This window comes from Pseudomonas sp. (assembly GCF_035497915.1).
Taxonomy (GTDB): domain Bacteria; phylum Pseudomonadota; class Gammaproteobacteria; order Pseudomonadales; family Pseudomonadaceae; genus Serpens.
The window spans coordinates 56,320-113,415 of sequence record NZ_DATJCS010000039.1 but is presented as its reverse complement, the minus strand read 5'-3'; the positions used below and the strand labels follow the sequence as shown (position 1 = coordinate 113,415).

Annotated in this window: 46 protein-coding genes (2 of these 46 cut by a window edge); 21 read left to right on the top strand and 25 right to left on the bottom strand. The window is 68.2% G+C overall.

Annotation, left to right across the window (positions count from 1 at the left end; translation table 11 throughout):
- A protein-coding gene (locus VL129_RS12455) for a YceI family protein (protein WP_325413142.1) crosses the window boundary here: on the bottom strand, nucleotides 1-378 show its 5' portion. Its footprint begins 198 nt before the window's first position; 378 of the gene's 576 nt are visible here — the first part of the coding sequence; its start codon is at nucleotides 376-378; the stop codon falls past the left edge of the window.
- Between the two features lie 24 nt (nucleotides 379-402).
- Entirely contained in the window at nucleotides 403-957 is a 555-nt protein-coding gene (locus tag VL129_RS12450) for a cytochrome b (RefSeq protein ID WP_325413140.1), read from the bottom strand.
- A 153-nt stretch (nucleotides 958-1,110) separates the two neighbouring features.
- Here VL129_RS12450 and VL129_RS12445 point away from each other — a divergent pair, with 153 nt between their 5' ends.
- Nucleotides 1,111-2,517 carry an adenosylmethionine--8-amino-7-oxononanoate transaminase gene (locus VL129_RS12445; RefSeq protein ID WP_325413138.1) on the top strand — a complete coding sequence of 469 codons (1,407 nt, stop codon included), beginning with the start codon at nucleotides 1,111-1,113 and terminating at the stop codon, nucleotides 2,515-2,517.
- 138 nt (nucleotides 2,518-2,655) lie between these two features.
- Nucleotides 2,656-3,375 (top strand): 16S rRNA (uracil(1498)-N(3))-methyltransferase, encoded by a 720-nt coding sequence (locus VL129_RS12440; RefSeq protein ID WP_325413136.1) that lies wholly within the window; start codon nucleotides 2,656-2,658, stop codon nucleotides 3,373-3,375.
- 189 nt (nucleotides 3,376-3,564) lie between these two features.
- On the opposite strand, the gene VL129_RS12435 is transcribed toward VL129_RS12440, so the two are convergent.
- The 8 genes from VL129_RS12435 to pilG form a co-directional block, all read right to left on the bottom strand.
- On the bottom strand, nucleotides 3,565-4,035 hold the full coding sequence (locus VL129_RS12435; protein ID WP_325413134.1) for a chemotaxis protein CheW: 471 nt from the start codon (nucleotides 4,033-4,035) through the stop codon (nucleotides 3,565-3,567).
- Nucleotides 4,036-4,047: 12 nt separating this feature from the next.
- Nucleotides 4,048-5,049 carry a chemotaxis protein CheB gene (locus VL129_RS12430; protein ID WP_325413132.1) on the bottom strand — a complete coding sequence of 334 codons (1,002 nt, stop codon included), beginning with the start codon at nucleotides 5,047-5,049 and terminating at the stop codon, nucleotides 4,048-4,050.
- Complete coding sequence (locus VL129_RS12425; RefSeq protein WP_325413310.1) at nucleotides 5,046-11,924, bottom strand: hybrid sensor histidine kinase/response regulator; 6,879 nt, start codon at nucleotides 11,922-11,924, stop codon at nucleotides 5,046-5,048. Before VL129_RS12425 ends, VL129_RS12430 begins: the two co-directional genes overlap by 4 nt.
- Before the next feature lie 11 nt (nucleotides 11,925-11,935).
- Nucleotides 11,936-12,796: a CheR family methyltransferase gene (locus tag VL129_RS12420; RefSeq protein ID WP_325413307.1), complete on the bottom strand. Its 861-nt coding sequence runs from the start codon at nucleotides 12,794-12,796 to the stop codon at nucleotides 11,936-11,938.
- Between the two features lie 56 nt (nucleotides 12,797-12,852).
- Nucleotides 12,853-14,901, bottom strand: a complete 2,049-nt coding sequence (locus VL129_RS12415) for a methyl-accepting chemotaxis protein (protein WP_325413130.1) — start codon at nucleotides 14,899-14,901, stop codon at nucleotides 12,853-12,855.
- Nucleotides 14,902-14,978: 77 nt separating this feature from the next.
- The gene (locus tag VL129_RS12410; RefSeq protein WP_325413128.1) at nucleotides 14,979-15,515 is read right to left on the bottom strand and encodes a chemotaxis protein CheW; all 537 of its coding nucleotides are present in this window, start codon (nucleotides 15,513-15,515) and stop codon (nucleotides 14,979-14,981) included.
- 46 nt (nucleotides 15,516-15,561) lie between these two features.
- A complete protein-coding gene (pilH, locus tag VL129_RS12405; RefSeq protein WP_325413127.1) occupies nucleotides 15,562-15,927 on the bottom strand; it encodes a twitching motility response regulator PilH in 366 nt (121 codons plus the stop codon).
- A gap of 40 nt (nucleotides 15,928-15,967) precedes the next feature.
- Nucleotides 15,968-16,375, bottom strand: coding sequence for a twitching motility response regulator PilG (gene pilG, locus VL129_RS12400; protein WP_325413126.1), 408 nt, complete (start codon nucleotides 16,373-16,375; stop codon nucleotides 15,968-15,970).
- Between the two features lie 241 nt (nucleotides 16,376-16,616).
- Here pilG and gshB point away from each other — a divergent pair, with 241 nt between their 5' ends.
- From gshB to VL129_RS12365, 7 genes are all read left to right on the top strand, one after another.
- Nucleotides 16,617-17,570: a glutathione synthase gene (gene gshB, locus VL129_RS12395; protein ID WP_325413125.1), complete on the top strand. Its 954-nt coding sequence runs from the start codon at nucleotides 16,617-16,619 to the stop codon at nucleotides 17,568-17,570.
- Between the two features lie 97 nt (nucleotides 17,571-17,667).
- Nucleotides 17,668-18,555, top strand: a complete 888-nt coding sequence (locus VL129_RS12390; RefSeq protein ID WP_325413124.1) for an energy transducer TonB — start codon at nucleotides 17,668-17,670, stop codon at nucleotides 18,553-18,555.
- A 159-nt stretch (nucleotides 18,556-18,714) separates the two neighbouring features.
- Nucleotides 18,715-19,281 (top strand): YqgE/AlgH family protein, encoded by a 567-nt coding sequence (locus VL129_RS12385; protein ID WP_325413123.1) that lies wholly within the window; start codon nucleotides 18,715-18,717, stop codon nucleotides 19,279-19,281.
- Nucleotides 19,278-19,703: a Holliday junction resolvase RuvX gene (ruvX, locus tag VL129_RS12380; protein ID WP_325413122.1), complete on the top strand. Its 426-nt coding sequence runs from the start codon at nucleotides 19,278-19,280 to the stop codon at nucleotides 19,701-19,703. Before VL129_RS12385 ends, ruvX begins: the two co-directional genes overlap by 4 nt.
- Nucleotides 19,704-19,742: 39 nt before the next feature.
- Nucleotides 19,743-20,252 carry a bifunctional pyr operon transcriptional regulator/uracil phosphoribosyltransferase PyrR gene (pyrR, locus tag VL129_RS12375; protein ID WP_325413121.1) on the top strand — a complete coding sequence of 170 codons (510 nt, stop codon included), beginning with the start codon at nucleotides 19,743-19,745 and terminating at the stop codon, nucleotides 20,250-20,252.
- A gap of 13 nt (nucleotides 20,253-20,265) precedes the next feature.
- A complete protein-coding gene (locus tag VL129_RS12370; protein ID WP_027589113.1) occupies nucleotides 20,266-21,285 on the top strand; it encodes an aspartate carbamoyltransferase catalytic subunit in 1,020 nt (339 codons plus the stop codon).
- Nucleotides 21,285-22,559 (top strand): dihydroorotase, encoded by a 1,275-nt coding sequence (locus tag VL129_RS12365; RefSeq protein WP_325413120.1) that lies wholly within the window; start codon nucleotides 21,285-21,287, stop codon nucleotides 22,557-22,559. The genes VL129_RS12370 and VL129_RS12365 overlap by 1 nt, the downstream gene beginning before the upstream one ends.
- A gap of 143 nt (nucleotides 22,560-22,702) precedes the next feature.
- On the opposite strand, the gene VL129_RS12360 is transcribed toward VL129_RS12365, so the two are convergent.
- From VL129_RS12360 to VL129_RS12335, 6 genes are all read right to left on the bottom strand, one after another.
- A complete protein-coding gene (locus VL129_RS12360) occupies nucleotides 22,703-23,101 on the bottom strand; it encodes a TM2 domain-containing protein (RefSeq protein WP_325413119.1) in 399 nt (132 codons plus the stop codon).
- Nucleotides 23,102-23,164: 63 nt separating this feature from the next.
- Nucleotides 23,165-25,126, bottom strand: coding sequence for a dynamin family protein (locus tag VL129_RS12355; protein WP_325413118.1), 1,962 nt, complete (start codon nucleotides 25,124-25,126; stop codon nucleotides 23,165-23,167).
- Between the two features lie 94 nt (nucleotides 25,127-25,220).
- Nucleotides 25,221-25,514 carry a DUF167 domain-containing protein gene (locus VL129_RS12350; RefSeq protein WP_325413117.1) on the bottom strand — a complete coding sequence of 98 codons (294 nt, stop codon included), beginning with the start codon at nucleotides 25,512-25,514 and terminating at the stop codon, nucleotides 25,221-25,223.
- Entirely contained in the window at nucleotides 25,511-26,101 is a 591-nt protein-coding gene (locus VL129_RS12345; protein WP_325413116.1) for a YggT family protein, read from the bottom strand. Before VL129_RS12345 ends, VL129_RS12350 begins: the two co-directional genes overlap by 4 nt.
- A gap of 10 nt (nucleotides 26,102-26,111) precedes the next feature.
- On the bottom strand, nucleotides 26,112-26,930 hold the full coding sequence (proC, locus tag VL129_RS12340; protein WP_325413115.1) for a pyrroline-5-carboxylate reductase: 819 nt from the start codon (nucleotides 26,928-26,930) through the stop codon (nucleotides 26,112-26,114).
- An 11-nt stretch (nucleotides 26,931-26,941) separates the two neighbouring features.
- A complete protein-coding gene (locus VL129_RS12335; protein WP_325413114.1) occupies nucleotides 26,942-27,637 on the bottom strand; it encodes a YggS family pyridoxal phosphate-dependent enzyme in 696 nt (231 codons plus the stop codon).
- Between the two features lie 69 nt (nucleotides 27,638-27,706).
- Between VL129_RS12335 and VL129_RS12330 the strand changes: the two genes are divergently transcribed.
- Nucleotides 27,707-28,741: a type IV pilus twitching motility protein PilT gene (locus VL129_RS12330; RefSeq protein WP_325413113.1), complete on the top strand. Its 1,035-nt coding sequence runs from the start codon at nucleotides 27,707-27,709 to the stop codon at nucleotides 28,739-28,741.
- Between the two features lie 158 nt (nucleotides 28,742-28,899).
- The gene (locus VL129_RS12325) at nucleotides 28,900-30,033 is read left to right on the top strand and encodes a PilT/PilU family type 4a pilus ATPase (protein WP_325413112.1); all 1,134 of its coding nucleotides are present in this window, start codon (nucleotides 28,900-28,902) and stop codon (nucleotides 30,031-30,033) included.
- Nucleotides 30,034-30,195: 162 nt separating this feature from the next.
- Here VL129_RS12325 and sutA read toward each other — a convergent pair whose 3' ends face one another.
- The 4 genes from sutA to glnK all read right to left on the bottom strand — a co-directional run bounded on the left by sutA (nucleotide 30,196) and on the right by glnK (nucleotide 33,770).
- Nucleotides 30,196-30,510, bottom strand: coding sequence for a transcriptional regulator SutA (gene sutA / locus VL129_RS12320; protein ID WP_325413111.1), 315 nt, complete (start codon nucleotides 30,508-30,510; stop codon nucleotides 30,196-30,198).
- 207 nt (nucleotides 30,511-30,717) lie between these two features.
- Nucleotides 30,718-31,971 carry an ammonium transporter gene (locus VL129_RS12315; RefSeq protein ID WP_325413110.1) on the bottom strand — a complete coding sequence of 418 codons (1,254 nt, stop codon included), beginning with the start codon at nucleotides 31,969-31,971 and terminating at the stop codon, nucleotides 30,718-30,720.
- Nucleotides 31,972-32,069: 98 nt separating this feature from the next.
- Nucleotides 32,070-33,392 (bottom strand): ammonium transporter, encoded by a 1,323-nt coding sequence (locus VL129_RS12310; protein ID WP_325413109.1) that lies wholly within the window; start codon nucleotides 33,390-33,392, stop codon nucleotides 32,070-32,072.
- A 39-nt stretch (nucleotides 33,393-33,431) separates the two neighbouring features.
- Entirely contained in the window at nucleotides 33,432-33,770 is a 339-nt protein-coding gene (glnK, locus tag VL129_RS12305; protein ID WP_325413108.1) for a P-II family nitrogen regulator, read from the bottom strand.
- A 539-nt stretch (nucleotides 33,771-34,309) separates the two neighbouring features.
- Here glnK and VL129_RS12300 point away from each other — a divergent pair.
- On the top strand, nucleotides 34,310-34,567 hold the full coding sequence (locus tag VL129_RS12300) for an accessory factor UbiK family protein (RefSeq protein WP_325413107.1): 258 nt from the start codon (nucleotides 34,310-34,312) through the stop codon (nucleotides 34,565-34,567).
- 68 nt (nucleotides 34,568-34,635) lie between these two features.
- Entirely contained in the window at nucleotides 34,636-36,129 is a 1,494-nt protein-coding gene (locus tag VL129_RS12295; protein WP_325413106.1) for a YifB family Mg chelatase-like AAA ATPase, read from the top strand.
- Nucleotides 36,130-36,403: 274 nt separating this feature from the next.
- Here the strand turns inward: VL129_RS12295 and VL129_RS12290 are convergent, their stop codons facing one another.
- Both VL129_RS12290 and VL129_RS12285 read right to left on the bottom strand, forming a co-directional pair.
- Nucleotides 36,404-37,378, bottom strand: coding sequence for a cytochrome-c peroxidase (locus tag VL129_RS12290; protein ID WP_325413304.1), 975 nt, complete (start codon nucleotides 37,376-37,378; stop codon nucleotides 36,404-36,406).
- A 370-nt stretch (nucleotides 37,379-37,748) separates the two neighbouring features.
- Entirely contained in the window at nucleotides 37,749-38,915 is a 1,167-nt protein-coding gene (locus VL129_RS12285) for an OprD family outer membrane porin (RefSeq protein ID WP_325413105.1), read from the bottom strand.
- Between the two features lie 477 nt (nucleotides 38,916-39,392).
- Between VL129_RS12285 and dibA the strand changes: the two genes are divergently transcribed.
- Together dibA and VL129_RS12275 are read left to right on the top strand one after the other, a co-directional pair.
- The gene (gene dibA / locus VL129_RS12280; protein WP_325413104.1) at nucleotides 39,393-41,330 is read left to right on the top strand and encodes a phosphodiesterase DibA; all 1,938 of its coding nucleotides are present in this window, start codon (nucleotides 39,393-39,395) and stop codon (nucleotides 41,328-41,330) included.
- Between the two features lie 125 nt (nucleotides 41,331-41,455).
- Nucleotides 41,456-42,334 (top strand): DUF805 domain-containing protein, encoded by an 879-nt coding sequence (locus VL129_RS12275; protein ID WP_325413103.1) that lies wholly within the window; start codon nucleotides 41,456-41,458, stop codon nucleotides 42,332-42,334.
- Between the two features lie 80 nt (nucleotides 42,335-42,414).
- On the opposite strand, the gene recD is transcribed toward VL129_RS12275, so the two are convergent.
- Genes recD through recC form a run of 3 tightly spaced genes read right to left on the bottom strand, consistent with a single transcriptional unit; the run spans nucleotide 42,415 to nucleotide 51,520 of the window.
- The gene (gene recD / locus VL129_RS12270) at nucleotides 42,415-44,460 is read right to left on the bottom strand and encodes an exodeoxyribonuclease V subunit alpha (RefSeq protein WP_325413102.1); all 2,046 of its coding nucleotides are present in this window, start codon (nucleotides 44,458-44,460) and stop codon (nucleotides 42,415-42,417) included.
- Nucleotides 44,457-48,080 carry an exodeoxyribonuclease V subunit beta gene (gene recB / locus VL129_RS12265; protein ID WP_325413101.1) on the bottom strand — a complete coding sequence of 1,208 codons (3,624 nt, stop codon included), beginning with the start codon at nucleotides 48,078-48,080 and terminating at the stop codon, nucleotides 44,457-44,459. The genes recD and recB overlap by 4 nt, the downstream gene beginning before the upstream one ends.
- The gene (gene recC / locus VL129_RS12260; RefSeq protein ID WP_325413100.1) at nucleotides 48,077-51,520 is read right to left on the bottom strand and encodes an exodeoxyribonuclease V subunit gamma; all 3,444 of its coding nucleotides are present in this window, start codon (nucleotides 51,518-51,520) and stop codon (nucleotides 48,077-48,079) included. Before recC ends, recB begins: the two co-directional genes overlap by 4 nt.
- A 182-nt stretch (nucleotides 51,521-51,702) precedes the next feature.
- Between recC and VL129_RS12255 the strand changes: the two genes are divergently transcribed.
- The 6 genes in view from VL129_RS12255 to VL129_RS12230 are tightly spaced (at most 26 nt apart) and all read left to right on the top strand, a layout consistent with a single transcriptional unit that may run on beyond the window.
- A complete protein-coding gene (locus tag VL129_RS12255; protein WP_325413099.1) occupies nucleotides 51,703-52,320 on the top strand; it encodes a CDP-alcohol phosphatidyltransferase family protein in 618 nt (205 codons plus the stop codon).
- Nucleotides 52,321-52,346: 26 nt separating this feature from the next.
- The gene (locus tag VL129_RS12250; protein WP_325413098.1) at nucleotides 52,347-54,101 is read left to right on the top strand and encodes a bifunctional alpha/beta hydrolase/class I SAM-dependent methyltransferase; all 1,755 of its coding nucleotides are present in this window, start codon (nucleotides 52,347-52,349) and stop codon (nucleotides 54,099-54,101) included.
- A complete protein-coding gene (locus tag VL129_RS12245; RefSeq protein ID WP_325413097.1) occupies nucleotides 54,098-55,432 on the top strand; it encodes a phosphatase PAP2/dual specificity phosphatase family protein in 1,335 nt (444 codons plus the stop codon). Before VL129_RS12250 ends, VL129_RS12245 begins: the two co-directional genes overlap by 4 nt.
- A complete protein-coding gene (locus VL129_RS12240; RefSeq protein ID WP_325413096.1) occupies nucleotides 55,425-55,853 on the top strand; it encodes a hypothetical protein in 429 nt (142 codons plus the stop codon). The genes VL129_RS12245 and VL129_RS12240 overlap by 8 nt, the downstream gene beginning before the upstream one ends.
- Nucleotides 55,854-55,865: 12 nt before the next feature.
- Nucleotides 55,866-56,480 (top strand): lysophospholipid acyltransferase family protein, encoded by a 615-nt coding sequence (locus VL129_RS12235; protein WP_325413095.1) that lies wholly within the window; start codon nucleotides 55,866-55,868, stop codon nucleotides 56,478-56,480.
- 1 nt (nucleotide 56,481) lies between these two features.
- A protein-coding gene (locus tag VL129_RS12230) for a phosphatidate cytidylyltransferase (protein ID WP_325413094.1) crosses the window boundary here: on the top strand, nucleotides 56,482-57,096 show its 5' portion. It continues 315 nt past the right edge of the window; only the first 615 of its 930 coding nucleotides appear in the window; it begins with the start codon at nucleotides 56,482-56,484; its stop codon lies off the right edge, out of view.

Genomic DNA, 57,096 nt, shown 5'->3' with positions numbered 1-57,096 from the left:
CAGGTTGCCGGTGATGTCGGCGGTGCCCTGGCCGGTGGACTTCACGCCGGTAGAGGTGAAGGTGGCGGTCGGATGCTTGTCGACGTTCAGGAAGTCGCCGCTGCGCAGGTGCTTGTCACGCTCGGCATGGTTGGTGTCGACGCTGGCGGTCTTCAGGGTCACGTTGACCTTGCTGGCTTCCGGCTTGGCGGCGTCGAAGCTGAAGGTGCCGTCGAAGTCCTTGAAGGTGCCGTAGATCCAGCTGTAGCCCAGGTGGCTGATCTTGAAGTTGACGAAGGCGTGCTGGCCCTGCTTGTCGATCACGTAGTCGGCGGCCATGGCCTGGCCGGCGAACAGGGCGGCGCCCAGGGTCAGTGCGGTAAGGGTCTTCTTCAACATGGGGGGAACTCTCCTTGGTGAATTTCAGTGTTTGGCGCGGCCGAACATGCGCCGCAAGGTGTCATCGCGATCAATCAGGTGGTGCTTGAACGCCGCCAGGGCATGCAGCGCGGCGAGGATCACCAGCGCCCAGGCGGCGTAGAAATGGATGTCGCCGGCCACATCTTCCTGGCGCGGGATGCCGGTGATCAGCGCCGGCACCTCGAACCAGCCGAACACGCTGATCGGCCGGCCATCGGCGGTGGAGATCAGGTAGCCGGAAAGCATCACCAGGAACAGGCCGGCGTACAGCGTCAGGTGTCCGGCCGTGCTGGCCAGGCGCACCAGCGGGCTGTGCGTGGACAGCGCCGCCGGCGGCGGGCTGATCCAGCGCCAGACCAGGCGCAGCACCATCACCGCCAGCAGGATCAGGCCGACACTTTTGTGGATGTCCGGCGCGGTGCGGTACCACTCGCTGTAATAGTTGAGCCCGCGCATCCACAGGCCCAGGGCGAACAGGCCGACCACAGCCAGGGCCACGCCCCAGTGCAGCAGGATGCTGGTCAGACCGTAATTGCGGGTTGAATTGCGCCACTGCATGGCAAGCTCCTTGCGTTCGATGGATATAAAGACTACCGACAAACCTATCGGATAAAAGCGAATTTTTTCGCTTCAACCCATCGAACCAGCCGATAGAAACAGCGCCCCGCACTTCGTGCTAGGCTCGCCGGGTTTTCGCCCCGGGAGAGCATCATGAGCCTCAACGATCAATGGATGCGCCGCGACCTGGCGACGCTCTGGCACCCCTGCACGCAGATGAAGGATCACGAGCAGCTGCCGCTGATTCCGATCCGCCGGGGCGAGGGCGTCTGGCTGGAGGACTTCGACGGCAAGCGCTACCTGGACGCGGTCAGCTCCTGGTGGGTAAACGTGTTCGGCCATGCCAATCCGCGCATTGGCGAGCGCATCAAGGCGCAGGTCGACACGCTGGAGCATGTGATGCTCGCCGGCTTCAGCCATCAGCCGGTGATCGAGCTGTCCGAACGCCTGGCGCGCCTGGCGCCGCCCGGCCTGGCGCGGGTGTTCTACGCCGACAACGGCTCCTCGGGCATCGAGGTGGCGCTGAAGATGAGTTTCCACTACTGGCGCAACGCCGGGCAGCCGGGCAAGCAGCGCTTCGTCACCCTGACCAACAGCTACCACGGCGAAACCGTGGCGGCCATGTCGGTGGGCGACGTGGCGCTGTTCACCGAAACCTATCGGCCGCTGCTGCTCGACACCCTCAAGGTGCCCAGCCCCGACTGCTGGCATCGCGCCCCCGGGGTGGACTGGGAAACCCACTCGCGGCAGATGTTCAGTCACATGGAACGCACCCTGGCCGAGCATCACCACGAGGTCGCCGCCGTCATCGTCGAGCCGCTGATCCAGGGCGCCGGCGGCATGCGCATGTATCACCCGATCTATCTGACCCTGCTGCGCGAGGCCTGCGACCGCTATGGCGTGCACCTGATCGCCGACGAGATCGCCGTCGGCTTCGGCCGCACCGGCACGCTGTTCGCCTGCGAGCAGGCGGCCATCACCCCGGATTTCCTGGTGCTGTCCAAGGCGCTCACCGGCGGCTACCTGCCGATGGCCGCCGTGCTGACCACCGATACGGTGTACCAGGCCTTCTACGACGACTATCCGACCCTGCGCGCCTTCCTGCATTCGCACACGTACACCGGCAACCCGCTGGCCTGCGCCGCCGCGCTGGCCACGCTGGACATCTTCGAGCAGGACAACGTGATCGAGGCCAACCGCGCGCTGGCCGCGCACATGGGTCTCGCCTGCGCGCACCTGGCCGAGCATCCGCAGGTGGGTGAAGTGCGCCAGACCGGCATGGCCCTGGCCATCGAGCTGGTGCAGGACAAGGCCAGCAAAGCGCCCTTCCCCTGGCAGGAGCGCCGCGGCCTGGCGGTTTACCGCCACGCCCTCGAGCGCGGCGCCCTGCTGCGCCCGCTGGGCAACGTGGTGTACCTGCTGCCGCCGTATGTGATCACCCCGGAGCAGATCGACTTTCTGGCCGAGGTGGCCGGCGAAGGCATCGAGCTAGCCACCCGCACCGCCGTCAGCGTGGCCATGCCGACCGGCGGGCCGGCGGAGTTTCGTGATCCGGGGTAGCGGACTACATCGGCGGTCGGCGTCTTTCCGGCCGCCGTGTGCACACCGCAACGGCGGCCCAAAAACAACGTTGTCCGCCCTACGGCCGCCCGGGTGCTTTAAGCTTGCCACCTCCCACTGGCTACCCCGCACCTGCCCATGCGCCTTTCCCGTTTTTTCATCGATGCCCCGCTGTCCCTCGGCCGCCACGAACTGCCGGAGGCCCAGGCCCATTACATCGGCCGCGTGCTGCGCCTGGCGCCGGGCGCCGCGGTGCAGCTGTTCGACGGCAGCGGCCGGGAATACCTGGGCGAGCTGGCCGAGGTGGGCAAGAAGAGCGTCAGCGTGGAATTGCGCGAAGTCTTCGACGGCCTGGCCGAGTCGCCCCTGCGCATCCATCTGGGCCAGGGCCTGTCGCGCGGCGAGCGTATGGACTGGGCGATCCAGAAGGCCACCGAGCTGGGCGTGGCGGAGATCACCCCGCTGGTCAGCGAGCGCTGCGAGGTGCGCCTGAAGGACGAGCGCGCCGACAAGCGCCTGGCCCACTGGCGCCAGATCGCCATCAGCGCCTGCGAACAGTGCGGACGCTCGGTGCTGCCGGTGATCCATGCGCCGCTTGGCCTGGACGACTGGCAGCGCCAGGTGCGGGCCGAGCTCAAGCTGGTGCTGCACCCGGTGGCCGAGCCGCTGGCCAGCCGTGCCCGGCCGACCAGCCTGGCTTTCCTGATCGGCCCCGAGGGGGGATTGTCGGAGGCCGAGGTGGAACAGGCGAAAAGCCACGGCTTCCACGCCGCCCGCCTGGGGCCGCGTGTGCTGCGCACGGAAACCGCGCCGGTGGTGGCGCTTAGCGTGGCGCAGCAGCTGTGGGGGGATTTCTAACGGAACGGGCTAGGGGAGGCCCGTTTCAGATTTCCAGCCGACACCGCGCACCACCCCGCCCACGGCGGCCGGGATAAACCCGCCACGCTGCATGTCGTAAATATCTTGATGGCCAACCCTGTAGGGCCGGCTTTATGCCGGCCGACGGATTTTCAGCCAGCACCGTGCGCCATGATCACCCGAAGCCACTCAGATCAGCCCGGCATCCGCCAGCTTCTGCTCCAGGCCTTCCAGGTCGGGGATCTTCACCAGCTCGTCGCCGATACGCACCGCCGCCAGCTCCAGCGGCGCCAGGGTGCCGGCGGCGGCGGGCAGCTCGGCGTCGACCTTGAGCGAGCGCGGGATGCCCTGCAGCAGCAGGGCCAGGAACGGCGTGCCGGGGCGGTCGCCGATGGCGTTCAGCACCGCGATGCGGGCGTTACGGCCGACCTCGGTCCGCGACCCGCTGGCCACCTCGAACGACAGCAGCGGCAGCGTCAGGTTGCGCCAGCCGATGTAGCCCAGCAGCCAGTCCGGCATGGCCTCGCGGCGCTCCGGGGTCTGGTAGGGCACCAGCTCGGCCATGGCCACGTTGGGCAGCAGCAGGCTGCGATCGTGCAGCGGCATCAGCAGCGCAGTCAGGCTGCTGACAGTGCTCGGAAGGGTGGGTGTTTCGCTCATGTTCGGATTCCTTTAGGCATCCCGGGGACGCTCGGCCAAGTGCTTGACCAGCGCCGCCGCCAGTTCGCGCGGATTGCCGCTGAGTTCGCTGTAGCCGCCTTCGCGCAGGCTGTCGGGCATGCTGGAACAGACGCAGCTGTCGGCGCTCTGCGTCCAGATCGGCGCGCCCTGGCGGCGCACATAGGCGGCGGCGGCGCTGCCGTCGCTGCCCATGCCGCTGAAGGTGATCACCCCGCAACGCGCGCCGAACTGGCCAGCGAGGCTGAGCATCATCTGGTCGATGGACGGGCTGTACGGCTCCGGCCAGCCGCGTTCGAGCAGCGTCAGGCTGCCGTCGGCGGCAAAGGCCAGTTCGTTGGCGATCGGCACCACCTGCACCTCGCCGTTGCACAGCGGCGCGCCGGGTTGCAGCGGGCGCACCGTCCACTGGCTGTGGCGACCCACCGCCTGCGGCAGGCTGGCCTCGAAGGCGGCGTCGATGTGCTGCGCGTAGAGAAACGCCACCGGCAGGCCGGCCGGCAGCGCGTCGAGGAAGGCCTTTACCGCCACCGGACCGCCCAGCGAGGCGGCCAGCAGCCAGACCTCGCGGGCCGGCTCGGCCGGTGCCTGAGCCAGGCTCGCCGGCAGGCTCAGCGGCTCGACGGTCTCGTTCTCGTTCAGCAGTCCCTGCAGGCTCGGCCCCACCGCGGCGGCCGGGTCGCCGACCAGGCGCTTGAGCTTGCCGAACAGGCTGCGTTCCCAGCGCGGGTAATGTTCCGAGCTGCGCTCGGGCGCCTTGCCCTCGCCGAACAGCACCGGGGTTTCCCCCTCCAGCAAGTCGTCGAGCAGCGGCAGGTCTTCGCCCTGGGCCAGATCCACCAGCCAGAGGTCGGCGGCGCAGCCGTGCAGCTCGGCCGGCGCCAGCCCGGCCGGGTCCTGATTGAACACCACCTGATAGCCGCTGCCGGCCAGCGCCCGCTGAAGGATGTGGCGCTGCAGGGAGGTGTCGGCGAGGATCGCGATGCGGGCGGTCATGGGCGGCCTACCAGGCTGTGGATGCATTCGAGCAACTGGGATTCCTGGTATGGCTTGCCCAGGTAATCGTTGACGCCGATGGCCATGGCCCGCTCGCGGTGCTTATCGCCGGTGCGCGAGGTGATCATGATGATCGGCAGGTCTGCCAGCTGCGGGTCGTGGCGCACCAGGGTGGCCACTTCGAAGCCGTCCATGCGCGGCATCTCGATGTCCAGCAGCATGATGTCCGGCTTGAATTCCTGCAGCTGGGTGATGGCGTCCACGCCGTCCTTGGCGGTGACCACGTTCATGCCCTGGCGCTCGAGCAGGCGCGTGGTGACCTTGCGCACGGTGACCGAGTCGTCCACCACCATCACGGTCAGGGCATGCGTTTCGCTCTCCGGCGCGGCGGCTTCGACCGCCAGCTGCGGCTGGGCGGCGCGCAGCGGCAGCGCCAGCAGCTGGCGCTTGCGCAGCAGGGTCATGAAGTCGAGGATTACCACCACGCGGCCATCGCCGAGGATGGTCGCGCCGGAGATGCCGGCCACCCGCGCGAACTGCGGACCGAGGCTCTTCACCACGATTTCCCGCGAGCCGGCCAGGCTGTCCACCTGCACCGCCACGCTGTGGTCGGCCGAGCGCACCAGGATCACCGGCAGCGGCAGGGTCTGCCCCATCAGCTTGGGCTGCTGGCCGTTGTTCAGCAGGTCGCCCAGGTAGCAGAGCTCGTAGCGCTGCCCGGCGTACTCGAAGCGCGGCGCGTCCGGGCCGTAGTAGGCCTCCAGCTCATAGGGCGAGACGCGCACGATGCCTTCGATGTTGCTCAGCGGCACGGCGTACAGGTCATCGCCGGAGTGCACCATCAGCGCCCGGTTGACCGAGACGGTGAACGGCAGGCGAATGATGAAGCGCGTGCCCTGCCCCTCGGCCGACTCGATGCTCACCGAGCCGCCGAGCTGCTTGATTTCCGAGGTCACCACGTCCAGGCCCACGCCGCGTCCGGAGATCTGGGTGATCTTCTCGGCGGTGGAGAAGCCGGCCGCCAGGATGAACTGCAGCACCTCGTGGTCGGTGATCTCGCTGTCCGGGGCCATCAGGCCGCGCTCGATGGCCTTGCGGCGGACGGCGTCCAGGCGGATGCCGCCACCGTCGTCGGCCAGGGTCAGCACGATCTCGCCGCCCTCGCGGGACAGGTTGAGGCTGATGGTGCCCTGATCCGGCTTGCCGGCGGCACGCCGCGCCTCGACCGGCTCGATGCCGTGGTCGACGGCGTTGCGCAGCATGTGTTCCATGGGCGCGATGATGCGCTCCAGCACGCTGCGGTCCATTTCCCCTTCGGCGTTGCCGATCACCATGTCGACCTGCTTGCCCAGCTCCGCCGACACCTGGCGCACGATGCGCCGCAGGCGCGGCAGCAGGCGGTCGAACGGCACCATGCGGGTGCGCATCAGGCCTTCCTGCAGCTCGGTGTTGACCCGCGACTGTTGCAGCAGCAGGGTTTCGGCGTCGCGGTTCTTGAGCGCCAGGGCTTCCTTGAGCTCCAGCAGGTCGGAGGCGGATTCGAACAGCGCCCGCGACAGCTGCTGCAGCTGGGAATGGCGGTCCATCTCCAGCGGGTCGAAGTCCTCGTAGCCGGCGCGCTCGGCCTCGGCCTGGTAGCGGCTGAGGATCTGCGCCTGGGTTTCGGTATCCAGGCGGCGCAGCTGGTCACGCACCCGCTCGATGGTGGCTTCCATCTCGCCCAGCGTGTAGCCGACGTCGCTGACCTGCTGCTCGACCCGGCCACGGAAGATCGAGGTTTCGCCGGCCAGGTTGACCAGATTGTCGAGCAGGTCGGCCGGCACCTTGACCAGCTCCTGCGGCGCGCGGCGCGCGGCGGCCTCGCGGGCCTCCTCGGCCTGGCGCACGAAAGGCAGCACCACCCGGGCGCCAGACGCGACCGGCTCGATCGGCGCCAGCGCCTGGGCCGGCGCCCCGGCCAGCGGGGCGTCAGGCTCGGCGAGTGGCGCGGCCGGCAGCGGCGGGGCGAGCGGCGGGGCGGCCGAGGCCACCAGGTCCTCCTCGTTGAGCAGGCCGCGCAGGCCGTCCACGGCGGCCTGCAGGATGGCGAACTCGTTCCGCACCAGCGCGAACAGCGCGTCGGACTGCGGCTCGCCCTTCTGCCGCGCCTCGATCAGGCGCTGCTCCAACTCGTGGCTGAGGGTGCCGATATGCGCCTGGCCGGCCAGCCGGGCGCCGCCCTTGAGGGTGTGCAGGATGCGCAGCAGATCGTCGAAGGGCACCGCCTCGGGCATCGCCTCCCAGTCCTGGATGCAGGACTGCAGCGCCTCGATTAGCTCGTCGGCCTCCTCGCGGAAGATCTCCAGGATCTCCTCGTCGACCTCGCTGGCGGCGGCGGGCGGCACGGGGGCGGGCGTGACCGGCGCTTCGACGGCCGGCTCGCTGGCCGGTTGCAGCGTCACGCTGGGCGGCTCGCTCAGCTGCTCCTCGGGCGCGGCGACATACTGCTGCAGCGCCGCGATCAGTTCCTCGCCGCCGGGTACCGGCTGGCCATCGCGCACCGCCTCGAGCTGGGTCTTGACCCGCGCGTGGCTGCGCTCCAGCAGCTCGAACAGCGTCTCGCCGCTGCGCAGGCGGCCATCGGCCAGCTGCCGATAGAGCATTTCCAGCTCGTAGCCCAGGTCGCCGATCGGCTGCACGTCGGCCATGCGCGCGCAGCCCTTGATGGTGTGCAGGTCGCGCTGCAGGGTCTCGATCTCGATGCCGTTGCACGGATCGGCGCGCCAGCGCTGCAGGGCTTCCCGGGCGTCCTCGATGAGCCCGAAGCTTTCCTCCAGGAACAGTGCCATCAGCTCCGGGTCGGCCTGCACGTCGAGGGCGTCGACTTCGACTTCGGCCTCGAGCTCCGGCTCTTCTTCTTCGGCCGGGGCCTGCAGCTCGATTTCCTCCAGCTCGCCGAAACCATCCAGTTCCAGCCCATCGGCGGCTTCCAGCGCCGCCCACAGGTCGCCCTCGGGCGTGCTGGCGGCCGCTGGCGGCGCTTCGGCGCCCTGCGGTTCCAGGCTGACGGCGCCGGTTTCGCGGTAGTCCTGCACGGCGCGGATCAGCGAGGTGGCCAGTGTCACCGGCTCGCGGGCCTGCAGCTGCTCGATCTGCTGGGTCAGGCGGTCATGGCACTTGTGCAGCAGCCAGGCGAGGGTCGGCTCGGCGGTGAAGCGCTGCTGCATCAGGCCTTCGTAGAGGAATTCCAGTTCGTGGGCCAAATCGCCGATCGGCGCCACCCCGGCCATGCGCGCGCCGCCCTTGAGGGTGTGCAGGTCGCGCTGCAGGCCGGCCAGCGCATCCAGATCCTGCGTATCGGCCAGCCAGTCCTCGAGGAGCTGGGCGGCACTGTCGAGGATGTCGCCCGCCTCTTCGAGGAAGATCTCGATCATTTCCTCGTCCAGCGTATCGAGCGGCTGGGTTTGTACCGCTTCCGCCTGCGGCGCGGGCGTCTCGTCCAGGGTCAACGGCGCCTCGTCGAGCGCATCGAAGGCCAGTTCGAGGGGCTCGAGCTCCAGCAGGTTGTCGGGCAGCGCATCGAAGTCGAACGCGGGTTCCGCCAGCGACGCCGGCGAATCCAGCAACGCGGTCAGCGCGGCGATCCGGTCCGGGCGCGGGCTGACCTGCAGCGCCGCGGCCACCTGATCGAGCATGCCGATCAGTGCCTCGTGGGCCGCCAGGGTTTCCTCGAAGAAGCGCGCATCGGTGGCCAGGCCCTGCTCCGCCACGGCGGCATACACCTGCGACACCGCCTCGCAGAGCGAGGCCAGCGGCGCCAGCTTGGCCTGCCGGGCGCCCTGCCAGAGCGCCTCCACGGCGGCGCGCAGATCGCCCAGCGGGCTGGCCGCCGACGGCTGATCGCGCCAGCCGGCCAGCAGCTCCTCGCTGTCCAGCAGGGTGTCGATATGGTTGCCCAGATGCCGACCGAGCAGCTCGGAAGCGTGTGGCTCGCTGCTGGTGCGCTTGGCCTCGGCCTGGCTCAGCCGCTCCTTCTGCAGGTTCTGCACCGCGCTCTGGAACGCCTCGCTGCCCGGCAGTGGCGCATGCGGCGTGCTGTCCAGCTGCGCCAGGCCCTGCTGCAACAGTTCGCGGGCCCGGGCGAGCAGCGCGGCCAGTTCACGATCGACCGGAATCTGGTGGTTGTGGAATTCCTTGACCAGCCGCTCCAGCGGCATGGCGACCTCCGCCATCGGCAGGATACCGGCCATGTGCGCGCTGCCCTTGAGGGTATGCAGGGCGCGCTGCAGGCGATCGTTGACCGGCTGCGGCAGGACCTGCTCGCACTCGGCGAGGAACTGGTCGAGGGTTTCCAGGTGGCTTTCCGCCTCGTTGCGGAAGATGTCCAGCAGTTGCGGGTCCAGGCAGTTGCCGTCGGTGCCTTCGTCCGCGGCCACCGCTTGGGGCGCTGGCGACGCGGGCTGCTGGCCACGGGACAGGGCATGCGCGCTGGCGGCCAGGCGGTCCACATCGTCGCGCTGGCGCTGCGCCTTGGCGGCGAACTCCTCGACCAGCTCCGGCAGCAGTGCCACCACCTCACCGACCAGCTCGTGCACCGCCGGAGTGGCTTCGATGCTGCGGTCCAGCAGGCGGTTGAAGAGGTTTTCCACCGCCCAGGCCAGCTCGCCGATGATCAGCGCGCGCACCATGCGGCCGCTGCCCTTGAGGGTGTGGAAGGCGCGCCGCACCTCGGTGAGCGCCTCGCGGTTGTCGCTGTTGGCGCGCCATTGCGGCAAGTACTGGTGGATGGTTTCCAGGACCTCGCCGGCTTCCTCGATGAAGACGTCCCGCAATTCCTCGTCCACCGGCTCCTCGTCGGCGGGCGGCGGCAGCAGGCTGGGAGGGGCGTCCTGGGCGGGCGGATTGATGGCCTGCACCGGCGCGGCCAGTACATCGGCCACCGTGAGCGGCGCGGCCGGCGGCGGCTCGCGGCGCGGTGCGGCCTCGGGGGTCAGACCCTCGGCGTCCAGCTCCAGCAGTTCGAATATGGAGGGCAGCGGCGCGGGCGACGGCTGATCGCTGCCCGGCTCGGGCGCCGCGAACAGCTCGTCAACGAAGCCCGCCAGCGTTGCGGGGGCCGCCGCCGACTGCGGCGCCGGCTGGGGCTCGCGCATGTCGTCGGCCAGCCAGTCCAGCGCCGGCGTCGCCGCATCGGGCTGCGGCGCCGTCGCGCGCGGCGGATAGCCCAGACTGCACAGGCTTTCCTCGGCCACGTCGAGAATCAGCTCGCCCTGGCTGGCGTGGTCCTCGCTGAGGCGTTCCAGGTAGTACTCGACGCCGGTAATGGCGTCGGCCAGGGTATCCAGGTGCTGCCAGTCCGGCACCGCGCGCGGTTCCAGCAGGCGTTCGCAGATGTAGCGCTTGCAGGCTTCCAGCAGTTCGGCGGCGCGCTGCAGCGGAATCATCCCCAGCCCGCCGCGCACCTGGGTGAGCAGCTCGGGCACGCGGGCCAGATGCTCGTGATTCCATTGCGAGGCGATGAACTCGATGATGGCGTCCTTGGCCTGCTCCAGGCCGGTGCGCGCTTCGCGGATCACCAGCTGGTGAATCTGCGCCACATCGGTGGTCGGCAGGCGGCTCTGTTCGTTCTGGCTGTCGTTGTCCATGCCGGCGATGCCGGACAGGGTCGCCTCGACGTAGAGCAGCGCGCCGGCAATGTCCATCAGCGCGCCGTCATCGGCGGCCTTGCCGCCGTCGAGCAACAGTTGCACGGTGTCCAGCTGATCGAGGATGGCCTTGCGCGGCTGGGCAAAGCCGAGCACCGCCAGGGTGTCGGCGATCTGCTTGAGCGGCGCCTGCAGGCCGGCCAGTTCGCCGAGATTGCGCCGGTCGCTGCGTACGAACAGGTCGAGGCTGTCCTTGATGCGCACCAGTTCCTCGCACAGCGCGGCAACTACCGAGCGGATCGCGCCGCGATCCGGGCCGACCAGCGAGCCGCGCTCGGCGGCGGTCGTGGCGCCCTGCCCCGGCAGTGCCTGGTCAAGACGGAAGCGCGCCCTGAGTTCGGCGATGCGCGGCGTTTCGAAACTGGCCTTGGCCAAGTGGAACAGCAGGTCCTTGGTCAGCTCCTGCGGGGCGGGATTGTTGAACCCCTGCGGACCCTCGCTCACCAGGCGCTTGAGTTCCCGATCCAGCTGTTGCAGCAGGCCATGTACCGGGGCACCGCCCGGCACGCTGCCGCTGACCAGGCCCTCGACCACGCCGGCGGCGATTTCCCACAGCGGCTCCAGCGGCGACTCGCGGCCCAGATCGGCGAGTTTCAGGTAAACCTTTTCCAGCTGGGCCAGGTTCTTGTCGGTTTCCTGGCCGCGCAGCAGGCCCACCATGGCCACCTGCTGCAACTGCCGCAGCTTGCGCAGCAGCTGGGGGAATTCCGGCGTGTTCAGCCGCGCCAGGGAGTCGCGGGACAGCGCGGGGATCGGCGCGGAAAGATCCGGCGCGAACAGGCTGGTTTCCGACAGCGGCGGCTCGCCCTGCGCGGCGCGCAGCTCGTTGAGCAGCGGCAGCAGCAGCAGCGGCTGATCGGTGCGCGTGCTGTGCACGCGATCCAGATACACCGGCAGCTGCAGGATCGCCTGCATCAGCACCTGCAGCGACTCGTCCTGATCGGCGACGCGGCCTTCCAGCAACGCCTGGACCAGCCGTTCCATTTCCTCGGCGAACAGCGTGGCCCCGAAGAATTCCACCATCCGCAGCGTGCCGTGGACCTGGTGGACATAGGTGAGGCAGAAGCTCAGGCGCGTGCTGTCCTCGCGATTCTCGACGAATGCTTCCAGCGCCTGACGCGCTTGGTTGAGCGTCTCGGCGATTTCGCCCTTGACCCATTCCAGGGCGACATAGTCGTGCCGATCCCCCATAGCCACTCCAGTCATTCGCGTATCCGGGTAAAGGCCAGAACCCGCTCATCGGCCAGCGGACGCAGCAGCGGATGCCGCCAGCCGGTCACCTCGCCGACGCCGAGCACCAGCAGCCCACCCGGGGCCAGGCGTTCGGCCAGGCCGTTGAGGATGTCGCGCCGCCGCCAGCGGCGGAAATAGATCAGCAGGTTCTGACAGAAAATCACGTCCAGGCCGGTCCACGGCGCCTTGTCCAGGTCCAGCACGTTGAGCCGGGCGCAGCACACGCGCGCCGCCAGCTCCGGTGTCACTTGCCAGCCATCCGCCTCATGGCGCAGATAACGGGCGCGGCGTTCGGCGTCCAGCGCTTCCAGGCGCCGTGCGTCGTAGCGCGCCGCACGGGCCTGGTTGAGCGCACCCTGGCTGATGTCGGTGGCCATCACCCCGAACTCCATCCGCTGGGCGGCGCGGCGCCGCACTTCGGCGGCGGAGATGGCCAGCGAATAGGCCTCCTCGCCACTGGCGCAGCCCACGCTCCACAGCATCCAGGGGCGGCCGCCTTCGTCCGTCAGGCGCCGGCTCAGGTAGTCCTCGAGCACGGCGAACGATGGCGCATGGCGATAGAAACGGGTTTCCCGCACGGTCAGGCGATCCAGCAGCGTCGCCCATTCCAGGGCGCCGCGCGGCCCGTCGCCGACCTGGCGCAGATAGGCCTGGTAGTCGTCCAGCCCCAGCTCGCGCATGCGCTGGGCGAGGCGGGTCTGCAGGAACGCGCGGCGCCGTTCGCCGAGCACCTGACCGGTACGCTCCTCGATCAGCCCGCTCCAGGCGCGGAATTCCGCCGTGGTCATGTCGGCCAGGGGTTTCAAGGCCCAGACGCCGCTTGGCTGCATGCCGTGCCCCTCGCTCATGACTCATGATCGGCGCCCCTTGCGAGGCGCCGCCCCTGTCAGGCCTCGTCGCGGCCCGCCGGCAGCTTGAAGCCGGACACCGAGTTGCGCATCTCGCTGGCCAGCTTGGCCAGGTTGCCGATGCTGCGCGCCGTGGCGGTGGTACCGGTGGAGGTCTGCGAGGTGATCTCCTGGATCACGTTCATGGTGCTGGAGATGTGGCCGGCCGAGGAGGCCTGCTGGCGCGCCGCGTTGGAAATGTTCTGGATCAGCGCGGCCAGGGTCTTGGATACCTTTTCGATCTCTTCCAGCGACACCCCGGCATCCTGGGCCAGGCGCGCACCGCGCACCACTTCGGAGGTGGTCTGCTCCATGGAGATCACCGCCTCGTTGGTGTCGGTCTGGATCGCCTTCACCAGCGTTTCGATCTGCTTGGTCGCCGCCGAGGAGCGTTCGGCGAGGCGCTGCACTTCGTCGGCCACCACGGCGAAGCCGCGGCCGGCGTCGCCGGCCATCGACGCCTGGATGGCGGCGTTCAGGGCGAGGATGTTGGTCTGGTCGGCGATGTCGTTGATCAGGCTGACGATGTCGCCGATCTCCTGGGACGATTCACCCAGGCGCTTGATGCGCTTGGCGGTGTCCTGGATCTGCTCGCGAATGCTGTCCATGCCGGTGATGGTGTTGTGCACCACCTCGTTGCCCTTGTTGGCGATGGCCACGGAACGCTCGGCCACCGCGGTGGATTCGGCGGCGTTGGCCGACACCTGGTCAATGGACACGGCCATTTCGTTGATCGCGGCCGAAGCCCCGGCGATTTCCTGGGCCTGATGCTCGGACGCCTCGGCCAGGTGCATGGCGGTGGCCTGGGTTTCCTGGGCGGCGGCGGATACCTGCACGGCGGTCTGGTTGATCGCTCGCACCAGGTCGCGCATCTGGTCGATGGAGAAGTTGATCGAGTCGGCGATGGCGCCGGTGAAGTCCTCGGTCACGGTGGCGGTCACCGACAGGTCACCGTCGGCCAGGTCGGCGATTTCGTCGAGCAGACGCAAAATGGCGGTCTGGTTGCGCTCGTTCTTCTCGGCGGTTTCCTGCAGGCGGCGGCGGGTGTCCTGCACCATCACCGAACCGATGAGGATCACCGCGGCCAGCGCCAGCGCGCCGAGCACGTAGGTGGCCAGGGTGTTCAGGTAGCGACCGTTGGCCAGCTCGTCGAAGCCGATGGCCAGGTCGGAAGCCTTGTCCAGCAGGGTTTGCGAGGTGCTGAAGATGTTGCCGGCCGATTCGCGCACTTGGAACAGTTCGGGCGAGGTTTCCAGAATCTCGTCCACCGAGCCGGAAACGAATTCGAACAACTCGGCGATCTCCGCCAGACGCTCGCGTGCCTCGGGCTCGGCTACCCGGGTAATCTCCATGGCGCGGTTGCCTTCCAGCATGGCGTTGAGCACGCGACCGAACAGGCTGGCGTCGCGGCCGAACATGTCGGCGGCCTGCACCGAGTCTTCGTCACCGGCCAGTACCTTGTTGACCGCGCCGAGGATCCGTTCCGCCAGCAGCGACTGGCGCTGGGCCACGGCCACCTGGGCGGAGGGCGCGCCGCTCTGCAGGAGGATGTCCACCACTTCTTCGTACTCAACCTGCAGCTGCGGGATGGTTTCCGACAGGGTGGCAGCCACCTGGTGCAGGGACAGCACGGTCTGCTCGCTGGAGAGGATGACGTCGGTGTCGCGGCGCAGACGGTTCCAGTCCTTCTCCACCGCATCCATCTGCGGCGCGACCTGGAAGGACACCATCGGCAGACCGGTGTCCGGATCGCCCTTGGTCAGGTAGCCCCAGCGGCGGTCGAAATCGTTGCGGGCGTCCTTGAGCAGGGCGAAGGCCTCGGCCTTGCCCGCCGCCGCTTCGGTGGCGTTCTTGGCGATACGCTGCGACAGCACGCGCAGCTCACCGGCGTGGGTGATGTATTCGGTGTCGTAGCCCGCCTGCACGTTCAGGTACGTGAAGTTGGCGAACAGCAGCACGATGGTGACGATCAGGCCGATGAACAGACCGACGATCAGCGAACTGCTGCGCATGCCCGTAAACATGTTTCCCACTTTGCTTTTCTTCATGAATGGCCCCCGCCTGGACCCACCGCTATTCCCATTTGAAGCCAACGGACCGGATGCCGGCCCACCAAAAATTCGTGTCACACCGCGACGTCGAGGAAGTCCTCGTGCCGCGCCAGCCGCTGCGGACTGAATACCAGCCAGGGCTGCGCGCGATTGAATACGCCGTAAATGAAGGGTTGGATGGCCGCTTCCAGCGGCGGCACCTGCTCGGTAAAGGTCTCGACCGGGAAGTGCTGCATGCCGAACACTTCATCCACGATCAGGCCGGACAGCACGTCCTGATGCTCAACCACCAGCACCCGGCGCTGCTTGCGTGAAGCAGCCGGTTCCTCGCCGAAAAAACTGCACAGATCGATCAGCGGCAACAGCCGGCCACGCACGTTGGCCACGCCCCTGACCCAGGATTTGACGCCGGGCAGCTGGGTGTGGCGCGGTTCGTGAAGGATTTCCCCCACCTCGCCCATGGGCGAGACGAACAGCCGCTCGCCCATGCGAAAGCCGATCCCGCTCCAGGTCTGCTGGGTTTCCAGCTGGGCCGGCAAGCCGGCCGCCAGGATGCGGCAGCGCTGATCGATGCCGAGCAGAAGATCGAAGGGTGTCGGTTGTCCGGACATGCGTGCCCTGCCGTGCCGGGAGTCGATGAGTGCGGGGCGACCGGCGTCAGCCGGCCAGCACCGCGTTCAGCGTCTTGAGCAGGGTCGCCTCGTCCACCGGCTTGGTCAGGTAGTCGCGCGCACCCTGGCGCTTGCCCCAGACCTTATCGGTTTCCTGATCCTTGGTGGTGACGATGATCACCGGAATGTGACTGGTTTCGTCGTCCTTGGTCAGTTGGCGGGTGGCCTGGAAGCCGTTGAGCCCCGGCATGACCACGTCCATCAGCACGGCGTCGGGTTTTTCCTGACGGGCCAGGGCCACGCCATCGGCGCCATTTTCAGCCTTGAGGACCTGATGCCCGTTCTTTTCGAGCATCTCGGTCAGCTTGTACATCTCGGTCGGAGAGTCATCAACAATCAGAATGCGAGCCATGGTGTTCCCCATACGAAATAACAACGGTCCGTCGCAGGACTCAGGATGCCTGTTCGCTCGGCACGAAATCCGGCACGTGGGCCTTGATCGCGCCCAGCAATTCTTCCTTGCTGAACGGTTTGGTGAGGTATTGGTCCGAGCCGACGATCCGCCCCTTGGCCTTGTCGAACAGGCCGTCCTTGGACGAGAGCATGATCACCGGCGTGGATTTGAAGGCGCTATTGTTCTTGATCAGCGCACAGGTCTGGTAGCCGTCCAGACGCGGCATCATGATGTCGACAAAGATGATGTTCGGGTGGCTGTCGGCGATCTTGGCCAGGGCATCGAAACCGTCAACGGCGGTGATGACCTCGCAACCGACCTTCTTCAGCAGGGTTTCCGCGGTGCGGCGAATCGTTTTCGAATCGTCGATCACCATGACTTTCAAACTGCCGGAATGCTGTTCCATTGTCGCCCTACCATTGCCTCGGTGAGTCGTTATCGTTGCGCTTCGCCTGCGCCTGAGACCGGTCTACAACAAGGCTTGTGCCTCGTCGCCGGCCTTTGTAGCACAGGATCCGGACGGCAATCCACAGAGCCGGTCACGCGAAGGATTCAACCTTGACCGAGGGCAGCTCCGGCGCCACCCTTGACGCCTTTGCGCCGCCCGCCACCTTGGCGACCGGCCACCACGCTGCAGAGGAACCCTAATGAGCACTCGTCTCGGGATCGTCATGGACCCCATCGCGGCCATCACCTTCAAGAAGGACAGCTCCCTGGCCATGCTACTGGCCGCCCAGGCGCGCGGCTGGACGCTGTTCTACATGGAACAGCAGGACCTGTATCAGCGCGGCAACCAGGCCCGCGCCCGGGTTCGCCCGCTGCGCGTGTTCAACGACCCGGCGCACTGGTACGAGCTGGAGGCCGAGCAGGACATCGCCCTGCACGAACTCGACGTGATCCTGATGCGCAAGGACCCGCCCTTCAACAGCGAGTACGTATACGCCACCTACCTGCTGGAGCTGGCCGAGAAGGCCGGCAGCCTGGTGGTCAACAGCCCGCGCAGCCTGCGCGACTGCAACGAGAAATTCTTTGCCACCCAGTTCCCGCAGTGCACACCGCCGACCCTGGTGAGCCGGCGCGCGGACATTCTGCGAGAGTTCGCCCGCGAGCACCGTGATGTCATCCTCAAACCGCTGGACGAGATGGGCGGCGCCTCGATCTTCCGCCACCGCGAGGGCGACCCGAACCTGTCGGTGATTCTCGAAGTGCTCACCGAGCACGGCGGCCGGCAGATCATGGCGCAGCGCTACATTCCGGAGATCAAGGATGGCGACAAGCGCATCCTGATGATCGGCGGCGAGCCGGTGCCCTACTGCCTGGCGCGCATCCCCGCCCAGGGCGAGACGCGCGGCAACCTGGCCGCCGGCGGCCGTGGCGAGCCGCGCCCGCTGACCGAGCGCGACCGCGAGATCGCCGCCCTGGTCGGCCCGGAATTGCGCAAGCGCGGCCTGCTGTTCGTCGGCCTGGACGTGATCGGCGAATACCTCACCGAGATCAACGTGACCAGCCCGACCTGCATCCGCGAGATCGACGCCGCCTACGACACGCGCATCGGCGAACGGTTGATGGACGCCATCGCCAGCCGTCTGGGCCGCGGCTGAGCGGGCCCCTGACGATGACCGGAAGCGCTGCCTGGTTCATGGACTTTTGGAGCATCACTGGGCAGACTTCCGGGGTTTCCACGGCGCCGCTTACTCAATGACCGCAGCCATCACCCCCACCCTCGAACCGCCTCGGGTTCGCCCCGCCGACCGCCTGGGCTTTACCCTGTTCCTGGCGGTGGCACTGCACGTCGCGCTGATCTTCGGCCTGGGTTTCGCCCTGCCCAAGCCCAGCGAGATCAGCAAGTCGCTGGAAATCACCCTGTCCACCTTCAAGAGCGACGTGGCGCCCGAGCAGGCCGACTTCCTCGCCCAGGACAACCAGCAGGGCAGCGGCACGCTGGAACACAAGGCGGCGCCCAAGACCACCGAGATTGCGCCCTTTCAGGACACCGAAATCAACAAGGTCGTCCCGCCACCCGCCGCGCCGCCGGAAGTGCCGCGCGAGGCGCCCAAGGCCGCCGTGGCCACGCGCGCGCCCCAGCGCGAGAAGACGCCGGTGCAGGCCGAACTGCAGAAGACCGAGCAGCGCCGCCCGGCGCCGGAGTTCGACAGCTCGCAACTCTCCGCCGAGATCGCCAGCCTGGAGGCCGACCTGGCCCTGGAGCAGCAGCGCTATGCCAAGCGCCCGAAGATCCATCGCCTGAATGCCGCCTCGACCATGCGCGACAAGGGCGCCTGGTACAAGGACGAGTGGCGCCGCAAGGTGGAGCGCATCGGCAACCTGAACTATCCGGACGAGGCGCGTCGCGAAGGCCTGTACGGCAGCCTGCGCCTGCTGGTGTCGATCCGCCGCGACGGCTCGCTGCACGAGGTGCAGGTGCTGGAAACCTCTGGCCAGCCGGTGCTCGACCAGGCGGCCATGCGCATTGTCCACCTGGCCGCGCCCTATGCGCCCTTCACGGGCGACCTGGCCGAATTCGACCGACTGGAAATCATCCGCACCTGGCGCTTCGAGCGCGGCGACCGGCTGTCGAGCCAGTGAATTTGTGGGGCCGGGTTTATCCCGGCCGACGGAGCCTGGGCTGTGCTCCGGACCGGCTGGCGCCGGCCTGTGGCCGGGATCAACCCGGCCCTGCAGGGTTTTCCCGCCGGCCACTCGACACGCTTGCCGCCCTTCCCGCGAAGGCCGACACTAACCGCCATGAACACCACCGACAGTTACCTGAAGAACCAGCTGCTGATCGCCATGCCGCATCTGGCCGACCCGAATTTTGCCCAGGCACTGATCTATCTGGTCGAGCACAACGAGCATGGCGCCATGGGCCTGGTCATCAACCGTCCCAGCGGCCTGGAGCTGGCCGACATTCTCGAACAGCTACGTCCCGAGCAGCCGCCAGCGGCGGAGCGCTACGACCAGCCGGTGTACAGCGGCGGGCCGGTGCAGACCGACCGTGGTTTCGTGCTGCATGACAGCGGCTGGCAGTACCAGGCCACCCTCGATCTGGGCGAGCTGGCGCTGTCCACCTCGCTCGACGTGCTCTACGCCATCGCCGACGGCCACGGCCCGCGCCGCAGCCTGATCACCCTCGGCTATGCCGGCTGGGACGCTGGCCAGCTGGAGACCGAGATCACCGATAACGCCTGGCTGCACTGTCCATGCGACGCGCGCCTGCTGTTCGAGCTGCCGGCCGAGCAGCGTCTCGCCGCGGCGGCCGCCTTGCTGGGCATCGACCTCAACCTGCTGAGCAGCCAGGCGGGCCACGCATGACCGACACCCTACGCCTGGTGATGGGCTTCGATTACGGCACCAAGCAGATTGGCGTGGCGGTCGGCCAGGCGATCACCGGCCAGGCCCGCGAACTCTGCGTGCTCAAGGCGCAGAACGGCGTGCCCGACTGGACGCGCGTCGAGGCGCTGATCAAGGAATGGCAGCCGGACGCCATTGTGGTCGGCCTGCCGCTGAACATGGACGGCACGCCCAGCGATATGAGCGAGCGCGCCGAGAAATTCGCGCGCCGCCTGCATGGCCGCTTCAATCTGCCAGTGCACACCCACGACGAACGCCTGACCACCTTCGAGGCCAAGGGCCAGCGCCTGCGCGAAGGCCAGCGCGGCGGCTACCGGGATCGCCCGGTGGACGCCCTGGCCGCCGCCCTGCTGCTGGAGGGTTGGCTCGAAGCCCGGGGATAACTTTCAACGGCCCACCCGGCCGTCCTTCAAGGAGCGACCATGACCCTTCCGAATCCCGCCGAATTGCTGCCACGCATGGCCCGTGACCTGCGCGCCCACCTGGCCGCCCGGCAGATCAGCGAGCCGCGCTTCATCGGAATCCAGACCGGCGGCCTGTGGGTCGCCCAGGCGCTGCTCGACGAGCTGGGCGAACGCGGCCCGCTGGGCGCGCTGAACGTGTCCTTCTACCGCGACGACTTCAGCCGCACCGGCCTGCATCCCCAGGTGGGCCCCTCCAACCTGCCGTTCGAGATCGAGGGGCAGCATCTGGTGCTGATCGACGACGTACTGATGAGCGGCCGCACCGTGCGCGCCGCGCTCAACGAGCTGTTCGACTACGGCCGCCCGGCCAGCGTGACCCTGGTCTGCCTGCTCGACCTGGATGCCCGCGAGCTGCCGATTCGCGCCGATGTGTTGGGCGCCACCCTGTCGCTGGCCCCCGATGAGCGCGTAAAATTGCTCGGCCCCGCGCCGCTCGCCCTCGAGCGACAGATGCTTGCATCCCACTGAGACCCCGCGAATGATGCCGACCGCCGCTATCAAGCGCCCGCTGCAGCTGAATGACCTCGGCCAGCTGCGCCACTTCCTGTCCCTCGACGGCCTGTCCGGCGAGCTGCTCACCGAAATCCTCGACACCGCCGACTCCTTCCTGGAAGTCGGCGCGCGGGCGGTGAAGAAGGTCCCGCTGCTGCGCGGCCGCACCGTGTGCAACGTGTTCTTCGAGAACTCCACGCGCACGCGCACCACCTTCGAACTGGCCGCCCAGCGGCTGTCGGCCGACGTCATCACCCTGAACGTCTCCACCTCCTCGACCAGCAAGGGCGAGACGCTGTTCGACACCCTGCGCAACCTGGAAGCCATGGCCGCCGACATGTTCGTGGTGCGCCACGCCGACTCCGGCGCCGCACACTTCATCGCCGAACACGTCTGCCCCGAGGTGGCGATCATCAACGGCGGCGACGGCCGCCACGCCCACCCGACCCAGGGCATGCTCGACATGCTGACCATCCGCCGCCACAAGGGCGACTTCGCCAACCTGTCGGTGGCCATCGTCGGCGACATCCTGCACTCGCGGGTGGCGCGCTCCGACATGCTCGCCCTGCGCGCGCTGGGCTGTCAGGACATCCGCGTGATCGGTCCGCGCACCCTGCTGCCCATCGGGCTGGAGGAAAACTACGGCGTGCGGGTGTTCACCAGCCTCAGCGAAGGGCTCAAGGACGTGGACGTGGTGATCATGCTGCGCCTGCAGCGCGAGCGCATGCAGGGCGGTCTGCTGCCCAGCGAGGGCGAGTTCTATCGCCTGTACGGCCTGAGCACCCAGCGCCTGGCGCTGGCCAAGCCGGACGCCATCGTCATGCACCCCGGGCCGATCAACCGCGGCGTGGAAATCGAATCCGCCGTGGCCGACGGCGCCCAGTCGGTGATTCTCAACCAGGTCACTTACGGCATCGCCATCCGCATGGCCGTCATGTCCATGGCCATGAGCGGTCAGGCCGCGCAGCGCCAGCTCGAATCCGAAACCGCTTCCGAGGAGCAGAACTGATGTCCTCCACCCGTATCCTCGGTGCTCGCGTCATCGACCCGGCCAGCGGCCTGGACCGGGTCACCGACCTCTATCTGGACGCCACCAAGATCGTCGCCATCGGCGAGGCGCCGGCCGGTTTCGCGGCCAGCCAGACCCTCGATGCCAGCGGGCTGATCGCCGCGCCGGGCCTGGTCGACCTGTCCGTCGCCCTGCGCGAGCCGGGCTATGGTCGCAAGGGCAGCATCGCCAGCGAGACCCTGGCCGCCGCTGCCGGTGGCGTCACCAGCCTGTGCTGCCCGCCGCTGACCCGCCCGGTGATGGACACCGCCGCGGTGGTCGACCTGGTCCTGGAACGCGCCCAGGAAGCCGGCCACGCCCGAGTGTTCCCCATCGGTGCGCTGACCAAGGGCCTCGGCGGCGAGCAGCTGGCCGAGCTGGTCACCCTGCGCGACGCCGGCTGCGTGGCCTTCGGCGACGGCCTGACCGACATGCCCAACAGCCGCAACCTGCGCCGGGCCATGGAATACGCCGCGACCTTCGACCTGACCCTGGTGCTGCACAGTCAGGACGCGGCGCTGGCCGAAGGCGGCCTGGCCCACGAAGGCCCGACCGCCAGCTTCCTCGGCCTGGCCGGCATTCCGGAAAGCGCCGAGACCGTCGCCCTGTCCCGTCAATTGCTGCTGGTGGAACAGTCCGGCGTGCGCGCGCACTTCACCCAGCTGACCAGCGCCCGCGGCGTGGAAATGATCGCCGCCGCCCAGGCGCGCGGCCTGCCGGTCAGCGCCGACGTGGCGCTGTACCAGTTGATCCTCACCGACGAGGCGCTGGCCGGTTTCTCCAGCCTCTACCATGTGCAGCCGCCGCTGCGCTCACATGCCGACCGCGAGGCCCTGCGCGAGGCAGTGAAGAGCGGCGTGGTGCAGGCGATTGCCAGTCACCACCAGCCGCACGAACTGGATGCCAAGCTGGCGCCCTTCGCCGTCACCGAGCCGGGCATCAGCTCGGTTGAACTGCTGCTGCCGCTGGCCATGACGCTGGTAGAGGATGGCCTGCTGGACCTGCCGACCCTGCTGGATCGCCTCAGCTGGGGCCCGGCACGCGCGCTGCAGCTACCCGCCGGCCGCCTCGCCGTCGGCGCCCCCGCCGACCTGCTGTTGTTCGACCCCGCCAGCAGCACGCTGGCCGGTGAGAGCTGGTACTCCAAGGGCCAGAACTGCCCGTTCCTCGGCCACTGCCTGCCGGGCAAGGTGCGTTACACCCTGATGGACGGACGGATCAGCTACCAGGGCTGAGCCGTGGGTTCCCGCACGGACCCTGTGGGGCCGGCTTTACGCCGGCCAGCGGTCCTGGGTGGGCCGTGCCATGGTGTCACCCCCACCTCTTTCGGCCGGGATAATCCCGGCCCCACAAAAGCGCGTGCAGCCCTCCGCCGCGCTTAGCCCCACAGCCGGTTGCGCTCGGAAATCTGCTGGTTCAGCGTCCAGAAGTCATACAGCACCCCCACCAGGAACAGGCCGCCGGTCAGCAGGTAGAGCAGGCCGGTGATCCACTTGCCCTGGTACATGCGATGCACGCCGAACACGCCGAGGAAGGTCAGCAAAATCCAGGCGATGTTGTAGTCCAGCCGCCCCGAGGTGAAGCGCAGGTCCGCCTGTCGGTCCATCGAGGGGATCAGGAACAGGTCGATGATCCAGCCGACGAACAGCAGGCCGAGGGTGAAGAACCAGATCGTTCCGGTGATCGGCTTGCCGTAATAGAAGCGGTGCGAGCCGAGAAAGCCGAAGATCCACAGCAGGTAACCGATGACCTTGCTGTGGGTGTCGTGATAACGCATGGGCATGCCCCCTGACGGAAAGGATCGGCCTCAGCCTAACCCATCGGCGCGCGCAGCGCGTGTTCAGCGCGCCAGCGGTAGCTGGACCACATTGCCCTGCTGCTGCGCCGGCTCGCAGCGCCGCAGGGAGCGCAGCAGTTCCTCGACCTCCCCCTGCTGTTGCGCCAGCTGCTCGGCATAGCGGGACAGCAGTTGGCCCCGCGTGCGGGTCTGACGGCCGGCCTGGGCCAGGGCGCGCATTTCCAGCAGCTGCTGTTCGAGCAGCTGCTTGCGCTCCTGATTGAACTGCAGCAGCGGCAGCAGCACCTCCGCTTCCCAGCGTTCGATGGCGTCACGCAGGCGCCGATGCAGATCGACCACCGATTGCGCCAGGGTGGCCAGAAACCGCCGGGTGAGGCTGTGCTGCTCGGTCAGCAGCGTGCTGGGCCGCAGGCGGAAGTGGTCGGCGCGCAGACGCAGCTGCAGCAGCTCGCGGGCGAAGGCGTCCAGCGCCAGGCGCGGCGCATCGACCGCCAGCAGCGGGTACGCCTCGTTGTGGCGCCGGTAGATGGCCGCCACGGTTCGATCCGCCATCGCCGCCTCGTCGCACAGGTGGTCCAGATCGGATTCCAGCTGGTCGAAGAAAGCCACGATGCCCTGGCTGATGCCCAGGGTCGTCCAGCTGCCCAGCAGGCGTTCGCGCACCCTCTGCAGCTGCTGTTCCAGGCGCTCGGCGCCGATCACCTGACGCAGCCGCTCGGCCTGCCGGCGCAGCAGGTTCTGTTGGCCGCGCAGGGCAATCAGCCGCTTGTGGTGTTCGGCATGCTCGGCGCGCGCGCGTACGCCCAGCTCGGCGAGCAGCGCATCCTGATCCGTCTCCTCGGCCGCCAGCTGCCGCTGCTGCTCGTCGATGCGGGCGATGCGCTGTGCCAGCAGCGCCTGGCTGGCCAGCAGCATCTCGCGCAACGGTGCCACCACCTGCTCATCGATCAGATGTCCACGGTCGGCAACCAGCCGCTCGCCCAGCAGTGCCTCCAGTTCGGCGAAACGGCTGCGCGCCAGCAGCCGCACATCGTTGCGCACCCGCGCCAGCAGACCCTGGCGGGCCGACAAGGGCAGCACCTGCTCGATATCCAGCCCCAGTTGCCCGGCGCTGTCGCGCCGTATGCGCTCCTGATGGCTGGCAACCTCCTCGGCTTCGAGCAGCTCGTCCTCCAGCACATCGATCTTGTTGAGCAATGCGTACAGGCGCTGCGGCCCCTCGCGCTCCAGGCCGCGCACGTGGCCTTCCCAGATGGCCAGGTCACTGGCGGTCACGCCGCTGTCCGCCGCCAGCAGGAAGAAGATGACCTGCGCCTCGGGCAGCATCGACAGGGTCAGCTCGGGCTCGCTGCCCAGCGCATTCAGCCCGGGGGTATCGAGGATCCGCAGCCCCTTGCGCAGCAGCGGGTGATCGACGCTGGCCAGCGCGTGTCGCCAGGCCGGCACGCGCACGCGATCCGTCTCGCCGGTCAGCTCCAGGGTGGCGGGGTCGAAACCCAGACGCAGCGCCTGCTCGCGGGACACCGCCTTGACCCGCGCCACCTCGGCGAAGGCGTCGGCCATGGCGGCGGGATCCTGCGCGTCGAGGTTGAAGGTCACCCAGGCCGCCGGCCGCTGGCGCAGCTCGGCCAGCGAGACGTCTTCCAGGCGGGTCTCGATCGGCAGCAGGCGCAGGTACGGACGAGCCGCCCGGGCATCGAAAAACAACTCGGTGGGGCACATGGTGGTGCGCCCGGGCTGGGAGGGCAGGATGCGCCGGCCACAGCCGGCAAAGAACAACGCGTTGATCAGCTCGGTCTTGCCCCGCGAGAACTCGCCGACGAAAGCCAGCGTCAGCTGCTCGCTGCGCAGTTGGCGCAAGGCGCGATCCAGGCGCGCTTCCAGCCCTGGGGTGGCCAGCCGGTTGGCCGCCAGCCAGCTGCGATAGCGCACCAGCACGGCGGCCAGCGCGCGTTTCCATTGCACGGAAGCATCAATCTGCTGGCCGAGGCGGTCCAGGCTCATGGCGGCATGTCCTTATGCGAAGAGGCATGCCGTGCATTATTGGTCAGCGTGGCGGGACGTCCAGCGACTGGCGCACATGCGCGACGGGCGCAGCTCAGGCGTTGGCGATGCCCAGCCCTTCCGGCACTTTCTGCGGCCGCCTGATGCGTACCCGCTTCTGGCGGTTCAGCTCGCCGCTTTCCAGGCTGACCTGGCTTTTCGGCACGCCGAAGGCCTTGGCCAGGAAGGCCATCAGGTGGGCGTTGGCCTTGCCTTCCACGGGCGGAGCGGTGAGGCGGATCTTCAGGCGGTCGCCGTGCAGGCCGGCGAATCCATCCTTGCTGGCCTTGGGCTGCAGATGCACGGCGAGGAGCAGGTCCTCGCCGTCCCAGCGGTACCAGTCCGTCACAGGAACGGCGCGAGGATCTTCGGCATCTCGCTCATGACCGCCAGGTTGCGGATCACCAGCATGTCCAGCAGGTTCAGCGCGATGAAGGCGAAGATCGGCGAGATGTCCAGGCCACCCAGGTTGGGCAGGAAGCGGCGGATCGGCGCCAGCAGCGGTTCGCAGATCTGGTGGACCAGCTGCGCGGCCGGGTTGTGCGTGCCGGGCGCGACCCAGGAGAGGATCACGCTGATGATCAGCGCAAAGAAGAAGATCTTCAGGAACAGCGAGGTGACGCCGATCAGCGACCAGACCAACAGCTCAGGCAGGCTCCACTGGATGCGGCCATCGAGTGCCAGGACGATCAGCATCAGCGCCAGTTGGACCAGCAGCGCCAGCACCAGCGAGGCCAGGTCGATACCGCCGAATCCGGGAATCACCCGGCGCAGCGGCATCAAGAGCGGCGAGGTGGCGCGCACGATGAACTGGCTGAGCGGGTTGTAGAAGTCGGCGCGCACCAGCTGCAGCACGAAGCGCAGCAGCACGATCAGCAGGTACAGGCTGCCGAGGGTTTGAATCACATACACGGCGGCGGTGGAAAGACCGTTCATCAACAGCTCCTTATTGACCCAGTTGTTCGGCCAGCTCGGCGGAACGAGCGGCGGCGGCGTTCAATGCCTGTTGCACGAGGGTTTCGAAACCACCGGCCTGGAAGGCCTTGATGGCCGCTTCGGTGGTGCCGTTGGGCGAGGTGACGCGGCGACGCAGCTCGGCGGCATCCACATCACTCTCGGTGGCCATGCGCGCCGCGCCCAGCGCGGTCTGCAGGGTCAGCTGCGCGGCGGTTTCGCGTGGCAGGCCAAGCTGCTCACCGGCGGCGGTCATCGCCTCGATAAGCAGGAAAAAGTAGGCCGGGCCGCTGCCGGACACGGCGGTGACCGCGTCGATCAGCCTTTCCTCGTCCAGCCACAGGGCCACGCCGACCGCCGAGAGCAGCTGTTCGGCCTGGGCGCGCTGCGCCGGGCTGACCCGGGCGTTGGCGAACAGCCCGCTTACGCCCTGGCGCAGCAGCGCCGGGGTGTTGGGCATGCAGCGCACAATCGCCTTGGGACCGAGCCACTGCTCCAGGCTGGCGCAGGGGATGCCGGCGGCGATGGAAACGATCAGCGGGTTGCCGGTCAGGCTCGGCGCCAGCGCCTGGCACACGGCTTTCATGACCTGCGGCTTGACCGCCAGCACCACCACGTCGGCACCGGCCACCGCCTCGGCGTTGTCGGCGCACAGGAAGATGCCGTGCTCGGCGCCCAGGCGGGCACGCTGTTCGGCGCTGGGGTCGCTGGCGCGGATGCGCTCGGCGGGCACGCCCTGGGCGCGCAGGCCGCCGATCAGGCTGGCGGCCATGTTGCCGGCGCCGATGAAGGCGATTCGAGGTTGGTTCATAACGGATTCCTTCAGGAGGGGCGCGCGGCGGAATAGTCGCGCGCGCCGAACAGCGCCGTGCCGATGCGCACCCAGGTGGCGCCTTCGGCGATGGCGGATTCGAGGTCGTGGCTCATGCCCATGGACAGGGTGTCGAGCTCATAAGGTAGCCGCGCCTGCAGTTCGCGCAGGCGGGCGAAGGCGGCACGCTGCTCGGCGGGATCGTCGGTCGGTTCGGGAATGGCCATCAGGCCGCGCAGACGCAGATGCGGCAGGGCCGCCACAGCGGCGGCCAGCGCCGGCAGGTCCTCCGGCGCGCAGCCCGACTTGCTGGCCTCGCCGCTGACATTCACCTGCAGGCAGATGTTCAGCGCCGGCAGCTCGGCCGGGCGCTGTTCGGACAGGCGCTGGGCGATCTTCAGGCGATCCACCGAATGCACCCAGGCGAAGTGCTCGGCGATGGCCTTGGTCTTGTTCGACTGGATGGGGCCGATGAAATGCCAGTACAGCGGCAGGTCGGTCAGCTCTTGTTGCTTGCCCAGGGCTTCCTGCAGGTAGTTCTCGCCGAAATCGCCCTGGCCGCAAGCGTACGCGGCGCGGATCGCCTCGGCCGGCTGGGTCTTGCTCACCGCCAGCAGACCAACGCTGGCCGGGTCACGGCCGACCCCTTGCGCCGCCTCACGGATCCGCGTGCGAACCTTTGCAATCTTCTCTTCTATCGTCGACATTACTGGCGCTCTGAGCCGGGCCCCACGAGGCTTGGCATTCTACCCGCTTGCCTGTGATTGGGGAGTCCCATGGATATTACCGAGCTGCTCGCCTTCAGCGCCAAACAGGGCGCGTCGGACCTGCACCTGTCGTCCGGTTTGCCGCCGATGATCCGCGTGGACGGCGATGTCCGGCGCATCAACCTGCCGGCCATGGATCACAAGCAGGTGCATGCGCTGATCTACGACATCATGAACGACAAGCAGCGCAAGGATTACGAGGAGTTCCTGGAAACCGACTTCTCCTTCGAAGTCCCCGGCGTGGCGCGCTTCCGGGTCAACGCCTTCAACCAGAACCGCGGCCCCGGCGCGGTGTTCCGCACCATTCCTTCCAAGGTGCTGACCATGGACGACCTGGCCATGGGCGAGATCTTCAAGACGATCGCCGACGTGCCGCGCGGCCTGGTGCTGGTCACCGGCCCGACCGGTTCGGGTAAGTCGACCACCCTGGCGGCGATGCTCGACTACATCAACAGCAACAAATACCAGCACATCCTCACCGTCGAGGACCCCATCGAATTCGTCCACGAATCCAAGAAGTGCCTGGTCAACCAGCGCGAAGTGCACCGCGACACGCTGGGTTTCAACGAGGCCCTGCGCTCGGCGCTGCGTGAAGACCCGGACATCATCCTGGTCGGTGAAATGCGCGATCTGGAGACCATCCGCCTGGCGCTGACCGCCGCGGAAACCGGCCACCTGGTGTTCGGCACCCTGCACACCACCTCGGCGGCCAAGACCATCGACCGTATCGTCGACGTGTTCCCGGCCGAGGAGAAATCCATGGTCCGCTCGATGCTTTCCGAGTCGCTGCAGGCGGTGATCTCGCAGACCCTGCTGAAGAGAATCGGCGGCGGCCGGGTGGCGGCCCACGAGATCATGATCGGCACCCCGGCGATCCGTAACCTGATCCGCGAGGACAAGGTGGCGCAGATGTACTCGGCGATCCAGACCGGCGGCGCGCAGGGCATGCAGACCCTGGATGCCTGCCTGAAGAACCTGCTGGCCAAGGGCATGATCAGCCGCGACAGCGCCCGCGAGAAGGCCAAGTCGCCCGAGCATTTCTGACGGCTTTCGGCGGGGCCGATGCCCCCTCTCCCCTCGCGGGAGAGGGCCAGGGAGAGGGGGAATGCGCGATACCTGCCCCACCCTCTCCCCCAGCCCCTCTCCCGTCAAGGGAGCGGGGGACCACCTGAGCCAACCTTTCAACGACAGGGATCCAACCCATGGAAATGGAACAACTGCTGCGCCTGATGGTGGAAAAAGGCGGCTCCGACCTGTTCATCACCGCCGGCGTACCGCCGTCGATGAAGGTCAACGGGCGCATCCTGCCGGTCACCAAGACCGCGCTGTCGCCGGAGATGACCCGCGAGACCGTGCTCGGCACAATGAACGAGCAGCAGCGCCGCGAGTTCGCCGAGAACCACGAGTGCAACTTCGCCATCAGCGCGCGCGGCATCGGCCGTTTCCGGGTCAGCGCCTTCTACCAGCGCAACCTGGTGGGCATGGTGTTGCGGCGCATCGAGACCAACATTCCGACCCTCGACGACCTCAAGCTGCCCGAGGTGCTGAAGAAGCTGTCGCTGTCCAAGCGCGGGCTGATCCTCTTCGTCGGCGCCACCGGCACCGGCAAGTCCACCTCGCTGGCGGCGATGATCGGCCACCGCAACAAGAACTCCAGCGGCCACATCATCACCATCGAGGACCCGATCGAGTTCATCCACCAGCACCAGAACTGCATCGTCACCCAGCGTGAAGTCGGCATCGACACCGAGTCCTTCGAGGTGGCGCTGAAGAACACCCTGCGCCAGGCGCCGGACGTGATCCTGATCGGCGAGGTGCGCACCCGCGAGACCATGGACTACGCGGTGGCCTTCGCTGAAACCGGTCACCTATGCCTGGCCACCCTGCACGCCAACAACGCCAACCAGGCGCTGGACCGCATCATCAACTTCTTCCCCGCCGACCGGCAGCAGCAGGTGTGGATGGACCTGTCGCTGAACCTGCGCGCCATCGTCGCCCAGCAACTGGTGCCAACCCCGGACGGCAAGGGCCGCCGCGCGGTGATCGAGGTGCTGATCAATACCCCGCTGGCCGCCGACCTTATCCGCAAGGGCGAGGTGCACGAGCTGAAGTCGCTGATGAAGCGCTCCACCGAGCAGGGCATGCAGACCTTCGACCAGGCGCTCTACCAGCTGTATACCCAGGGCGAAATCACCTACCAGGACGCCCTGGCCCATGCCGACTCGTCGAACGACCTGCGCCTGATGATCAAGCTGGGTTCGGAAACCGACGGCGAGCACCTGAGCGCCACCAGCCAGAAGCTCAGCCTGGCGCCGAGCGACGACGATTTCCGGTAGGGCCACAAGGAAATGGTCCCTCCTGTGGGGCCGGCTTTATGCCGGCCTTGGCCGGGATAAACCCGGCCCCACAGATCCCCATGCGGACCTCGGGCCCGTAGAAGCGCGACCAGCCAAATAAAAAACCCACCTCACGGTGGGTTTTTCATTCACGGAACCGACTCAGATGGGGCGGCTGCCGTACTTGCTGTCCGGCTTCTTCGGCGGATCGGCGACGACGTTGGGCTCGATTTCCTGAACCCGGCCACCACGCGCGAGGAACTCTTCCATGGCGCGGGCCAGGGCATCACGCTCCTTCTGCTTGGCCTCCACGCTGGGAAGCTCTTCAGGATCGACCGCCTGCTTGGCCTTCTTGCTCGTGGGAGCGGGGGCCTCGGCGTCATCGTCGCCCTCGATCTCTTCGGCGGCGTTCAGCTCCTCACCTTCGTCCTCGTCGGTGGTTTCCAGTTCGTCCTGTTCGAGTTCTTCGTCGCTCATAGTCACCTCATGTCTTGCTCGAAGTCGGGTAGTTATAGCCCAGACAAAAAAAAATTCGACTCGCCGAAAGCAGCAGTCGGAAGTGCTCGCCGGCACACCACTGGCGGGCCGGTTCTTGCAACCGGCCGGCGATTTTGGCGCGCATTCTAGCGTGGCGACGGAAAAAGCAAAGGGCGCCCGTAGGCGCCCTTTGTCAGAGAGTGAAACTCAGCGCGTGCTGGTGAATTCCGGATAGGCCTCCAGGCCGCATTCGGCGATGTCCACGCCTTCGTATTCCTCCTCCTCGCTGACGCGCAGGCCCATCACCGCCTTGATGATGCCCCAGACGATCAGGCTGGCGATGAATACCCAGGCGAAGATGCTGACCACGCCCAGCAGCTGCGCGCCGAAGGTGGCATCGGCATTGGTGGCCGGCACGATCAGGCAGCCCCAGATGCCGACCACGCCGTGCACCGAGATGGCACCGACCGGGTCGTCGATCTTCAGACGGTCCAGGCCGAGGATGCTGAGCACCACCAGCACGCCACCCACGGCGCCGATCAGTACCGCCTGTTCGGCGCTCGGGGTCAGCGGCTCGGCGGTGATCGCCACCAGGCCGGCCAGCGCGCCATTGAGGATCATGGTCAGGTCGGACTTGCCGAACAGCAGACGCGCGGTGATCAGCGCGGCCACCAGGCCACCGGCGGCGGCCAGGTTGGTGTTGACGAACACCTGGGCCACGGCGTTGGCGTCCTCGATGGTGCTCATCTTCAGCTGCGAACCGCCGTTGAAGCCGAACCAGCCCATCCACAGGATGAAGGTGCCGAGGGTCGCCAGCGGCAGGTTGGCGCCGGGAATGGCGTTGATCTGGCCGTTGGCGCCGTACTTGCCCTTGCGGGCGCCGAGCAGCAGGACACCGGCCAGCGCGGCAGCGGCACCGGCCATGTGCACCAGGCCGGAACCGGCAAAGTCGGAGAAGCCAGCGGCGTCCAGGAAGCCGCCGCCCCATTTCCAGAAGCCCTGCACCGGGTAGATGAAGCCGGTCATCACCACCGCGAAGGCGATGAAGGCCCACAGCTTCATGCGCTCGGCCACCGCACCGGAGACCACCGACATGGCGGTGGCGGCGAACACGATCTGGAAGAAGAAGTCAGCACGCGCCGAGTAGTAGGGCGCGTCCTCGCCACCGGCGGCGACCGCGTCCACGGCGTTCTCGTCGCCGATCAGGAAGCCCAGGCTCGGCAGGATGCCGCCCTCCGGGCTGGAGTACATGATGTAGTAGCCGACCACCAGGTACATGATCGACGCCACGGCGTACAGCACGATGTTCTTGGTGAGGATCTCGGCGGTGTTCTTGGCGCGCACCAGGCCGGATTCGAGCATGGCGAAGCCAGCCGCCATCCACATCACCAGGGCACCGCAGATCAGGAAATAGAAGGTATCGAAGCCGTACTGGACGGGTATCAGGGCACTGCTTTCCATTTATGTGTTCCTTGCTGTTGCGCGTCAGGCGCGCTTGAGGAAGGTGGCAGGCTGGGCCTGCCAGGGCGCCCGGCAATGGCTGCCGGGCGCCGGCCGGCTTACAGGTTGTAGCCGCGTTCGTTGTGCAGGCTGAGGTCGAGGCCGATGGTCTCTTCTTCCTCGGTCACCCGCAGGCCCATGACCAGGTCGATCACCTTGAGGATGATGTAGGTCAGGACGCCGGTGTAGACCACGGTAAACAGCACGCTCTCGGTCTGGATCCACAGCTGGGTGGCGATGCTCTCGATCTCGCCGAAACCACCCAGGGACTGGGCGCCGAAGGCACCGACCAGGATCGCGCCGACGATGCCGCCGACACAGTGCACGCCGAACACGTCCAGGGAGTCGTCGTAGCCCAGCTTGCGCTTGAGGCTGGTGGCGCAGAAGAAGCAGATCACGCCCGCCGCCAGACCGATCACCAGGGCACCGACCGGACCGACCGCGCCGGCGGCGGGGGTGATGGCCACCAGGCCGGCCACGACACCGGAAGCGATGCCCAGGGCGCTGGGTTTGCGATGGGTGATCCACTCGGCGAACATCCAGGCCAGCGCGGCGGCGGCGGTGGCGATCTGGGTGACCAGCATGGCCATGCCGGCGGTCTCGTCAGCCGCGGCGGCGGAGCCGGCGTTGAAGCCGAACCAGCCGATCCACAGCATGGCCGCGCCCATCAGGGTGTAACCCAGGTTGTGCGGCGCCATCGGCGTGGTCGGGAAGCCCTTGCGCTTGCCCAGCACCAGGCAGGCCACCAGACCGGCGATACCGGCATTGATGTGCACCACGGTGCCACCGGCGAAGTCGATCACGCCTGCGTCCCACAGCAGCGCGCCGTCACCGCCCCAGACCATGTGGGCCATCGGCGCGTAGACCACGGTGAACCACACGGCCATGAAGATCAGCATGGCGGAGAACTTCATGCGCTCGGCGAAGGCGCCGACGATCAGCGCCGGGGTGATGATGGCGAAGGTCATCTGGAAGGTGACGAACACGCTTTCCGGGAAGGCGCCGATCAGGCTTTCCTTGGTCAGGTTGACCAGGAAGGCGTTGTCCAGGCTGCCGATGATGGAGTTGATGTTGAACACACCGGCTTCCATACCTTCGGTGCTGAAGGCCAGGCTGTAGCCGTAGGCGAACCAGAGGATGCTCATCAGGCCGGTGATGGCGAAGCATTGCATCATCACCGACAGGACGTTCTTGGAACGCACCATGCCGGCATAGAACAGCGCCAGGCCGGGGATGGTCATGAACAGCACCAGGGCGGTGGAGGTCAGCATCCAGGCGGTGTCGCCGGCATTCAGGGCGGCGGTTTCTTCCTGGGCCATGGCCAGGCCTGGGAAACCTAGGGACAGCAGGGCGCCTAGCCCTGCGATCTTTCGCAGAGTCATGGTTGTTACTCCTGGGGCGGGGTGGGGTCGGAGGGGGCGTTAGATCGCGTCGGAACCGGTTTCGCCGGTGCGGATACGAATGGCCTGCTCCAGGTTGACGACAAAGATCTTGCCGTCGCCGATCTTGCCGGTATTGGCCGCCTTGCTGATGGCCTCGATGACGCGGTCGAGCTGGTCATCGTCGATGGCCACTTCGATTTTCACCTTGGGCAGGAAGTCGACGACATATTCGGCGCCACGGTACAGCTCGGTGTGGCCCTTCTGCCGTCCGAAGCCCTTGACCTCGGTGACGGTGATGCCTTGAACACCGATGTCGGACAACGACTCGCGGACGTCGTCCAGTTTGAACGGCTTGATGATGGCAGTGACTAGTTTCATGAAACTTCTCCCGTTAGGTGGACTTGCCCCAGAAGTACTTAACCCCACGGCAAGTCTAAGCTCAGTGTCTGGCCTTTGGAACGCATCGCCGGCGCTGGCACAGTCGATTTCTTCTGTCCCTGAAGCACCGGGCTCAGGTTCTGCATCAGTGCACGTGACACTCGGGATATAGCGAAAAGCTTGCCAGGTGCTCGCAGGCCACGGCCCACGCGGGCTGCAGCGATTGACGAGGGTTGCCGACCGGCGGCAGCGCACCAACATGGCGCACTGCCGCTTGCCTCGGTGCGTCTTTTACGTGCATAGCCATAGGCTTTAGTCGAAGCGTCGCGGCGGCCGGGATCAACCCGGCCCCACAGGTTTCCTGGCCAACCCTCAGTGCCGGCCAGCCACATCCGTTCAGGCACACTTGTAGGGCCGGCTTTACGCCGGCCGACGGGGCCGAGGGCCCCACCACCAGGGCCGGGATAAACCGGGCCCCACGAGTTCCCGCCCCGCCGTTCTGCGCTAAACTGCCCGCCGACTTTCTTCAGGAGCCGTCCATGCTGCCGCCCAAAGCCTTGTTCGATGCCATCAGCAACCAGGCTGCCCGCCTGATTGGCGGCGAAACCCCGCTGCCGCCCGCGGAGCTGGAATCCCGCCTCAAGGCCCTGCTGCAGAGCGCCTTCAGCAAGCTGGACCTGGTCAGTCGCGACGAGTTCGACAGCCAGATGGTGGTGCTGGCCCGCACCCGCGCCCGCCTGGAAGCGCTCGAAGCCCGCGTAGCGGAGCTGGAAGCGCAGCGCACCGAGCAGACCTGAGTCACGCCGACATCCGGCCGTTCGAAGGCTCCGCATGGACGTGGAGCCCCATCATCAAGGAGTGATGCATGTCCCTGGCCCTGGTTCACAGTCGCGCCCTGGTGGGCGTCGAGGCGCCGGCCGTCAGCGTCGAAGCCCACCTGGCCAACGGCCTGCCCTCGCTGACCCTGGTCGGCCTGCCGGAAACCAGCGTGCGCGAAAGCAAGGACCGCGTGCGCAGCGCCCTGCTCTGTTGCGGCTTCGACTACCCGCAACGGCGCATCACCCTGTCTCTGGCGCCGGCCGACCTGCCCAAGGACGGCGGCCGCTTCGACCTGGCCATCGCCCTGGGCATTCTCGCCGCCAGCGGCCAGGTACCCAACGAACCCCTCTGCCATTACGAGTGCCTGGGCGAGCTGGCGCTGTCCGGCGAACTGCGCCCGGTACGCGGCGTGCTGCCGGCCGCGCTGGCCGCGCGCGCGGCGGGGCGCAAGCTGATCGTCGCCACACAGAACGCCGAGGAGGCCAGCCTGGCCTCGGGGTTGGAGGTGTATGCGGTCGAACATCTGTTGCAGCTGGCCGCGCACCTCACCGGCCAGGAGCCGCTGGCGCCCTACCAGGCCCAAGGGCTGCTGCGCCAGACGCAACCCTACCCGGATCTCGCCGACGTGCACGGCCAGTTGGCCGCCAAGCGCGCCCTGCTGGTGGCGGCGTCAGGCGCCCACAACCTGCTGCTCAGCGGCCCACCCGGCACCGGCAAGACGCTGCTGGCCAGCCGCCTGCCCGGGCTGCTGCCGCCGCTGGAGGAGTCCGAAGCCCTGGAAGTGGCCGCCATCCATTCGGTGGCCGCCCATACCCCGCTGAGTCATTGGCCACAGCGCCCGTTCCGCAATCCCCACCACAGCGCCTCGGGCCCCGCGCTGGTCGGCGGTGGCAGTCGGCCGCGTCCGGGCGAAATCACCCTCGCCCACCAGGGTGTGCTGTTCCTCGATGAGTTGCCCGAATTCGACCGCAAGGTGCTGGAAGTGCTGCGCGAGCCGCTGGAAAGCGGCGAAATCGTCATCGCCCGCGCCACGGAAAAGCTGCGCTTCCCGGCGCGCTTCCAGCTGGTTGCCGCGATGAACCCCTGCCCGTGCGGCTACCTGGGTGATCCCGCCGGCCGCTGCCGCTGCACGCCGGAGCAGGTGCAGCGCTACCGCAACAAGCTGTCCGGGCCGCTGCTCGACCGCATCGACCTGCATGTCACGGTGGCCCGCGAGACCACCCAGCTCGCACCCGCCGAGACGATGCCGCAGAGCACCCCGCAGGCAGCCGACCAGGTGGCCCGTGCACGGGTGCGCCAGCAGGCCCGACAGGGCTGCGCCAACGCCTTTCTCGACCTGCCGGGACTGCGCCGGCATTGCGCGCTGGCGGATGAAGACCGCCTCTGGCTGGAAAAGGCCTGCGAACGCCTGGGTCTGTCGCTGCGCTCGGCCCACCGCCTGCTCAAGGTGGCGCGCACCCTGGCCGATCTCGAGGCATGCGAACACATCGGCCGCCAACACCTGGCCGAGGCGCTGCAGTATCGGCAGGGGCAGGGTTGAGGGTCGGTTTTGTGCCGCGACGCCTTGGCATCAACAGACGTAGGGCGCTCGGCGCTTTTCGGCCGTCGGGAGCCACCCGGCTGAGGAACGGGGTCATTTCCCCTGTAGGGCCGGCTTTACGCCGGCCGACGGAGTCTGGGCCTCGTATTCGGGGCCGGCCGACGCCGGCCTTTGGCCGGGATAAACCCGGCCCTACAGAGTGAAGAGTTCATTGCGCTGACAACAAAAAACCCCGGGCCTTGCGGCACCGGGGTTTTTCGTCACGCCTGGCCGATCAGTTGAACGGCTGCGGACGCGGGGTCTTGGCGGTGGACGGCGGCAGGATCGGCAGCGCGAAACTCGGCTGCTCGCCGGTCAGGGTCTTCAGGAAGGCCGTGATCTGGGCGATCTGCTTCTGCTCCAGCTTGCGACCCAGCTGCAGACGGGCCATCACGTCCACGGCTTCTTCCAGGTTCCAGTAGGCACCGTCGTGGAAGTAGGGGTAGGTCAGCTCGACGTTGCGCAGGGTCGGCACCTTGAACTTCATGCGGTCGGCGTCATTGCCGGTCAGGCCGGCGACACCTTCGGCCGGGTTCTTGGTGGCATAGGCCTCGACCAGACCCATCTTCTGGAAGGAGTTGCCGCCCACGGCGCTGCCGTTGTGGCAGGCGGTGCAGCCCACGTCCTTGAACAGCTGGTAGCCGGCCAGTTCGTCCTTGTTCAGCGCCTTCTTGTCGCCCTTGAGCCACTTGTCGAAGCGCGAGTTCGGCGTCACCAGGGTCTCTTCGAAGGCGGCGATGGCGTCGGTCACCTGATCGATGTCGATGCTGTTCTTGCCGTAGACCTTTTTGAAGGATTCCTTGTACTGCGGGATGGAATCCAGCACGTCCACGGCCAGGTTGTGGGTGAAGCCCATTTCCATCGGGTTGGCGATCGGGCCGCCGGCCTGGGCCTTCAGGTCAGCCGCGCGGCCATCCCAGAACTGCGCCAGGTTCAGGCTGGAGTTCAGCACGGTCGGCGAGTTGATCGGGCCCTGCTGCCAGTTGTGACCGATGGACGACGGCAGGTTGTCGCTGCCACCCATGGACAGGTTGTGGCAGGAGTTGCAGGAAATGAAGCCGGACTTGGACAGGCGCGGATCGAAGAACAGCTGCTTGCCCAGCTCCACCTTGGCCTGGCTGGTCACCTTGGCCGGCTGGATCGGTTGAATCGGTTCGTTGCTCGGCGCGGCGATGGCGCCGACGCTTACGCTCAGGCCCAGGGCCAGCATCACGGGTTTGAACATGGTCGGGGGCTCCTACTGCTTATCGGGGTTAGACCAAAGATGCCGATAGCGGCATAGGGCCATATTGATATGCGTCAAGGCGGAGGAGAAAAGGTAGGGTTAGCGCGCAGGCGAACCCCAGGGCGTTTGTAAGGCCGGCACCAGCCGGCCCCGCACACGAACAACCCTGTGGGGCCGGCTTTACGCCGGCCAGCGGAGTGGAATACCGCGCCTTGGTGACGCTCACACCGCCGTCGGCCGGGATAAACCCGGCCCCACAGGTAGCGTAACCAGGGCGAACGGGCGCATGCCGCGCCGGCAAACAAAAACCCCTGCCGCCGGGAGGCAACAGGGGTTCGGTTACCGCGCAGCGCGATTACATCAGCGGGATGCTGTAGTTCACGATGAAGCGGGTTTGGTCGACGTCGCCGGAACCGTCGCCGTCATACATGCCGTGCATCAGACGAGCGCCCAGGCCCTTGAACTCACCTTCCTGCACGGTGTAGCCCACCACCAGGTCGGTTTCGGTGTGGTCGCGGTTCAGAACACCGCCGTCACCCATCTGATGAATCACGCTGGCGTTCAGACCCTTGACACCCACGGTGCCGAAGTCGAAGCCGTAGCTGACCAGGGTCACGGACTCATCCGGGTTATCCATCGCGCCCGGACCAGTCATGCGCTCGGTGATGATGTACTTGCTCGGGCCGATGGCACGGAACCGGCCGTCTTCGGAGCTTTGCTGATAGCCAAGGCCTACGGTATGACCCGACACGGAGTAGTTGACCAGCACGCTCCACAGATTGTTAGCGTCGTCGGCACCTTCGTCCTTGGTATTGAAGAAACGAACATCCGCGCCCAACTTGCCGGCGCCCATGGCGGCGGAATACTTCAGGCCGGCGAAATGCTGCTGGTAAACGTCTTGAACGTTTCCGTAATAGTACTGCGCAGTCAGACCGTCCATGACCTTGTAGTCGGCACCGAGCAGAGAGAACTCGCCCGCGATGTCATTCAGGTCCTGCCAATCGTCGTTGTTACGCTGCGATACCTTGGTGACATGACCGGCGGTCAGGGTCAGATTGGCGATGTCCTGGTTGGTGACCAGTACGCCTTCAACCAATTGCGGCAGCAGGCGCGCGTCGTTGGCGACAAAAACCGGAGTGTTGGGGCGCAGGGCACCGGCATAAGCGTTGGTGTTGCCAACACGGGCCTTCACGGTCGCGCCGGCCTTGTTCAGACGGTCCTGATTTGCAGAGATCAGCTGACCGGTATCGTCGCCATGCTCTGCCAGTTCATAGCCGGCGCCACCGAACAGATCGACACCGAAGCCGACAGTGCCTGCGGTGTACCCGGACTTGTAATTGAGCATGAAGCCCTGGGCCCATTGGCCACCATCCGTCATGGTGGTGTTCTGGTCATCCTGGGTGAAGTAATAGTTACGCAGGTCCAGGCTCAGCTTGCTGTCCTTGACGAAATCAGCGGCAGCGAACTGGCTCATGCCCAGAGCGCTGGCGGCTACGGCTACAGCCACGGCAGTTTTTTTCATTTGTTCTTACTCCAGTTTTGGTTTTATCGAGCCGGGTTTTGCCCGTCTTCGAGCGCATCGGTCGGCACGCCTTTCCCCCCAGCGTTCCGACGATATTCGCGACCGACCGTCCCCAACGGTACCGCTCGGCCTTTCACCTGCCTGTTGTGCCTTCCGGTTGGCCAGGCATTCGAACCTGTTACAAACCACAACAAAAGTTAGGTGCGGGTCTTTATGACAGAAAAAAATCGGGTTTTGAAGCCTACCGAAGGCCAATGTTGCGGTCGAAAAGGCGAGCCGGTTCACTCTTCGATGCGCCGGAGGGTTTCCGAGCGCCGGCCCTTCGCGGGTGTTCGCGGCATTCTGGCGCCAAGGTCCCGCCGTTTCGTTGCCACGGATCAAGCGACTGCGGATCGAAGGTAACTTTTCGCCAGTCGTCGCGCCGAGTGAACTTCCGTATACTGCCGCGCCTATTCCCGCCGGCGCTTGCAGTTCACTATGAAAGCGTTCCCGAATGCCCTCCTACTGACGGTGGGCTATGCCCTGGGCTCCACGCTCTGGGTTCTCCTCAGCAACCAGCTGTTGCTGCGCTGGCTTGGCCCCGGCGAGCAGTACTACGCCTGGCAGACCTACAAGGGTCTGATCTTCGTGGTCATCAGCACCCTGCTGCTCTACCTGTTCCTGCGCCTGCAACGCCGTCGACTCGATGACGAGCTGCAGGTGCGCCGCCAGCATGAAAACCGCCTGCGGCAATCGGCCGCCGTGTTCGACAACACCCTCGAAGGGGTGGTGATCACCAACACGCAGAACCGCATCATTCACGTGAACCGGGCCTTCGAGCGCATCACCGGCTACACCGAGGCCGAAGTGCTGGGCAACACGCCCAGCCTGTTCAAGTCCGGCCGTCACGACCGCAGCTTCTACAACATCGTCTGGGGCGAACTGCAGGCCCATGGCAGCTGGAGCGGCGAGATCTGGAACCGCCGCAAGAACGGCGAGATCTTTCCGCAATGGCAGCGAATCCATGCCATTCGCAACGAGTTCGACGAACTGACCCACTATGTGGCGATCTTCTCCGACATCAGCGCCATGAAGCAGACCCAGCAGGAGCTGGACCACCTGGCCCACCACGACCCGCTGACCGGGCTGCCCAACCGCCTGCTGTTCAACGAGCGCGTGCAGCACGCCCTGGAGCGCCGCACCAAGGGCCCGTCGGGGGGCTGCGTGCTGCTGCTGGACCTGGATCTGTTCAAGGACATCAACGAAAGCCTCAGCCACAGCACCGGCGACGAGGTGCTCAAGAAGGTGGCCGAGCGCCTGGCGGCGGTGGGCCAGGGCCTGACCGTGGCGCGCCTGGGCGGCGACGAGTTCGCCCTGCTCTGCGAGGACTGCGGCGGCGCGGAACAGGCCACGCGCCTGGCCGAAGCCGTGCTGCAAAGCCTGCACGCACCGTTCCAGATCGCCGGCGCCACGCTGTTCCTGACCACCAGCATCGGCATCGCGCTGTTTCCCGAGGATGGCACCCAGCTCGACCAGCTGATCCGCAACGCCGACTCCGCGCTGTTCAAGGCCAAGCACAGCGGCCGACAGACCTACGCCTTCTACACCCAGGAACTGACCCTGCAGGCGCGCCAGCGCATGGAGCTGGGCGCCGCGCTGCGCCAGGCCATCGAACAGAATCAGTTGCTGATCCACTTCCAGCCGATTCTCGATCTGCAAAGCGGCCATGTACGCGGCGTGGAAACCCTGGTGCGCTGGAAGCACCCGGTCCAGGGCATGATCCCGCCCGGCCATTTCATTCCGCTGGCAGAGGAAAACGGCCTGATCGCCGCCATCGACACCTGGGTGCTCGGCGCCGCCTGCCGGCAGATGCGCGCCTGGCAGGATGCGGGCGTCGATATCGACTTCATTGCGGTGAACGTTTCCAGCCGCCTGTTCAGCCGTGGCGAGCTGGAGGAGCACGTGCGCCGCGTGCTGGCGGAAACCGGACTGCGCTCCGGCTGCCTGGAGCTGGAAGTCACCGAGAGCGCGGTGATGCACGACCCGGACGCCGCCTGCGAGCAACTGCGGCGGCTGAGCAACCTCGGCGTGCGCCTGTCCATCGACGACTTCGGCACCGGTTATTCGTCGCTGCTGCGTCTGAAGAGCCTGCCGGTGGACAAGCTGAAGATCGATCAGGGCTTCATCGCCGGCCTGCCCGATGACGAGGACGACGCCGCCATCACCCGGGCGATCATCGCCCTGGCCAACAGCCTGGGCCTGGCCGTGGTGGCCGAAGGCATCGAGTCGCCCGCCCAGGCCGCGCTGCTGGCCCGCTACGGCTGCGGCCTCGGCCAAGGCTACTGGTTCGGCCGGCCTCTGCCGGCCGCCGAGCTGGACTGGCGCGTGCGGCCGTTGCCAAGGCAGAAGCTGGAAAGCCTGACGGTCAGGACCTAGGGCCACATCGTTTGTAGGAGGGGCTTCAGCCCCGATGCTGTTCGGGCGAACCCTCGCGACTGAAGCCGCTGCCACAGGTTTCGATGCGGGATAATCCCGCACTTCGACAGGAATACGGGGACGACATGGAGCAGTGGCTGGCCAACACGGGGCGGGCACTCACGCGCGGTTGCGGCGCAGTGCTGGTATTCCTGTTCTCCGATCTGCTGAGCGCCCACGGGCGCATCGGACGGGTGAAGCTCCTGGCGATCGCCTCCCTGGCCTGGTGGCCCGTGGTGCTGGTGGCCTTTCTGGTGGACTGGCTGAACGCCCCGACGTGGGTGGAATACCCGGCGATGCTGATTGCCTTCCTCTACCTGCTGTTCGCCGTTGCCGGGGCGGCGGCCCGACGATGGCATGATCTGGGGCGCAGCGGCGGCTGGTTCGTGCTGGCCAAACCGCTGTGGGCGATACTCGTGTCCGCGCCGGGACAACCCAAGGAAAACGAGTACGGCCCGCCACCGAACGACTCGGCGGCCTGGTATCTGGGCTTTCTGTTCTGGCCGCTGCTGTTCGCGGCGCAGCTGCTGTACGAAGTCATCAACCCCCTCGACAAGACGCTGGTCATGCACAACCACAGCGGCCGCGACTTCGACATGTTCTACCGGGTCGGTGAGGCGTGGGGCGACAGCAAGCGTCCCAAGTGCTGCGTGCGGGTCAGTGGCGACCCGCTGACGGTGCGCTGGCGAACTCGCCGCACGCCCGATTACCACACCGAGGTGGTGACCCACCTCAATCCGAAGCTGCTCGTCTATACGCCGGGGCACCACATTCTCGTCTATCAAGACCAGTGGGTGCGCACCATCGACACGGATGATCATGAGCGGCAGGTCGCCAACCCGCCGCGCCAGCCCGACGAGACGTTCCTGCATGTGCACTTCCTGCCCGACAACGAGGTGCGTCTGGCCTGGAGTCGGGACGCGCGCAGTCCGCTGGCCGCCGAGATGGCCGAGGCGGGGTGGTAGGAGCGGCTTCAGCCGCGATGCTTCTGGGTGGGTCCCGCAAGAGCATCGCGGCTGAAGCCGCTCCTACAAATTCCATCGCCCTATAGCTCCACCCCCAGCCCGCTGACCCGCCGTACCCGGCGCTGCACCGCCGCCTCGAACACCCCGGCGCGCGGTTCCACCAGGGTGAACCGTTCGCGGGCACGGGTGATGGCGGTGTACAGCAGTTCCTTGGTCAGCACCGGATTCAGGGCGTCCGGCAGCACCAGCGCGGTGTGGGCGAACTCCGAGCCCTGGGACTTGTGCACGGTCATGGCGAACACCGTCTCCACGGCGGTGAGGCGGCTGGGCAGCACGAAGCGCACGCCGCCGGAGCCGTCGTTGCGCGGGAAGGCCACCCGCAACAGCGGCGCGCCGTCCTGGCCGGGCAGGCGCAGGGCGATGCCGATGTCGCCGTTCATCAGGCCCAGCCCGTAATCGTTGCGGGTCACCAGCACCGGCCGGCCCTCGTACCATTCGTGGGCGGGATCGATCAGCCCCTGGCGCTGCAGTTCCTCCTGCACGCGCAGGTTCAGCCCCTGCACGCCCCAGTCGCCCTTGCGCAGCGCGCAGAGCAGGCGGAAGCGGTCGAAGGCGCCGAGCACCGAATTCGCCCAATCCTGCCAGGCCGGGCCGTTCAGCGGCTCCATGTCCAGCGGGCGCCCGGCCTGCAGCTCGCGCAGGTAATGCGCGTAGCCCGGCGCACCCTCATGGCCCTGGCTGATCAGCCGCGCCAGGGCGGCCGGCCCGCCGCGCAGGGCGTGCACGTCCGCCACGCCCTGTGCCAGCAGGCGGCGGGCGGCCGCGGCCTCCTGGCGATTGACCAGGCGCGCCAGCTGGCCGATGCCGCTGTCGGCGCCGAAGCGCCGCGAGTGGCGCAGCATCACCGTCTGCTGGGCCAGTGGGCGTCGGCCGGCCTCGCCCGGCAGTAGGCCCGGTTCGTCCAGCGGCCGGCCGGCCAACTGCTCCAGCCAGGCGCCAGTGGACGGATCGTAATGGCCGGCCTCCGCGTCACGGCACAGGTCGCCGAGCACCGCGCCGGCTTCCACCGAGGCCAGCTGGTCCTTGTCGCCGAGCAGGATCAGCCGCGCATGGGCCGGCAGGGCGTCGAGCAGGCGCGCCATCATTTCCAGGTCGATCATCGACGCCTCGTCCACCACCAGCACGTCCAACCCCAGCGGATTGCCGGCGTGGTGGCGGAACTGGCGGGTATCCGGGCGGCTGCCGAGCAGGCGGTGCAGGGTCAGCACCTCCTGGGGAATGGCCGCGCGCACCACCGCGTCCACCGCCAGCGTGCGCACCTGCTGGCCGATGGATTCGGTGAGCCGCGCCGCCGCCTTGCCGGTCGGCGCCGCCAGGCGGATGCGCAGCGCCTGCCCCGCCGCCACCGCCGGGGCCTGCAGCAGCGCCAGCAGGCGCACCACGGTGGTGGTCTTGCCGGTGCCGGGGCCGCCGGTGATCAGCGTGAAGCGACCGCGCACGGCCAGCGCGCAGGCGAGCTTCTGCCAGTCGACCCGCGCCGCGTCGGCGGCCGGGAACAGCGCATCCAGCCGCGCGGGCAGGTCGTCCGGCACGGCCAGCGGCTCGGCCAATCGCTGGCGCAGGCTGTGCGCCACGCGCTGTTCGTAGTTCCAGTAGCGGCGCAGGTACAGGCGGCCGTCGCACAGCAGCAGCGGGCGGGCCTGCTGCGCCGGATCGCCACCCTGCCACTGCTCGACCAGCGCGCTGGCGGCCAGCGCCGCCTGCCACTGCGCCAGGTCCAGGCCGGCGAGCAGTTGCGACGGCAGGCGCGTTTCACCGGCCTGTTCCCCTTCGGGCGGAAGGGACAGTGCGAAATCCGGTTCGTCGAGGGTGACGGCCAGGTCCAGACACACATGACCCTGGCCCAACTGGTGACTGGCCAGCGCGGCGGCCAGCAACAGCAGCGGCGAGGCCTGTGGCTCGCGTTCGCGCAGGAAACCGACGAAGGCGCGGTCCAGCGGCCGCAACCAGCCACGGCGCACCCACAGATCCAGTTGGGCGATCAATTGATCGCGCTCGCTCAGCACCTGGGAAAGCAGGGGATAGGCCTCGTCGCGCAGTTGCCGGGCCAACAGATCGAGATTCATGGGCAGACCTCCGCATGGCCGGCAAACAGGCGATCCAGCGCCTCGATCAGCGCGCGTGGCGGCCGTTCGGCATGCACGCCGTGGGCGCCACCGCGCAGGAACAGGTACAGCGCGCCGCCCATGTGCCGCTCGTAGTCGTAGTCGGGCAGGCGCGCCTTGAGCTGGCGGTGCAGGGCCAGCAGGTAGAGCACGTACTGCAGGTCATAGCGCTTCTCCAGCACGGTCCGGCGCATGGCCTCGGCGTCATAGGCGAGCGTGTCGCCGCCCAGCCAGTTGGACTTGTAGTCGGCCACGTAGTAGCGCCCCTCGAACTCGAACACCAGGTCGATGAAGCCCTTGAACAGGCCGTTCAGCCGGCTCGGCGCCAGCGCCGGGCGCGGCGCGCCGTCGAGGGTGTGGGCGCGCACCAGGGCATCGAGGCGCTGCACGTCCACCTGGCGGCTGGAGAACCAGAACTCCATCTCCACCTGGTAGTGGCCGAGATCGGCCAGACGCAGCGGCTGATCGCCGGGGGTCAGCGGCACCTGCAGATAGTCCCCGAGCCAGGCGTCCAGCGGCTCGATCCATTGCTGCCAGCCGCGCAGCTGGCAGCGGCGGGCGAGCATTTCGCGCCGCGCGGCGGGGTTGTCCAGCGCCTCGGCGAAGCCCTCGCGACCGGCCCATTCCAGCAGGCCGTGCAGGAAGGTGCCGGGCTGCGGGCCGCGCGGGAAACGGTGCAGCTCGGCGCCCTCGGCCGCGCCGGCGAACTCGCGGCTTTCCGCATCGTCGTCGTGGATCTTCTGGGCGGCCGGACTGTCCGGGGCCTCGAGCGGCTCGAGCACGTCGTCGCCGGCCAGCGCCAGGGCGCTGTAGGAGGCGATCCACCAGTGTTCCAGGGCGCGCCGTTTGGGCAGGCGCGCCTGCAGCGCGGCGTTGTCGGCGGCCGGCGGCGAGAAGCGTTGCTCGTCGGGCGACGGCGGCGCGGCCAGCTGGATACCGGAATCGGCGGCCCGCAGCGCGCCCAGCCTGGGCGCCAGCTCGAAGGGCTCGCCGCCGGCCAGCACGTAGCCGATGGCCGAACGGTGCAGGCAGGACTCCTTGCCCTGGCGACGCTTGAGCTCGGCCAGCCCCAGCCAGCAGGCGTGCCGGGCGCGGGTCAGCGCCACGTACAGCAGACGCAGGTCCTCGCCCAGGCGCTCGCGGTCGGCGCGGTCCACGGCGGCGGCGTCCGGGCGCAGGTCCACCCGCAGCTCGCCCTGCCCGTCGTGGTAGCGCAGCGGCGGCTCGCCCTCCACCGGGCGGTGCGAGCAGATGAACGGCAGGAACACCAGCGGGTATTCCAGGCCCTTGGACTTGTGGATGGTCACCACGCGCACCAGCGCGTCATCGCTTTCCAGGCGCAGGATCTGCTCCTCGGCGCCCTGCCCCTGGCCGTCCAGGTGTTCGGCCAGGTGGCGGATCAGCGCCTGCTCGCCGTCCAGCTCGCCGGCGGCCTGCTGCAGCAGCTCGGCCAGGTGCAGCAGGTTGGTCAGCGCGCGTTCGCCGTCGTCGCCGGCCATCAGCCGCTGCGGCAGCGCGAAGTCCTGCATCAGGTGGCGCAGCATCGGCAGCACGCCCTGCCGGCGCCATTGCTGGCGGTAGCCGCGGAACTGCATGACCCGCGCTTCCCAGGCCAGTTCGTCCTCGGTGAGCGCGTGCAGCTCGGCCAGCGCGCGGCCGAGGGTGACGGTGGCCAGCGCGGCGCGCAGCAGGCGCTCGTCGTCCGGCTCGGCGCAGGCGCGCAGCCAGGCCAGCACGTCGGCGGCCTCCTGGCTGTCGAACACCGAACTCTTGTCCGACAGGTAGACGCTGCGCACCCCGCGCCGCGCCAGCTGCTGGCGGATGGCCCGGGCTTCGCGGCCGTCGCGCACCAGCACGGCGATGTCCGCCGGACACAGCGGCTGCAACGTGCCGTCGGCGCGCCGGAAACCGGCCTGGCCGACCAGGCCGAGGGTGAGCAGCCGGGTGATCTGCGTGGCGCTGGCGGCGGCCAGTTCGCGCCGGTAGCGCTCGCCGCTGATCGGCGCCGATTCGGCCAGGTGCCAGAGGGTCATCGCCGGCTGGGCCTGCCCGTCGATCTCCAGCGTTTCCGCACGGCCGCGCGCGGCCACGCGGTGGAACGGCAGCGGGTTGCCCGCCTCGCCCTTGAACAGGAAGGCGCCCCGCGGCTGCCGCTCGGCGAACTGGAACAGGCCGTTGACCGCCTCGACCAGCGCCGTGCTGGAGCGGAAGTTGGTGTCCAGGCTGTGGTGGCGGCCTTCGGTGGCGGCGCGCGCCTTCAGGTAGGTGAAGATGTCAGCGCCGCGGAAGGCGTAGATCGCCTGCTTGGGGTCGCCGATCAGCAGGATGGCGCAGTCCTCGCGCGCCTCGCCGATGCCGTAGATGCGCTGGAAGATGCGGTACTGCAGCGGGTCGGTGTCCTGGAATTCGTCGATCAGCGCCATGGGGAACTGCCGGCGGATCACCTCGGCCAGCCGCGCGCCGCTGTCGCCGGCCAGCGCGGCGTCCAGGCGGGTGAGCATGTCGTCGAAGCCGATCTGCGCGCGCTGGCGCTTTTCCCGGTCGAAGCGCTGTTCGATCCACTGCACGGCATGACGCAGCAGCGCCTCGTCGGGATCGGCCAGTTCGGCCAGGGCTTCGCGCAGCTCGGCGATGGCCTGCAGGCAGGGATGTTCGAAAGGCGTGCCCTGCTTCCAGACCTCCAGCAGGCCGTCCGCGGTCAGCCGCGCAAAGCCGGTGCCGAGATCCAGCTTCACCGCCTCGGGATCGCTGGCCCAGGCCTTGAGCGCGTCGCACCAGCCGTTGTACCAGCGCGCCTGCAGGCGACGGCCGTCCACGACCTTGCGGGCGCAGGCGTCATCCAGCAGCGTGCGCAGCTCCTCGGCCCACAGCGCCCAGGGTTCCTTGAGCGCGGCCAGGCGCTGGCCACGCTCGGCCAGCGCGGTTTCGATCAGCGCGCGGATATCGGCATGCGCCACGCCGAGGCTCAGCCCGAGCAGCGGCCGCACCCGCTCGCGCAGCGCGGCGGGGCTGCCCCAGTGCTGGTGCACCCAGGCCAGCGCGGCGCCGCGCAGCGGGTAGAAGTGTGCGCGCCAGAAGTCGTTCACCACCTCGGCCAGCAGGTCGCTCTGGTCGGTTTCCAGGGTCTGGGTGAACAGGCTGCCGCTGTCGAAGGCATGCTCGCGCAGCATGCGCTGGCACCAGCTGTGGATGGTGGACACGGCGGCCTCGTCCATCCACTGCGCGGCGGTGTCCAGGCGCAGGGCGCAGCGCGGCCAGTCGGTTGGCGGGTATTCGTTGCGCAGGGCGACCAGCAGCTCGTCCGGGTCGGCCAGTTCACCTCGGAAATGCCGGGCGCTCTGCGCCAGGCGCGTGCGGATGCGGTCACGCAGCTCCTGGGTGGCCGCTTCGGTGAAGGTCACCACGAGGATCTCCGGCGGCAGCAGCGAACGGCCGAAGCCGCGTGCTTCGCCGCCGTGGCCGAGCACCAGGCGCACGTACAGTGCGGAGATGGTGAAGGTCTTGCCGGTGCCGGCGCTGGCCTCGATCAGCCGGCTGCCCTTGAGCGGCAGGTCCAGCGCCAGGTTGGGTTTGTCACTCATGCCGGCACCTCCAGTGCCTGCCAGTCGGCCGCCACCAGCGGGCCGTACAGGGCGTTCCACAGATCGCGTGCGCCGTCGACCGCCAGCAGGCTGTCGTAGTCGGCGAAGTAGCGGCGCAGGTCGGCGCTTTCGTCGCGCTCGCCGGGCGTCCGGAAGGCGCCTTCATAGGCGCTGCGGCCCGCCTCGTCGGCGCCTTCCAGCAGGTAGGCGCAGGCGGTCTTCGGCGCCAGTGGCAGCGGTTGCTGCAGGTTGCGCAGCCAGGCATCCAGCAGCGCGCGCAGCGCGCTTTCCGCCGTTGCCACGGGCAGCGGCGCCAGCAGCAGGCCGCCGTCGCTGCCGAGCAGGACGGTGTGCAGCGGCACGCGACCGGCGCTGGCCAGCAGGTGCGCTACCCAGGGGCGCATCAGGTGGTGCCATTTGCGCTTCTTCGGCTGCAGGCCCAGCGCGCCGGGCTGCACCCGCAGGCTGAGCAGTTCGCCCAGGGCATTGCGGCGCAGCCCGGGCAGCCAGCCGCCAACCGTCAGCTCGCCGTGCTGGAAGCTCACCGCCTGGGGCGAGGCCACCGCCTCGGGCCACAGCGTCAGCAGATGCCGGCGGGCCTCCAGCAGGTCCGGCAGCGGTTCCAGCAGCGCCGCGCCATGCAGCTCGCCGAACCCGGACAGCGGCAGCAGGCCGCTGCGCTGCAGCAGCGCGGCCTGCTGGTGCAGACGCTGGCGGACAGCCTCCGCGTCTGCCTCGTCGAGGGCCGCGCGCAGCAGCGCGTCGCGCAGCGTGTGGCGCTGCAGGCCGTCCAGCTCGAAGCATTCCGCATCCGGCGGCGGCGGGTCGCCGTCGCGCAGGTGGAGCTTCAGGCGCAGCTGATGGAACTGGCGCAGCGGGTTGCGCAGGAAGTCCTGCAGGGTTTCCAGCTCGAGGGCGCCGTCCACCGGGTACGGCGGCAGGTCGCCTTCCGGCTGCTTGCCCGCTTCACCCTGGTGCAGCGCCAGCCATTCGCCGGCGTAGCTGAACAGCTCGCCATCGGCGCCGAAATACGCGGCGTTGAACGGCTGCAGCGGGTGTTCGCAGGTCAGCGCCGCGAGCAGCGCTTCGTCATCATCTTCCCGGCCGGCCAGCCGCCAGCCGGCGGCCAGGTGGTCGCGCAGCTGACCGATCAGCACCGACGGCGGCTTCGCGCTGTTGTCGCGCACGCTGCGGCCGATCCAGCTGACGTACAGCTGCTCGCGCGCCGAGAGCAGAGCTTCGAGCAGCAGGTAGCGGTCGTCCTCGCGACGCGAGCGGTCGCCGGGGCGGTAGTCGCCGCCCATCAGGTCGAAGTCCAGTGGCGCCTGGGTGCGCGGGTAGTCGCCGTCGTTCATGCCCAGCAGGCAGACCACGCGGAACGGAATGGCGCGCATCGGCATCAGGGTGCAGAAGTTCACCGCGCCGCTGAGGAAGCGCTGGCCGAGGCTGGGCTGGTCCAGCGCGCCGAGCCAGGCCTCGCGCACCACGGTGAGCGGCAGTTCCTCGTGCAGCCCGGCCTCGCGGCACTGCTCCAGCCAGCCCTCCAGGGCCTGGAGCAACTGGCTGAGCAGCAGCTCGTCCTGCTCGTCGCTCGGGCGCAGGAACACCTCCAGCAGCGCACGCAGGCGTTCGCCCCACTGCGGCGCGGTGGCCGGCCGGGAGAGTTCCCGCCAGGCCAGCTGCAGGCGCTCGACCAGGGTGACCAGCGGGCCGAGCAGCGCCGCATCCAGACCGCCGATCTCGGCGTAGGGCTCGATGCCGTCCAGCGGCGCGCCCTCGCCTACCGCGTAGCCGAGCAGCATGCGACGCAGGCCAAACAGCCAGCTGTTCTGCTCCAGATTCGCCGGCACGCCGAAGCGCTGGCGCTGCGCGGCGTCCAGCCCCCAGCGCACGCCGGCGCCCTCGATCCAGCGGTGCAGCTGCGGCAGGTCGCCCTCGGCGATGGCAAAGCGCGCGCGCAGCGCCGGCACGTCCAGCAGGTCGAGGATCTCGCTGACCGCGAAGCGGCTGTCCGGCAGGTTGAGCAAATGCTCGACGGCGATCAGCAGCGGCTCGCGGCCGCGCCGACCCTGGTCGGCCAGGGTGAAGGGGATGAAGCGCGCATCGTCGCGACCGAGCCGACCGAACACCGCCTGGATGTGCGGGGTGTAGCGGTCGATGTCCGGCACCATGACGATCACGTCGCGCGGATGCAGGCCGGGGTCGGCGCTGAAGCGTGCCAGCAGCTGGTCGTGGAGGATCTCCACCTCGCGCTGCGGGCTGTGGGCGATGTGGAAGCGCAGCGAGCGGTCCCGCTGCGGCTCCAGCGCGGGCCAGCGTTCGCGGGTCTCGGCCAGCGGGCGCAGTTCGAGGATGTCGTCCTGCAGCTGGCCGAGCAGCGTGGCCGGCGCGTCCTCGCTGAACAGGTCGATGCGCTGGGCAGGAAACAGCGCGCGGTAATCGTCGGGGCTGTCGTAGCTGTCCAGCAGGTTGATGTAGTCGCGGCCCTGCTTGCCCCAGGCGGCCAGCAGCGGCTGGGCGTGCTGGTGCAGCAGCTCGGCCGGCAGGTCGGCGGGCATGTCGGGACGCCGCTGCTGGCGGCGGTACTGATGGCGCAGCAAATCCTTGTCGGCCACGATGTCCGCCCAGTGATGACGGCTGGGGTTGTGCACGCAGAGCAGCACCTGGCTGAAGCGCGCCAGGGCGCCGAGGGCTTCCAGCGCCTGGGCCGGCAGCGAGGAAATGCCGAACACGATCACCCGGCGCGGCAGGCCGCGCGGCGCTTCGTTCAGCTCGCGCAGCCGGGCGAGGAAGCGCCGGTGCACGCCGGCGCGGCTCTGCGCCAGGCCCTCGGCGCCCACGTCGGCGAGCAGCGCGCGCCACAGTTCGGCCTGCCAGCGCTGTTCCTCGCCCAGCGCCTGCTGCTGGCCGTTGGCCTTGCGCAACTGGTCGCGGCCGGCGGCCCAGTCCTCCAGCCAGTCGGCGCGGTATACCTGATACTGGTCGAACAGGTCGGCCAGGCGCTCGGCCAGCTGGTGGCGCTTGCGCAGGTCGTCGTCCTCGGCGAGGAAGCGGCGCAGCGGGGTGAAGCTGTCGCGCTCCAGCAGCGCCGGCAGCAGGCGCATCAGCCGCCAGGTCAGCGGGCCCTTGTCGAGCACGGACACACGGGGAATCGCCTCGCGGCCGAGCACCGTGCGGTAGGCCTGCCAGAGAAAGGCGGCCGGCAACTGCACGTCGATGGCCGCGGCGATGCCGCAGCCGCCGCCGTCCTCGCGCGGGTCCTCGGCCAGCGCCTGCTTGAGCCACTGCGCCACGCCGTTGCTGTGCACCAGCACCACTTCGTTTTCCAGCGGGCGCAGCGGGTAGCGCCCCATCCAGGCCACCGCCAGTTCGCGCAGCGCGTCCAGGCGGTTGCCGTGGACGATCATGAAGCCGGGCGTCAGGGGCTGATCTGCGGTCATGGAGTGTCCTCATCCTCGAAGACCGCCATGGTAGTGGCTAAGCGCGACGGGACACAGGCTGGACGGACGGACAGGTAAAGTTTTCGCACGGATACGCGGGCCACATTCCTGCGCTGGCGCAAACGCGCAGTCATGGCGCATGGCTATACTGGCCCGCCCATCGGCCCCGACACACCTCTGCCATGCCCTCCATCTACCAGCTCAAACCCCGTTTCCAGGCCCTGTTGCGCCCGCTGGTGCGGCGCCTGCACGGCGCCGGGATCACCGCCAACCAGGTCACCCTGGCCGCCTGCGCCGGCTCGCTGGCGATTGCCGCGCTGGTGGCGGTTTTTGCCGAACAGCGCTGGCTGTTCGCGCTGATTCCGCTGTGGATGTTCCTGCGCATGGCGCTGAACGCCATCGACGGCATGCTCGCCCGCGAGTTCGACCAGCAGACCGCCCTGGGCGCCTACCTCAACGAGCTGTGCGACCTGGTCTCGGACACCGCGCTCTACCTGCCCTTCGTGCTGCTGCCCGGCGTGAGTCCGGCGTGGCTGGGGCTGGTGCTGCTGCTCGCGCTGCTCAGCGAGTACGCCGGGGCGATGGGCCCGCTGGCCGGCGCCTCGCGCCGCTACGATGGCCCGATGGGCAAGAGCGACCGGGCCTTCTGCTTCGGCGTGCTGGGCGCCGGGGTCGCCGCCGGCCTGCTGCCGGCGGCCTGGATCAACGGCGTACTGCTGCTGCTCGCCGCCCTGCTGCTGCTCACGCTGGTCAACCGGGTACGCCTGGGCGTGGCGCAGGTGGCGGCCGCCAGGGACTGATTGTTTCATCGAAAGGATTTCTCACGATGCGCGACTACCAGAAACACACCTTCGCCAGCCACGACGGCCTGGAACTCTTCTACCGCCACTGGCCGGCGACCGACACTGGCCAGCCGCGCCGCGCCCTGGTGCTGTTCCACCGTGGCCACGAGCATTCCGGGCGCATGGCGCACCTGGCCGACGAGCTGGACCTGCCGGGCTTCGACATCTTCGCCTGGGACGCCCGCGGCCTCGGCCAGTCGCCCGGCCCGCGTGGCGACAGCCCGAGTTTCGGCACCAGCGTGCGCGACGTGCAGAGCTTCATCGCCCACCTGCGCGACCAGCACGACATCGCCGAGCAGGACATGGTGGTGCTGGCGCAGAGTGTCGGCGCCGTGCTGGTGGCCACCTGGGCCCATGACTACGCGCCGAACATCCGCGCCCTGGTGCTCGCCTCGCCGGCGTTCAGGGTCAAGCTGTACGTGCCCTTCGCCCGCCCAGGTCTGAAACTGCTGAGTGCGCTGCGCGGCAATTTCTTCGTCAACAGCTACGTCAAGGCGCGCTTTTTGACCCACGACCCGGCGCGCATCGCCAGCTTCGAGGCCGACCCGCTGATCACCCGACCGATCTCGGTGAACCTGCTGCTCGGCCTGTACGAGGCCGCCGAACGGGTGGTGGCCGATGCCCAGGCGATCCAGATTCCCACCCAGCTGCTGGTTTCCGGCGCCGACTTCGTGGTGCACCGCCGGCCGCAGGAACAGTTCTTCGAGCGCCTGGGCACCCTGCGCAAGGAATTGCACGTGCTGCCCGGCTTCTTCCACGACACCCTGGGCGAGCGCGACCGGGGGCCGGTACTGGAGCGAGTCAGGCGCTTCGTGCTCCAGCAGTTCGAGCAGCCGCCGGCGCGGCCCGCGCTGCTGGACGCCGACCGCCTCGGCGCCAGCTGCGCGGAGGCCGAGGCGCTGGCCACGCCGCTGCCGGCGCACTCGCCGCGCGGCCTGTACTGGCGTCTGACCCGCGCCGGCCTGAAGGTCGGCGCGCGGCTGTCGCGGGGCGTGAAGCTGGGCTTCGACACCGGCTTCGATTCCGGCAGCACGCTGGACTACGTGTACCGCAACACCCCCAGCGGACTGGGCGGCCTCGGCCGGGCGATCGACAAGACCTATCTGGACTCCATCGGCTGGCGCGGCATCCGCCAGCGCAAGCTGCATGTCGAGGAACTGCTGCGCCTGGCCATGGCACGGCTGCGCGCACAGGGCCGGCCGGTGCATATCCTCGATATCGCCGCCGGGCATGGCCGCTACATCCTCGAAGCGCTGCAGGGGGTCGAGCCACTGCCCGAGTCGATCCTGCTGCGCGATTACAGCGAACTCAACGTGCGCGACGGGCAGGCACTGATCGAGGCCAAGGGCTTGGGCCAGATCGCCCGTTTCGTCAAAGGCGACGCCTTCGACTGCGCCGACCTGGCCGGCGTGGAACCCCGGCCGAGCCTGGCGGTGGTCTCCGGCCTGTATGAGCTGTTCGGCGACAACCAGTTGGTCGGCAATTCCCTGGCCGGGCTGGCCGCCGCCGTGCCGCCGGGTGGCTACCTGGTGTACACCGGCCAGCCCTGGCACCCGCAGCTGGAGCTGATCGCCCGCGCCCTGACCAGCCACCGCGACGGCCAGCCGTGGGTGATGCGCCGGCGCAGCCAGGCGGAGATGGACCAACTGGTCGCCGCCGCCGGTTTTCGCAAGCTGGAACAGCGCATCGACGAGTGGGGCATCTTCAGCGTATCGCTGGCCCAGCGGGTGGACGGATGACTGCGTCCCGCCCCTGGCGCCGCGCGCTGGGCTGGCTGACGCTGCTGGCGCCGTTCTTCTTCGCCAGCTACGGGCTGGCCACCTGGGTGACCAGCCAGCGCGACGACGTCGGCAGCCTGGTGTTCGCCTGGGAAAGCCACATGCCGTTCTGGGCCTGGAGCATCGTGCCCTACTGGTCGATCGACCTGCTCTACGGCCTGTCGCTGTTCCTCTGTTTGACCCGTCTGGAGCTGGACCGCCACGCCCTGCGCCTGCTCACCGCGCAGCTGGTGGCGGTGGCCTGCTTTCTGCTCTGGCCGCTGCGTTTCACCTTCAGCCGCCCGGAGATGGACGGCGTGTTCGGCCTGCTGTTCGAGCTGCTCGGCGCCTTCGACAAGCCGTTCAATCAGGCTCCTTCGCTGCACATCGCGCTGCTGGTGATTCTCTGGGTCTGCTATGCCCGGCATGTGCCGGGACCGTGGCGCTGGCTGCTGCATGGCTGGTTCGCACTGATCGGCGTCTCCGTGCTCACCACCTGGCAGCACCATTTCATCGACCTGCCCACCGGCGCGCTGCTCGGCTGGCTGTGCGTCTGGCTGTGGCCGCAGCAAGGACCGAGCCCGCTGCGCCAGGCGCGCCTCGCCGTATCCCCGGAACGCCGGCGCCTGGCGCTGCGCTATGCGCTGGGCGGCGCCCTGTGCGCCGTTCCGGCGTTTGCGCTGGGCGGCGCCTGGTTGTGGCTGTGCTGGCCGGCCGTGGCGCTGCTGCTGGTGGCGCTGAACTACGCGCTGCTCGGTGCGCAAGGGTTTCAGAAGGGCGCCGATGGCCGGCTGAGCACGGCGGCCGGCTGGCTGCTGGCGCCCTATCTGCTCGGCGCCTGGCTGAATTCCCGCCTGTGGACATTTCGCCGGCCGGCGCCGGATGAGGTGTGCGACGGCGTCTGGCTGGGCCGGCTGCCCAGCGCGCGCGAGCTGGCGCGCAGCCCGTTCCGCTCCGTGGTGGATCTCTGCGCCGAGCTGCCGCTTACCCCACAGGGCCGCCACTACCGCTCGATTCCGGTGCTCGATCTGACCGCGCCGAGCCTCGACGATTGCCTGGCGGCGGCCGAGGCCATCGAGCAGGCGCGCCGGCAGGGGGCCACGCTGGTGTGCTGCGCCCTCGGCTACTCGCGCAGCGCCACCGCGCTGGCCGCCTGGCTGCTGCTCAGTGGTCGCGCCGCCGACGTGGACGCCGCGCTGGCCCTGCTGCGCGGCGCCCGGCCGCGCATCGTGCTGCACGAAGCGCATCTGCGCGTGTTGCGGCAACTGCCGGCACGCCACGCGGTTCTTCCAGCGGAGCCGGTAGATGTCTGAGCCTTGCGCCGCCGTGTGCGCCAGCCTGCTGCGCCAGGGCCGCACGCTGGAGCGGGCCAGCCGCCTGCTGGGGCTGACCGGTCTGCTGGCCGGCGGCGCCCAGGCGTTGAGCGGTCCGCCGCACTTGCCGTTCGGCCTGCTCTGCCTGGGCGTGTTCCTGCTCTGGCTGGCGCAGCTCTACTGGGCGCTGCGGGTGGCCTTCGACGCCGAGCTGTTCGACCGGCTGGCCGGTAGCGACACCCCGTTGCCGACTCTCGATGGCGCGCTGCGCGAACTGGGCCTGAAACCGGCCGCCCAGGACAGCCGCACGCTGCCGGCCCGTTGCCAGGCCGCGCTGCGCCTGCTGCGCAGGCAGGGCGTGCTGCTGGCTGCCCAGGGACTGCTGGCCGGCGCTGCGCTGCTGGCCGTTCTGACGATCTGAAGGAATCCACCCATGCTGAGCCGACTCTGCGCCTTCACCATCACCTCCGCCGCGCGCCTGCTGACCGGCGCGCGCAGCCTGTGGCTGGGCTGCCGGCCCGAGGCGGTGCAACGCATCTACTTCGCCAACCACAGCAGCCATATCGACTTCCTGCTGCTCTGGGCGGCGCTGCCGGCGCCGCTGCGCGCGCGCACCCGGCCGGTGGCCGGCGCCGACTACTGGCTGAAGAGCCCGCTGCGCCGCTACCTGATCACCCGGGTGTTCAACGGCGTACTGGTCGACCGGGCCGGCGACGCCGGCGGCAATCCCCTGCAGCCGCTGCTCGACGCGCTGGCGCAGGGCGATTCGCTGATCTTCTTCCCGGAGGGCACGCGCAACCGCGAGGAAGGCCTGCTGCCGTTCAAGAGCGGGCTGTATCACCTCGGCCGGGCGCATCCACAGGTGGAGCTGGTGCCCGTGTGGATCGCCAACCTCAATCGGGTGATGCCCAAGGGCCGCGCGCTGCCGCTGCCGCTGCTGTGCACCCTGAGCTTCGGCGCCCCACTGCCCGTTGGCGACGACGACAAGACGAGTTTCCTCGAAGGCGCCCGAGGGGCGCTGCTGGCCCTGGCCCCGGAGCACCTCTGAGATGGATCCACATACCCTGCTGTTGTTCGCCGGCATCGGCGCCCTGCTGCTGATCGCCTCGCTGGTCGGTTTCCTGCTCAAGCACCGGACCCGCGAGCCAAGCCCGACCATCGACAACCTCAATGCGCGCATCGCCGCCTGGTGGGTGATGGTGCTGGTGATCGGCGGCGCCTTCCTGCTCGGCCATGTGGCGGTGATCCTGCTGTTCGCCCTGGTGTCGTTCTATGCGCTGCGCGAATTCATCACCCTGACGCCGACCCGGCAGAGCGACTACTGGCCGCTGCTGGCGGCCTTCTACGTGGTGCTGCCGGTGCAGTACCTGCTGATCGGTTACAGCTGGTACGGGCTGTTCTCGATCTTCATCCCGGTCTATGTGTTCCTGCTGCTGCCGATCCTCGCCTCGCTGGGCGGCGACACCACGCGCTTCCTGGAGCGCGCCTCCAAGGTGCAGTGGGGGCTGATGATCGCGGTGTTCTGCATTTCCCACGTGCCGGCGCTGCTGACCCTGCAGATCGCCGGCTACGAGGGGCGCAACCTGTTGCTGATCGCCTGGCTGGTGCTGGTGGTGCAGCTGTCCGACGTGCTGCAGTACGTGTGCGGCAAGCTGGCCGGCAAG

Coding starts and splice junctions, on each gene's coding strand:
- pilG (WP_325413126.1), bottom strand. CDS start 16,375: ATGGAACAGCATTCCGGCAGTTTGAAAGTCATGGTGATCGACGATTCG.
- VL129_RS12330 (WP_325413113.1), top strand. CDS start 27,707: ATGGATATTACCGAGCTGCTCGCCTTCAGCGCCAAACAGGGCGCGTCG.
- pilH (WP_325413127.1), bottom strand. CDS start 15,927: ATGGCTCGCATTCTGATTGTTGATGACTCTCCGACCGAGATGTACAAG.
- VL129_RS12315 (WP_325413110.1), bottom strand. CDS start 31,971: ATGGAAAGCAGTGCCCTGATACCCGTCCAGTACGGCTTCGATACCTTC.
- VL129_RS12255 (WP_325413099.1), top strand. CDS start 51,703: ATGCCCTCCATCTACCAGCTCAAACCCCGTTTCCAGGCCCTGTTGCGC.
- gshB (WP_325413125.1), top strand. CDS start 16,617: ATGAGCACTCGTCTCGGGATCGTCATGGACCCCATCGCGGCCATCACC.
- VL129_RS12360 (WP_325413119.1), bottom strand. CDS start 23,101: ATGCGTTATCACGACACCCACAGCAAGGTCATCGGTTACCTGCTGTGG.
- recD (WP_325413102.1), bottom strand. CDS start 44,460: ATGAATCTCGATCTGTTGGCCCGGCAACTGCGCGACGAGGCCTATCCC.
- VL129_RS12450 (WP_325413140.1), bottom strand. CDS start 957: ATGCAGTGGCGCAATTCAACCCGCAATTACGGTCTGACCAGCATCCTG.
- VL129_RS12425 (WP_325413310.1), bottom strand. CDS start 11,924: ATGGGGGATCGGCACGACTATGTCGCCCTGGAATGGGTCAAGGGCGAA.
- VL129_RS12335 (WP_325413114.1), bottom strand. CDS start 27,637: ATGTCGACGATAGAAGAGAAGATTGCAAAGGTTCGCACGCGGATCCGT.
- VL129_RS12430 (WP_325413132.1), bottom strand. CDS start 5,049: ATGACCGCCCGCATCGCGATCCTCGCCGACACCTCCCTGCAGCGCCAC.
- recB (WP_325413101.1), bottom strand. CDS start 48,080: ATGAGTGACAAACCCAACCTGGCGCTGGACCTGCCGCTCAAGGGCAGC.
- VL129_RS12355 (WP_325413118.1), bottom strand. CDS start 25,126: ATGAGCCTGGACCGCCTCGGCCAGCAGATTGATGCTTCCGTGCAATGG.
- ruvX (WP_325413122.1), top strand. CDS start 19,278: ATGACCGACACCCTACGCCTGGTGATGGGCTTCGATTACGGCACCAAG.
- VL129_RS12245 (WP_325413097.1), top strand. CDS start 54,098: ATGACTGCGTCCCGCCCCTGGCGCCGCGCGCTGGGCTGGCTGACGCTG.
- sutA (WP_325413111.1), bottom strand. CDS start 30,510: ATGAGCGACGAAGAACTCGAACAGGACGAACTGGAAACCACCGACGAG.
- VL129_RS12295 (WP_325413106.1), top strand. CDS start 34,636: ATGTCCCTGGCCCTGGTTCACAGTCGCGCCCTGGTGGGCGTCGAGGCG.
- VL129_RS12415 (WP_325413130.1), bottom strand. CDS start 14,901: ATGAAGAAAAGCAAAGTGGGAAACATGTTTACGGGCATGCGCAGCAGT.
- VL129_RS12365 (WP_325413120.1), top strand. CDS start 21,285: ATGTCCTCCACCCGTATCCTCGGTGCTCGCGTCATCGACCCGGCCAGC.
- VL129_RS12445 (WP_325413138.1), top strand. CDS start 1,111: ATGAGCCTCAACGATCAATGGATGCGCCGCGACCTGGCGACGCTCTGG.
- recC (WP_325413100.1), bottom strand. CDS start 51,520: ATGACCGCAGATCAGCCCCTGACGCCCGGCTTCATGATCGTCCACGGC.
- VL129_RS12275 (WP_325413103.1), top strand. CDS start 41,456: ATGGAGCAGTGGCTGGCCAACACGGGGCGGGCACTCACGCGCGGTTGC.
- VL129_RS12310 (WP_325413109.1), bottom strand. CDS start 33,392: ATGACTCTGCGAAAGATCGCAGGGCTAGGCGCCCTGCTGTCCCTAGGT.
- proC (WP_325413115.1), bottom strand. CDS start 26,930: ATGAACCAACCTCGAATCGCCTTCATCGGCGCCGGCAACATGGCCGCC.
- VL129_RS12435 (WP_325413134.1), bottom strand. CDS start 4,035: ATGAGCGAAACACCCACCCTTCCGAGCACTGTCAGCAGCCTGACTGCG.
- VL129_RS12370 (WP_027589113.1), top strand. CDS start 20,266: ATGCCGACCGCCGCTATCAAGCGCCCGCTGCAGCTGAATGACCTCGGC.
- VL129_RS12325 (WP_325413112.1), top strand. CDS start 28,900: ATGGAAATGGAACAACTGCTGCGCCTGATGGTGGAAAAAGGCGGCTCC.
- VL129_RS12250 (WP_325413098.1), top strand. CDS start 52,347: ATGCGCGACTACCAGAAACACACCTTCGCCAGCCACGACGGCCTGGAA.
- VL129_RS12235 (WP_325413095.1), top strand. CDS start 55,866: ATGCTGAGCCGACTCTGCGCCTTCACCATCACCTCCGCCGCGCGCCTG.
- VL129_RS12420 (WP_325413307.1), bottom strand. CDS start 12,796: ATGCAGCCAAGCGGCGTCTGGGCCTTGAAACCCCTGGCCGACATGACC.
- VL129_RS12385 (WP_325413123.1), top strand. CDS start 18,715: ATGAACACCACCGACAGTTACCTGAAGAACCAGCTGCTGATCGCCATG.
- VL129_RS12240 (WP_325413096.1), top strand. CDS start 55,425: ATGTCTGAGCCTTGCGCCGCCGTGTGCGCCAGCCTGCTGCGCCAGGGC.
- glnK (WP_325413108.1), bottom strand. CDS start 33,770: ATGAAACTAGTCACTGCCATCATCAAGCCGTTCAAACTGGACGACGTC.
- VL129_RS12410 (WP_325413128.1), bottom strand. CDS start 15,515: ATGTCCGGACAACCGACACCCTTCGATCTTCTGCTCGGCATCGATCAG.
- dibA (WP_325413104.1), top strand. CDS start 39,393: ATGAAAGCGTTCCCGAATGCCCTCCTACTGACGGTGGGCTATGCCCTG.
- VL129_RS12390 (WP_325413124.1), top strand. CDS start 17,668: ATGACCGCAGCCATCACCCCCACCCTCGAACCGCCTCGGGTTCGCCCC.
- VL129_RS12285 (WP_325413105.1), bottom strand. CDS start 38,915: ATGAAAAAAACTGCCGTGGCTGTAGCCGTAGCCGCCAGCGCTCTGGGC.
- VL129_RS12300 (WP_325413107.1), top strand. CDS start 34,310: ATGCTGCCGCCCAAAGCCTTGTTCGATGCCATCAGCAACCAGGCTGCC.
- VL129_RS12440 (WP_325413136.1), top strand. CDS start 2,656: ATGCGCCTTTCCCGTTTTTTCATCGATGCCCCGCTGTCCCTCGGCCGC.
- pyrR (WP_325413121.1), top strand. CDS start 19,743: ATGACCCTTCCGAATCCCGCCGAATTGCTGCCACGCATGGCCCGTGAC.
- VL129_RS12290 (WP_325413304.1), bottom strand. CDS start 37,378: ATGCTGGCCCTGGGCCTGAGCGTAAGCGTCGGCGCCATCGCCGCGCCG.
- VL129_RS12345 (WP_325413116.1), bottom strand. CDS start 26,101: ATGAACGGTCTTTCCACCGCCGCCGTGTATGTGATTCAAACCCTCGGC.